Below are 56,218 nucleotides of genomic sequence, written 5' to 3'. Positions count from 1 at the left end.
CCATGCCGAGGATCTGCACTGGCAGCAGTTCCTCACCGAACAGGATCCAGGCGAACACCGCCGTGCAGGCGGGAACGAGATAGAAGAGCGATGCGACCTTGGAGATCGCGCCCTCGCGGATGAGGTACATCAGCAGCATGATCGCGCCGATGGACAGAACGAGGACGAGCCATGCCATGGCAAAGATCGTGCTGCCGTTGATTTCCAGATGCCCTTCCTCGAAGAACAGCACCATGGGAATGGCGGCCAGGACACCGCCGAGATACTGCCAGAATGTGCCGCGCATGAGATTTGCCCCCTGGACGAAGCGCTTCTGCCAGATGGTGCCGGCGCTCATGCCGAGCACGGAGATGACAGAGGCGGCAAGCGTGGCGGCGTTCACGCCGGCGCCGATGACGCCGATCTTCGGCCACAGGACGATGATGACGCCGGCAAAGCCCACGACGAGGCCCGTCCAGTGGCGGCCGGTCACCCGTTCGCCGAGCGCGGGAACCGCCATGAAGGCGGTGATCAGCGGCTGAAGGCCGATGATGAGCGCGGACAGTCCGGCCGGCATGCCGTGGCGGATGGCCCAGAAGACGCCGCCCAGGTAAACCCCGTGCATGAGAACGCCGGCCACCATGGAATGGATGACATGGGCCGGCTTGAGGCGCGGCCCGGCAAACCAGGCCACGAGGCCGGCAATCAGCGCGGCGGATAGGACGAAGCGGACGCCCAGAAAGGTGAAGGGCTCGGCATAGGGCATCGCGTAACGTGCGCCGATGAAGCCGGTGGCCCACAGGCCGACAAAGAGGGGAGGAGCGATGCGAGCCGGATTCATGGGGATGTCTGCGCAGGTTGTTGCCGTTGGGGATGAACGAGGTTCCCGCATATACCGGCGGCAGGCTTAAGCAAAGCGAAAGAAATTGACGCTACGATGCGCAAAGTTTCGTGCGAATGACAATCGCGAGCGTGAGGCCAAGCCCCATGATATGGAGAATCGATCCCTTCTGGCTGGTTGTCGGGTTCATGGTGGTTTCGATGCTGGCCTATGTGTTCGGCTACGCACTCGACCGGATCATACGGGAAGAGGGCTTCGGCCCGGCCGGCAACATGGTTGTCCTGGTGATCGGCTTCTTCGGTTCAATCTATATCTGCAATGCGTATGGCATACCGTTCCGCAATCTCCAGATCGCGGTGGCGGCAGGGGTGACCGGCGGCTGCCTGCTGATGAGCATACTGGCGTTCGCAAAGGGCATCTTCTACCGCACGGACTAGGCGGCCCGGCCATGCCTGGCGCGAAAGCGGCCTTACATCATCCCCACCATTTTTCGGATGTCCGCGGGCGTGGTGCCGGCCGCGCGCAGGCTCGACAGCGCCGTATCGCCGTGGCTCTTGGACAGCTTGCGGCCGTCGCCGCCGAGGACAAGGCGGTGATGATGATAGACCGGGGACGGCAAGCCAAGAAGGTCCTGCAGCAAGCGGTGCAATGACGTTGCGTGAAAAAGGTCGCGGCCGCGCACCACGTGCGTCACGCCCTGCAGCGCGTCGTCCACGGTGACCGACAGGTGATAGCTGGCCGGTGTCTCCTTGCGCGCCAGCACGACATCGCCCCAGAGTTCCGGTTCGGCCGGTACGAGACCGGTCTCCCCGCCAGGTCCCGCGCCGGTTTCCTGCCAGCCGGCCACCGGCCCGGCGAAGGCAAGTGCGGCCTGCATGTCGAGCCGCCAGGCAAAGGGCTCGCCGGCGGCGATGCGCTCATCGCGCAGGCGTTGCGGCATGGCGCGCTCCGAGCCCGGATAGAGCGGCGCCCCGTCGGGGTCGCGCGGCCATGGCGCGTCTGTTCCGGCTTCCGCCTCGGCAATGGCGGCCCGGATCTCGCCACGGGACAGGAAGGCGGGGTAGACGAGGCCTTCGGCGGCGAGCGCCTCCAGCGCGGCAGCATAGTCGGCAAAGTGCTCGGACTGGCGGCGCACCGGCCGTTCCCATTCCAGGCCCAGCCAGTCGAGGTCTTCCAGCATGGCGGCTTCCAGTCGCGGCGTACAGCGGGTCGTGTCGATGTCTTCCATGCGCAGCAGGAAACGGCCGCCGGCTGCCCGTGCCATGTCATGGTTGAGGCAGGCCGAATAGGCATGGCCCAGATGCAGGGCGCCATTCGGGCTGGGCGCGAAGCGGAAGACAGGTCGGATCATCGGGAGGCGGCGCGGCTCGGTGAACGGACGGGGAGACTAGCCGCTGGCCCCTCAAGGTGGCAAGCTGCGGACATGCGACCGATCGAGACACTGGATGACATTGCCGAGGGACTGGCGGCGCTTGCCGGCCGCGATGCCCGCCTCAAGCCGGTCATCGAGCGGGCAGGCCCGGTCCCGCTGCGCCGTTCCGCGCCCGGCTTTGCCTCGCTTGCCTCGATCATCGTCGCCCAGCAGGTCTCCAAGGCAAGCGCCGATGCCATTTTCGGGCGCCTGGCCGGCCTGCTCGATCCGCTGACGCCCGAAGCGGTGATGCATGCGGACGATGCCGTCTTTCGCCAGGCCGGCCTTTCCCGGCCCAAACAGGCAACGCTGCTGGCCATTGCCAGGGCGGAAGCCGGCGGCCTCGGCCTTGGCGGATTGGGCGGCTTGCCGGCTGAAGAGGCCATCGGGCGATTGACCGTGATCCGCGGGGTCGGCCCGTGGACAGCGGAGGTCTACCTGCTGTTTGCCGGTGGCCATCCGGACATCTTTCCCGCGCGCGACGTGGCGTTGCAGGCCTCGGTGCACGAGGCGCTGGGCCTGGAGGCGCGGCCCGGCGAGAAGGCGCTGGCCGCGCTTGCCGAATCATGGGCCCCGTGGCGGGGCGTGGCGGCACGGCTTTTCTGGGCGCACTATGCCGCGATGCGGGGGCGCGATGGCGCCCCTTCCACCCGGTGAAGCCAAAAAAGCAATAAAAACAGACGCACCTAAACCGCGCACAGATGAAATAGCGGCTTCACAATGCTGTCATCTCCGGCTTACAGTATCCGCGCCGACAGACCTGAAACATAGGGGGTCATGGCGTGACGGTGCACGTCAATCCGGACGGATTGCCCGCTCTTGTACTGAATGCGGACTACCGTCCCTTGAGTTATTATCCGCTGTCCCTTTGGTCGTGGCAGGACGCGATCAAGGCGGTCTTTCTCGACCGGGTGAACATTGTGGCGGAATATGATCACGAGGTGACCTCGCCGAGTTTCCGGATGAGGGTGCCGAGCGTCGTTTCGCTGAAAACCTATGTGAAGCCGGCGCGCCATCCCGCCTTCACGCGCTTCAATGTCTTCCTGCGCGACCGGTTTCGCTGCCAGTATTGCGGTTCGGAGGAGGATCTGACGTTCGACCATGTCGTGCCGCGGCGCTGCGGCGGGACCACGAACTGGGAGAACATCGTGGCGGCCTGTTCGCCCTGCAATCTGAAAAAGGGCGGCATGATGCCGGAACATGCCAGGATGTGGCCACGGCAGAAGCCCTTCCAGCCGACCGTGCATGACCTGCACAACAATGGCCGCGGCTTTCCGCCCAATTTCCTGCATGAAAGCTGGATGGACTATCTCTACTGGGACGTCGAACTGGAGCCGTGACGCCGGGCCGGCGGGCGTTGCGCCTCAGCGCCTGGCGAATGCTCCGCGAAAGGCGACTGCCGCGAGGAAGGCGCTTGCCAGCACGTTCCATCCGGCCATCGAGAGACCGAAAATGCGCAACGCCGCTTCATCGCAGGATGGCGGTCTCTGCGAGGTGGCGCCCTTGAGAAGGTCTTCCACCGACCCCGACAGGACCGGTGCAGCCGACACGCAATCGCTCGGCCCGGCCCAGAAACCCCACTCCACACCGGCATGATAGGTGCCGAGCACGAGGCCATAGATCATCAGTGCGCCGCCGGCGGACAGGAGCAGGCGGACGAGCCGCTGACCGGCACCGAACCGGGCCAGGAGGAAGGTCGCCAGCATGAGAGGGGCGCCGACATAGTAGGGCGTACGCTGCTCCAGGCAGAGCGCGCAGGGAATGTATCCGCCGATATGCTCGAAGCCCAGCGCGGTGGCCACCGTGGCAGCCATGGCAATGGCGAGAAACAGGGCCGTCGATGTGGCGGTGCGGGTGGCGTGAATGGTCATGGGTCTATCCAGGGTGATCAGAAGACGTAGCGGATGGCGACAAAACCGCCGATCAGCAACACCATGAAAAGGATGAAAAGAAGGTTGAGGTATTTCTCGATGAAAACACGGATCGGCTCGCCCCAGCGATAGAGCAGAAAGGCGACGAGGAAGAACCGGGCCGCGCGGCCGATGATGGAGACGATGGTGAAAACCAGGAAATTCAGGCCGGTGGCGCCGGAGAAGATGGTCAGCACCTTGTAGGGAAAGGGCGTAACCGCGGCAAACAGCACGCCCCAGCCGCCCCAGGTGTTGTACCAGGCGCTGATCTGCTCGAAGGCATCGACCTTGCCATAGAACGCCAGAAGGGGCTCGCCGACGGTTTCATAGAGAAACATGCCGATGGCATAGCCCAGGAAAGCCCCGGCGACCGATGACAGCGTGCACAGGATGGCGATGCGCAGCCAGTTTTCCCGCTTCGCCAGCACCATCGGGATCAACAGAACATCCGGCGGGATGGGGAAGAACGAACTCTCGGCGAAGGAAATGCCGGCCAGCGCCTTTTCGGCATGGCGGGTTCCGGCAAGCGACAATGTCCAGTCATAAAGGCGGCGCAGCATGCTCGATCACTCTTGCACGAAGGGACCGGACGCATGCCGGTTTCGGTCTCCCGTGTAGGCGCGGTCGGCGAGGCTGGCAAGGGTGCAACCGCAGACATGGTTGGAATGTGATTGACGTGAGGCGTCCGGTTCGTATAGTCCGGCGCCATCGTGGTCATGCATTTGCCTGGCCACGGGCCCCTGTGGCGGAATTGGTAGACGCGCTCGACTCAAAATCGAGTTCCGCAAGGAGTGCTGGTTCGATCCCGGCCAGGGGCACCAAACGATCACGACAGTCTCAAGACGTTTCCGTTGCGGGTTGCTCGCAGCGTCAGCTTTTTCATGCGGTTCGCGAGGCGGCGGGATCCGCCGACCGGTCAGGTGGACGCCGGCGGGCGGCCCGGTGCGTCCGGCTTCATGGCAGCGCTCATATCGTCGAACTTGCCCAGAGGTTCGAGGCATTTCGAACAGCGGATTTGTTCAACGAGGGAAATGTCGCCTTCCACAATGATGTGATTGACAGTTCCGCAGGCGGAACAGGTCATTGTCTGCGAATGCATCGCATGCTCCTTTGCCGTTAAGGCGGGAGCGCAAACCCGGTTGGAAAGGGAGATGTCTCTCAGGCGCCGGCTGCCGATACCGAATGCCAGCGATAGATAATAGTTAACACAAGACGGTCGCTTTGGCGAGTCCTGCCGCAGACAAGGGGCGGGGAGAAAGGAAAACCGCGGCCGGAAAGCCGCGGATTTCCGGGCTGGCCGTCAGCCCTTCAGTTGCTGGCCGACGCACCGTCGATGATCTCGCCGAAAAGCTCGAACCGCTCGCCATTGAAGCGTTCAAGCTGCATGGACTGGAGCGGATAGAAATCGCTCGGGCCCGTATTGACGTTGATGCCGGGCAGGGAGACATCGAGTTCGAGATTGTCGATACTGGCGGCCGCCTTCATGATGCCGGCACGGGTGAGGTCGTCGCAACTCGCCCGCAGCACGTTTTCAAGCGTTTGCGTGACCCCGTAGCCATAGATGGTGAAGTTGGAGGTCTTGTCGCCGTCGGGATAGTACTTGTCCATGAAGGCGTGCCACTTCTTCAGGCCCTCGTCGTTTTCCCATTGCGGATCCTGCGGATCCTTCAGATAGGCCGCGCTGATGATGCCCCTGGAGGCTTCCAGGCCTGCCGGCTTGAGCACCGCGCCGACGGAATTGGAGACGCTGTTGAGGAACTGCGTGGGTTTCCAGCCGATCTCATGGGCCTTCTTGATCGCCTGGGCGGCGAATTTGGGGGTGCCGACATTGATGAAGATGTCCGCGCCGGAAGCCTTGAGATTGATGATCTGGGAATCGACCGTGGGGTCGGAGGTTTCATAGGGCTGTTCGGCGACGATCATCGAAGCCTTGTCGCCGAGACCGGCCTTCAGGCCGTTAACGTAGTCTTTTCCGTAGTCGTCGTTCTGGTAGAGGATGCCGATCTTGCCGTCGGGATGGTTCTCGCGGATATAGGCGGCGTAGATCTTGCCCTCGTCGACGTAGTTGGGCTGCCAGCCCATGGTCCAGGGAAAGTTTTCCGGATCGCCGAACTTGGACGCACCGGTGGCGACGAAGAGTTGCGGCACCTTCCTGGCGTTCATGTATTTCTGGATGGCCGAATTGGTGGGCGTGCCAAGGCCGTTGAAGATGAACATGACCTCGTCGCTCTCGACGAGCTTGCGCGTCTGCTCCACCGTCTTGGGCGGGCTGTAGCCGTCGTCATAGGCAATCAGTTCGATCTTGCGCCCGCAGACGCCGCCATTGTCATTGAGCATCTCGACATAGGCCTGATCGGTCTTGGCAATCTGCGAATAGGCGGAGGCCGGGCCGCTGAACGGCTGCACAAGACCGATCCTGATGGTGGAGTCGGTGACACCCGTTTCCTGTGCGCCGGCCGCGATGGCAACGAGCGAGGCGCCCGTCGCAACGGCCAGCACGGCCGCGCGTTTGCTTGCATTCCTCATGTCTTCACTCCCTCTGGTTCGGCGCCTTAGCGGCGCTTCATGCGATCCGCCAAGGTCCGGATCAGACCTCCCGCCCCGCTCGGCATCAGGTAGATCAGCAGGATGAGGATGATGCCGTACATCGCGCCGGACAGGCCCTTGGAGACCTCCTCGGCGATGTTGGGGACGAAAACGATGAAGGCGCCGCCCGCGATGGCGCCGGGCAGCCAGCCGACGCCGCCGACGACCAGACCGACGAGCAGCGCGATGGACAGGACGAGCGTGAAGCTGTCAGGGGCCACGAACTGGATGACGATGGCCGCCAGGGCGCCGGCAATGCCGGTGAAAAGCGCGCTGACGCCGAAGGCAAGCGCCTTGTAGAGCGATACGTTGACGCCCATGGAGCGGGCGGCGACCGGATTGTCGCGAATGGCCATCATGGCGCGGCCGGAGCGGCTGGCAACGAGATTGCGCGCGGCCCAGTAGAGCAGCAGGCCGATGACGAGCGTGAGATAGTAGAGCCACTGGTCCTGGGAGAGCGGCAGCCCGAACGGCGGATCCGGCTTCAGGATGACGATGCCCTGCACGCCGCCGGTCCATTCCTCCAGAACGGAGAGCTTGAGCATTTGCGGCGTGGCAATGGCCAGCGAGAAGGTGGCCAGGGCGAGATAAATGCTCTCCAGCCGCAAGGCCGGCAGGCCGAACAGGAAGCCGGAAACAAAGCAGACCAGGCCGGCCACGGGGATCGTCCACAGATAGCCGATGCCGTAGTGTTCCATGAGAATGGCTGTCGTGTAGGCGCCGATGGCGTAGAAGGCGCCATGGCCCAGCGAGAACTGGCCGTTGAAGCCGGTCAACAGGTTCAGGCCCATGATGGCGATGGCATAGATCAGCATCATGTTGAGCTGGAAAACGGTGAAGCCCTTCAGGAAGAGCGGGCAGACGAAGAGCACCAGAAGGACGGCGATGCCAAGCCAGGCGCCGCGGCTGAAGCGCCTGGCCGCGGCCGCGTCCGGATGATCGGCGGAGACGGAGTTCACTTGCTCTTGCACAGCCATGTCAGACCCTTTGAACCACGGTGCGGCCAAACAGGCCGTTCGGCTTGATGACGAGGACGACCACGATCAGGGCCAGGGCGATGGGCAGTTTCAGTTCGGCGCCGACAACCGGGATGTAGGTTCCCGCCAGGTTCTCGATCACGCCGACGGCAAAGCCGCCGAAAACGGCACCGCCGGGGCTGGTCAGGCCGCCAAGCACCGCGCCGGCAAAGCCGTAGAGCAGGATGGAGAGCATCATGTTGGGTTCGAGAAAGACGACCGGCGCGATCATGATGCCGGCCACCGCGCCGATGGCCGAGGCCATGCCCCATCCCAGCGCCGCCATGGTGCCGACGCGAATGCCGACCAGGCGCGCGGATTCGGGATTGGCCGCGGCGGCGCGCATGGCCAGGCCGATGCGCGTGTAGCGGAAGAAGGCGAACAGCAGCACGAGGACGACGAGCGTGACAAGGATCATCCCGGCCTGGTGGGCGCCGATCAGCCCGCCGCCAAACAGCGTGGCGGTGCCGAACGGGCTGGGAAACGGCTTGACGGTGAAATCCCAGATGAAGCCGGCCAGCGAGTTGAAGATGGCGTAGAGCGCGATGAAGATGACCAGATGGCTGAGTACCGGGGCATTGGCTATCGGCTTGAGCACGATGCGTTCGATCAGGAAGCCGCCGGCAAAGGACAATGCGAGCGCCAGCAGGAACGCGCCCCAATAGGGAAAGCCCCATTGAAGCAATTGCCAGGCCATGAAGGTGGAAAACATCGCCATCTCGCCCTGGGCCAGGTTGAGGTGGTGGATCGCCTGATAGATCATCACGACGGCGAGTGCCATGCAGGCATAGATGCCACCGGTGGCAATGCCGCCGAGAACCTGCTGGATGAAGATCTCCATCGCTTGCCCCTTCAATAGCCGAGGTAGGAATTGCGGATCGTGTCGTCGCCGCGAATCTGCGCCGCCGGACCGGACATGGCGATGCTGCCGGTCTCGATGAGGTAGGCCTGGTCGGCCAGTTCGAGCGCGAGCGAGGCGTTCTGCTCGACCAGCAGCATGCTGACGCCCATGGTGTCGCGGATGTCCGCGAGAATGGCGAAGAGCTCCTCGACGACGAGCGGCGCAAGGCCGAACGAGGGCTCGTCCAGCAGCATGAGCGCGGGCCTGAGCATGAGGGCACGTCCGATGGCCAGCATTTGCTGCTCGCCGCCCGAAAGGGTGCCTGCCTGCTGGCGCGAGCGCTCCTCAAGGCGGGGGAAAATGCGATAGATCCGGGCGATGTCCTCGGCGATGCCGCTGCCCTGGCGGCGCGTCATGGCGCCCAGTTGCAGGTTTTCCTCCACCGAAAGCGACGTGAAGGTGCCGCGTCCTTCCGGCACATGGGCGATGCCGAGGCGCACGATGTCCTCGGTGCGCTTGCGCGCGATGTCCTGTCCGTCGAATTCGATCGTGCCGGAATGGCGCACCATGGCGCAAAGGGCCCGCAAGGTGGTGGTCTTGCCCGCGCCATTGGCGCCAAGCAGCGTGGTCACCGCGCCGCGGCCGATGTCGAAATCGATGCCATGGAGCACTTTCAGTTGTCCGTAGCGGGCCTCAAGCCCGCGGACCTTCAGAAGCGGGCTCATTTGCGATCCCCCAGATAGGCGCGGATCACTTCGGGGTCTGCCTGGACTTCGCCCGGCGTTCCTTCGGCGATCTTGCGGCCGAAGTTCAGGACCACCACCACGTCGGAAACCGACATGACGAGGTTCATGTGATGCTCCACGAGAAGAATGGTCACGTTGCGCTCGTCGCGAATGCGGCGGATGTGGCCGGCGAGTTCGGAGACTTCGTCATGATTGAGGCCGCCGGCCGGCTCGTCGAGCAGAAGAAGGCGCGGCCGGCTGGCGAGCGCACGGGCCAGTTCGACACGCTTGAGCGTGCCGAAGGAAAGGCCGGAAACCGTCTCGTCCGCGACGCCCTGCAGATCGAGATAGTCCAGCAATTCGTCGACAATGGCGTTGATGCGGGTTTCCTGCCGGCGCGACCGGGGCAGGCGCAACACATCGCTGACCATGTCGCTCCGGCTGGCGGAATGGGCGCCGATGCGCACGTTGTCGCGCACGCTGAGATTGGCAAAGGACGCGAGGTTCTGGAAGGTGCGGCCGATACCGGCGGAGGAAATGCGGTGTGCCGGCCGGTCCAGCAGGGTCTTGCCGGCAAGCCGGATGTCGCCCGAATTGGGGGTGTAGAGACGGCTCAAGCAATTGAAGAGCGTCGTCTTGCCAGCGCCATTGGGACCGATCAGACCAAGAATCTGGCCAGGCTCGATGGTAAAGCTGATCCCGTCGAGGGCCTTGATGCCGCCGAACCGGACGGCCACGTCCTGCACGGAAAGCAAGGAGCCGCCGGCCGGCATCACGGGGCACCGCCGGCCGGCGAAAGGTCGAATGGCAAAATGAACCCGCTGCGGCCGGCTGCCGCCAAATCCGCATGCACACGATGCATCGTGGATGCTCCTCCCGTTTCGCATAGCGAAATTATGTTTTACTTTTTTATATGTAATTGATATTCACCTCACCCCGAATGTCAACACGGGGGGTGGGGAACGTCTTGAAGGGGGCGGCTTGTGGAGAGCAACCAGCATCTGGCGCAATTTGAAGGCGGCGACCGCAAGTTCGTGATGGCGCTCGCCCGCGGGCTGGAGGTGTTGCGTGCCTTCAAGGCGCGGGACACGTTTCTGGGCAATCAGGAAATCGCCGAGCGGACCGGCCTGGCGAAGCCGACGGTGACGCGCCTCACCTATACGCTGTGCCAGCTGGGATACCTTACCCAGGTGCCGCGTCTGGGCAAATACAGGCTGGCGCCTCAAGCCATCGCGCTCGGCTATTCCGCGCTGGCGGGGCTTGGCATCCGGCAGGTGGCGCGGCCGCTGATGGAAGAGATGGCAGACCGGCTGGCCGCGCCGGTGGCACTTGGCGTTCTGGATCGCAATCGCGCGCTCTATATCGATATTTCGCGTGGGTCCTCGACCTTCACCGTCCAGCTCGATACCGGGTCGCGCGTCCCGCTTGCCAAGACGGCCATGGGCCGGGCCATCATCGCCGCCATGACGCCCCAGCAGCGCGCGCCGGTCCTGGCCGGGCTTTCGGAACGCTACGGTTCGCAATGGCCGGATCTGAAGGCAACGATCGACAGGGCGGTCACGGAATTTTCCGCAAAGGGCTTCGTCGCCTCCCCGGGCACCTGGCGCGACGACATCAACGCCGTCGGCACGGCGCTGGTGGCGGCTGACGGGTCCGGTATCTACGGGCTGAATTGCGGCGGGCCGCCGCATCAGTTCACGCGGGACAAGATGGAAACCGTCTACGGACCGGCCATGGTCGGCATGGTCGAACGCATCCAGCGCATCCTCAACGCGCTCTAGGATTGCCTGCCTTCCGGCTGCCGGGCGAGCCGGCATCCGCTGCCATTGCGGTACAATCTGTATTCCGTTCCGGAACATGACCGGGGCCGTGTTCATTGCACTTGCAAGCCGGGCGCGGCCGCAAGGGCGGCTGTCCCCTTGCCGTTTTCCAGTCCGAACCTGAAAACCGGAGCGCATGGCCGAAAAACGAAGTGAGAGAAACGCAAAGCCCCTGATCGTGATCACCGGCGCAGCCGGGCAGATCGGGACGGTGCTCGTCAAGGCGTTGAAACGGAATTACAGGATCGCCGGGCTCGACCTGAAGAAGGAGGGAGCGGCCTGCCCGGTGGTGGAGACGGATCTGTCTTCACCCGATTCGGTTCGCCTCGCGCTGGAAGAGATCGGCGAGCGTCATGGCCGCAAGATTGCCAGCGTCATCCATCTGGCCGCCTATTTCGATTTTTCCGGCGAAGAACATCCGCTCTACGAAAAGGTCAATGTGGATGGAACGCGCAACCTGCTTGATGCCTTGCAGGACTTCGAGGTCGGCCAGTTCGTCTATTCCGGGACCATGCTGGTGCATCGGGCGGGCAAGCCGGGTCTGCCGATCACGGAAAAGGCGGCGATCGAACCCAAATGGGCCTATCCGCAGTCGAAGGCCCGTGCCGAACAGGCAATACGCGACCATCACGGCCACATTCCCTATGTCGTGTTGCGCCTTGCCGGCCTCTATGACGAGACGAGCGCCGTTCCGACCCTGTCGCACCAGATCGCCCGCATCTACGAACGCAACCCCAAGGCGCATGCCTATTCCGGATCGCTGGAGACCGGGCAATCCTTCGTCCACAAGGCCGACATGGTGGACGCCTTCGTGCGCACCGTGGACCGGCGCGGCGATCTTCCCGACGACATCGCCATTCTCGTCGGCGAGAGCGATGCGGTGTCCTATGGCGAATTGCAACGGCTGATCGCCTCGGCGATCCATGGCGAAGAGCAGTGGGACACGTTCAGCGTTCCCAAACCGCTGGCAACAGCCGGGGCATGGCTGGAGGAAAAAAGCGAGCCGGTTGTTCCCGACGATTTCGACCAGGGGGAGAAGCCCTTCATCCGCCCGTTCATGATCGACATGGCCGACGATCATTACGAACTGGACACCACGCTCGCCCGCGAATTGCTGGGTTGGGAGGAGCAGCACTCGATTCGCCGGACGCTTCCCCGGATTGCAGCCAACCTGAAAAACGACCCGGCCGGCTGGTACCGGCAAAACGGAATCACGCCGCCGCCATGGATGGGTGAGGCGGCGGAGCGCAGGGCCGATCCGGAATCGCTGCGCAGGACAGCCGAGGAACGGTACCGCGCGGCGCACCGGAATTTTCTCTGGGCACCCTTCCTCAACATGGTACTCGGCGCCTGGCTGATGACCAGTCCGCCGGCGCTCGGCTACGAGGCGGCGGGGATGATCTGGAGCGATGCCATCGCCGGACTTGCCATCGTCCTTCTCTCCTTCCTGACACTGTCCTGGCGGCTGAGCATCGTGCGCTGGGCCGTCGCGGCGGCCGGCATATGGGTGATGTTCGCGCCGCTTGTCTTCTGGGCGCCGACAGCGGCAGCCTATCTGAACGGCACATTGACCGGTGCGCTTGTCTTTGCCCTTGCCGTCGTGGTGCGGCCCCCGCCGGGCGTCAGCGTGGTGGCGGCGACCACCGGCCCGACGGTTCCGCCGGGTTGGGAATTCTCGCCGTCGAGCTGGTTCCAGCGCCTGCCGATCATCGTCCTGGCGGTGGTGGGGCTCCTCGTCTCGCGCTACCTGACGGCCTACCAGCTCGGGCATGTGGACGGCGTCTGGGACCCGTTCTTCGCGGGCGCGGCCGAAAACGGGAAGAACGGCACGGAAGAGATCATCACATCGCCGGTGTCGGAGGCCTGGCCGGTGCCTGATGCCGGCCTTGGCGCGCTCACCTACATGCTGGAAATCCTGACCGGGCTGATAGGCTCGTCGCGGCGCTGGCGCACCATGCCCTGGCTGGTGATGCTGTTCGGCATCATGATCGTGCCGCTCGGCATCGTCTCCATCACCTTCATCGTGATCCAGCCCATCCTGCTTGGCACCTGGTGCACGCTCTGCCTGCTGGCAGCCGCCGCCATGGTGATCCAGATTCCCTATTCGGTGGACGAACTGGTCGCGACCGGGCAGTTTCTCGTCCGGCGGCACAAGGCCGGCCGGCCCGTGCTGCGCATCTTCTTCACCGGCGACACGGACGAGGGTGCCGACAGCCGCGTGGACGACGACGATTTCAACCTCTATCCGCTGCAGGCCCTGCGCGAGATGATCGTCGGCGGCGTCTCGTTTCCGTGGAGCCTGATCGCTTCGGTGGCAGTGGGCACCTGGCTGCTCTTCACCCGGCTGACACTGGGTTCGGAGGGCGTGATGGCCAATGCCGACCACCTGATCGGATCGCTTGTCATCACCGTCAGCTTCACCGCGATGGCCGAAACCATGCGCCCGGTGCGGTTCCTCAACATGCTGCTCGGCTCCGGACTCATCATCGTGGCGCTGGTGGCCGGAACGACGCTTCTCCAGCTTGCCGCCAGCGTCCTTGCCGGCGCCGCATTGATCGGCCTTGCGGTTCCCCGGGGGGCCATCCGCAACAGCTACGGGACATGGGACCGGCTGATCGTCTGAACGCGCAAGCGGGGCTGCGGCTTTTGCACGGAACCTCGGGGCCGCGCATGCGTTCTCGCGAGAGGAGGATCTCATGTCGTTTCGCACATTCCGACGTGACCGCATCACGCGCCCCATCTTCGCCTGGGCGAAGGAACAACTGCCTTCCCTTTCGCAAACCGAACAGCAGGCCATCGATGCCGGGGAGGTGTGGTGGGATGCGGACCTTTTCACCGGCCATCCCGACTGGCGCAAACTCCTGGCGACCAAACCGGCGCGGCTGAGCGACGAGGAGCAGGCCTTTCTCGACGGTCCGTGCGAGGACTTGTGCGCCATGCTGCACGATTGGGAGATCACGCGGGCCGGCGATCTTCCGCCGCATGTGTGGGCCTTCATCAAGGACAACCGATTTTTCGGGATGATCATTCCGAAGAAATACGGCGGGCTCGGCTTCTCCAATTTCGCTCATTCGGAAGTGGTGCGGCGCATTTCCACGGCGTCGATCACCGCCGGGGTCACGGTCATGGTGCCCAATTCGCTGGGACCGGGCGAACTGCTGCTGCAATTTGGAACGGACGAACAGCGCGACCACTGGCTTCCGCTGCTGGCGTCCGGAAAGGAGGTGCCGGCCTTCGCCCTGACCAGCGAACATGCCGGTTCCGACGCGTCGGCCATGCGCGATACCGGCGTGGTGTGCAAAGGCATGTGGAAGGGCGAGGAGGTCACCGGCGTCCGGTTGAACTGGTCGAAGCGCTATATCACGCTCGGGCCGGTCGCCACCGTGCTCGGCCTGGCCTTCAAGCTCAGCGATCCTGACGGGCTCATCGGCGAAACGGCTCGCGAAGGCATTACCTGCGCGCTGATCCCGACGGATCTCCAAGGTGTCACGACGGGGCGGCGGCACATTCCCTGCGGCCAGGTTTTCCAGAACGGGCCGACGACCGGCGAAGATGTGTTCGTGCCGCTCGACCACATCATCGGCGGGCCGGATTATGCCGGACAGGGCTGGATGATGCTGATGAGCGCGCTGGCTGCCGGGCGCGGCATTTCGCTGCCGTCGCTGTCCTCGGCGGCAGCGTCGATGTCCGCCCATGCCACGGGCGCCTATGCCCGCGTGCGCGAACAGTTCGGCATTCCTGTCGGCAAGTTCGAAGGCGTGCAGCGCCGTCTTGGGCGCCTGGCGGCCAATGCCTACACGCTGGACGCCGCCCGCAAGCTCACCTGCGCGGGCCTCGACGAGGGGCGCAAGCTGGCCGTCATTTCCGGCATCATGAAATCCAATGCGACCTACCGCATGCGTGAGGCGGTCGACGACGCCATGGACGTTCATGCCGGCAAGACGGTGATCGACGGGCCGAGGAACTGGCTGGGCAATTTCCACAAGGCGGTGCCGGTCGGCATTACCGTCGAGGGCGCGAATATTCTCACGCGCAACATGATCATCTTCGGGCAGGGCGCCATCCGCTGCCATCCCCATCTTCTGGACGAGATCCTGGCGCTCGATGAGAAGGATCGCGATGCGGCGCTCGATGCCTTCGACAAGGCGTTCTGGGCGCATGTCGGCCATTCCGCCAAGACGCTGTTTCGCGCCCTTGGCCGGGCGTGGACGGGCGGCATTTTCGCGCCGGCGCCGGATACCGGCAAGGCCAGGCGCTTCTACCGGCAGATGGGACGCCATGCCGCGGCCTTTGCGCTGATCTCCGATTTTGCGCTGCTGACGCTCGGCGGTTCGCTCAAGCGCCGCGAGATGCTGTCGGCGCGGCTTGGCGATGTGCTGTCGGACCTCTACCTGATGTCTGCCGTGCTGAAACGGTGGGAAGAGGAGGGCCGGCAGGATGCCGATCTTCCGCTGGTGGAATGGGCGGCGGCCGATGCCTTCGCGCGCATCGGCGCAAGCCTCGATCAGGTGCTGGCCAATCTGCCGAACCGCGCCGCCGCGCTGTTCCTGCGTGCCGTCACGCTGCCGGGCGGATCGCATCGCGGCCCCTCCGACACGTTGACGCGGCAATGTGCAGGCCTGCTGCTGGAGCCATCGCCCACGCGGGACCGGCTGACTGCCGGTGTGCGCGCGGTTTCGGGCGACGGTGCGCTGGCCACGCTGGAGAAGGCCTTCGCTGCGGTGATCCGGACGGAAGAGATGCGCCGCAAGCTGCGCAAGTCCGGCGAAACGCTCGAAGCGGCGGTCGAAAAAGGCCTGCTGTCGCCGGAAGAGGCCGAGCAGGTTCGCCGCGCCGAAGATCTGGTGGACGAGGTCATCGCGGTGGACGATTTCGATCCCGCCGAGGTCGGGCGCATTCAGACGAACGAACAGCACCGGGATGCGGCGGAATGAAGGATGGCCGTTCGATCAACACGGTGAACGCGACGCGCGAAAGCGGGGGCGGGCTCGTGTCCAACATTCGCTGAACCTGTCCGCATGAAACGGTACCGCGGCATTTCCGCGATCTCGTTGTCACCGAGTATGGCGTGGCAGACCTGCGCGGCCAGAGCGACGAGGCCTGTATCGCGGCCATGCTGGACGTTGCCGACAGCCGTTTTCAACCGTCGCTCCTGAAACAGGCCAAGGATGCCGGCAAGATCAGCGGGGACCACGAGATCGCCCCGGAGCGGCGCAACAACACGCCGGAACGCATGGACCTGTGGCTGGGTGGCGCCCGGCGGCTTAACCTGGCTGAGGGCCTTTCGCGCGGGGAACGGGTTTTCCGCCTGCTGGTTCTGGGCGCACTGACGGCCGCCGCTGCCGGTCACCAGCGGGATGGCCAAGCCAGGAACAACGACGCTCCGGTTGCATTTGAACGTCATGGACAAGACCGCTGAAAGGCTGGCCGACTATGTGGCCAAACGCGATTTCACCAGGACGGCGGAGCCTTCGGGCACCGGGCGGGGTGCCGCGTCGCAGCGGCCGCGTTTCATCGTTCAGAAGCACGATGCCTCGCGCCTGCACTATGACTTCCGGCTGGAATGGGATGGCGTGCTGCTGAGCTGGGCCGTCACGCGCGGGCCGAGCGCCGATCCCTCGGAGAAACGGCTGGCCGTGCGCACGGAGGATCACCCGCTCGACTATGGCGATTTCGAAGGCACGATCCCGCAAGGCGAATATGGCGGCGGTACCGTCATGCTCTGGGACCAGGGAACGTGGGCGCCGCAAGAGGATTTCGCGTCCGGCCTGGAAAAAGGCAAGCTGAAGTTCACGCTCTATGGCAGCCGGATGAAGGGCGGATGGGCACTGGTTCGCATGCGCGGCAAGGACAAGCGGGAAAACTGGCTTCTGATCAAGGAACATGATGCTTTCGAGGAGGACGACACGGATGCCCTGACCAGCCGCTTCGAGACAAGCGTGACAAGCGGGCGGAGCATGGCGGCCATTGCCGAGGGCAGGAAACCTGAAAAGCCGACGTCGAAACAGTCATCGAAACGCGAAAAATCGCGCGGTTTCGATCTGGCGCGGCCGCAATTCCACGCGCCGGAACTGGCAAGGCTTGTCGATGCCGTTCCGCACGGCGATGGCTGGCTGCATGAGGTGAAGTTCGATGGCTATCGCTGCCTGGCAGCGCTGGGCAAGGGGGGAGTCCGGCTTTACAGCCGGTCCGGCCTGGACTGGACCGACCGCTACAAGGGCTTGCCGGAGGCCTTTTGCCGGCTGGAGTGCCGCAATGCGCTGATCGACGGCGAGGTGGTTTCTGCCAGCGCGGGCAAGGGTTCTTCCTTTTCGGCCTTGCAGCGCGATCTGGAAGAGGGCCGGCCGGTGCTGTTCATGGCGTTCGACCTGCTGCACCTCAATGGCGACGACCTGTCGAAGCAACCGCTCGACAGCCGCAAGGACCGGCTGGAGCAATTGCTCGCCGGACTGCCGGAGGATTCGCCTGTCCGCTTTTCCGAGCATGTTCGCGGCCATGGGCAGACGGTGTTCGACAATGTCCGCAAGGCCGGTGGCGAAGGCATTGTCGCCAAGAAGGCCGACAGCCGCTATACCGGAAAACGAAGCGGCGCGTGGCTGAAGATCAAGGCCGGCCGGCGGCAGGAATTCGTCGTGGCCGGCTGGTCGCCATCGGACAAGAAGGGCCGGCCCTTTTCCTCCCTGATCCTCGGCACCCATGAGGATGGTGATCTCGTCTATCGCGGGCGGGTCGGCAGTGGTTTCGGCGCCGACGCATTCGACCGGCTGGCGCCGATGCTTGACAAGCTGGGCCGTAAGACTGCACCCGTCACCGACGTACCTTCAGCCGTGGCGCGGGATGCCCGATGGGTGACGCCGAAACTGGTCGTCGAGGTGGAAATGGCCGAACTGACAGACCAGGGCATCATCCGCCATGGCGTCTATCTGGGCTTGCGCGATGACAAGGATGCCAGGACCGTGAAGCTGGAAAAGCCGAAATAGGGAAAACGCATCATGGCGGACTTTCTGGGCGTCAACATTTCGCATGCCGACCGGGTGGTGTTTCCCGATGCCGGCTGCACCAAGGGCGATGTCGCCGCCTATTATGCGCGCGTGGGGGAGCGCATGCTGGAGCTTGCCGGCCGCCGGGCCGTTTCCCTGCTGCGCTGCCCGCAGGGTCGTGACGGCGATTGCTTCTTCCAGAAACATGCCGGCAAGGGCTTTCCGGCGCAGATCGATACCGTCCGGATCACCGAGGCGTCCGGCGGGTCGGAAGCCTATATGGAGATCCGGCAAAAGGCCGGTTTTGTTGCCGCGGCACAAATGGGCGCCATCGAGTTCCACATCTGGGGCTCGCGCACAGACCGGCTGGAAAAGCCGGACCGGCTGGTCTTCGACCTGGACCCCGACGAGGGACTGGCGTTTGGCGATGTCCGGCAGGCAGCCTTCGAATTGCGCGATTTCCTTGCCGGTACAGGGCTGGAGAGCCATGCGCTGGTCACCGGCGGAAAGGGCGTGCATGTCGTCATTGCCCTGCGCCGGACGGTTGAATGGGAAACAGCGACCGGCTTCTGCCGCACGGTTGCGGCGCATTTCGCCAGCGCCTTCCCGGATCGCTATGTCGATACGATGTCGAAGCAGAAGCGCAAGGGGCGGATCTTCATCGACTGGCTGCGCAATCAGCGCGGCAACACCGCCATCGCGCCCTGGTCGGTGCGGGCGCGGCCCGGTGCGCCTGTTGCCGTTCCGCTGGAATGGGGAGACCTGGCCGCTCTCAAGGCGGCAAACGAATTTTCCATGGGTGACGCAATGGCACGGCTCGACCGGCCCTGTCCGCTTTGCGAGGCCGAGAAGCAATCGCTGTCGGCATCGGTGATCGAGGCGCTCGAAGCCGCCGTTACAGCCCAGGCGTAAAGCCTCTCCCTCGGTGCGGAATTGTCGAGGAAACCAGGACAAAACCGTGGCGGCGCGCCGTCCCGCGCGCCGCCACGGTCCCCCTCAGGCAGCCTGTTTCAGCGGCTTGCCGGATACGCTTTCCACCAGTGCGCGATGCAATGCGCGCGCGGCAGCTTCCTTGTCCTCCTCGGCGAGAAGGAACTGGACATCGACGCCCCGGCCGGTTTCCTGCGCGGCGATGGGCGCGATGCCCGCTTCACGCAGGGCCTGCAAGCCGTGGAGCATCACGTCGAGGCCGGTGAGGTCGCGGCCGATGGCCGAGACGATGGCCGCCCGGCGCGCGGTGACGCGGGCCGTGGGGTAGCGCTCGCGAAGATCGCGCTCGACGCGGCGCACGCCTTTCAGCGTCGCTTCGACATGGTGCACAATGGAATTGGCGTTGGAGGCTTTCGAGACAATGCGAAGGCGATGGCGCGTCAGGGCTTCGAGGATGGCCGCGTCATATCCCTTGACGCCGACCATGTCCTGTTCGAACAGCTCGATGGACGTGACAGTCAGGCCGGTGATCATCTGGACACCCGGCTCGCCGGCAAGTTCCGCGTCGATCAGCGTGCCGGGATCATGCGGTTCGAAGGCATTGGCCACGCGCAGCGGCACGCCTGCCTGGCGCAGGGTCTTGGCCGCCTTGGGATGGATGGCTTCCATGCCCATGTTGGAAAGCTGGTCCGCAACATCGTAGTTCGTGCGGCCGATCTTGCGCACCTTGTCCGCTCCGACAAGCTTCGGGTCGGCGCTGGAAAGGTGGAACTCCTTGTGGATGATCGCCTCGCGGGCGCCAGTCAGCGCGGCGATGGTGGCGAAGGTCACTTCGGAATAGCCCCGGTCGAATTCCTTCATCAGGCCCTCGCGGCATTGCGCATAGCCGGTGACGATGGGCAGTTCGCTGGCCAGGTCGATGTCGGCGAAGGCCGCTTCGATGCGCTCGCGCAGGTCCGGCTGGGATTCGTCACGCCAACCGGTGAGATCGACAAGCCGGGCGTTGACGCCATGGCGGCGCAGCAGGATCGCCAGATTGTTGGCCGAATGCGCCTCGCCGAGGGCGGCCAGTAGTTCGCGGGTCGTCTGCATGTGCTCGGTCAACTGGAAATGACCATAAGAGCACAGGCGCTGCAGATCGATCAGGCAACCGCGCGCGCCCTCGATGCGTTCGCGAACGAATTCGTCGGCGGCCTGCCGGTCAGCGGCATGATCGAACAGGCCGGCATTGATCTCCAGCATGGCGCTGGCGGTCTGCGACAGCGCGTCCATCCAGCCATGGTGGTTGTCGGCACTGGCAAACAGCGCGTAGACGCCCAGTTCACCGGATTTCTTGTGTTCCAGCAGCCGGTCGGTGATACCGCCGAACGCGGACACGACGAAGACACGCTGGTAGAGACCGGCGCCCGTGCGCTCGCCGACAAGGATCGTGCCGAGCAGTTCACGCAGCCGGCTCATGGAGGTGCCGCCGATCTTCTCGACGGTATGCGCGCATCGCAGCGGCTTTTCGTCCCGCGATGCGTCGTGGCTGTTTTTTTCAGCCTTGGTCATTTGGCATTTTCTCCTTTCAGGCCAGCGGGCCCGATGCGATTTCCAGCGGAAGGGCATCACCGCGCGAGGCCAGGAAATCCGGGCGCGGCTTCGAGGCCGCGAAGGGGTCGCGCAACGCGTTGGACACCGCGTTGAAGACGAAGAAGGCGTTGGAGCGGGGGAAGGGCGTGATGTTCGAGTTCGAGCCGTGCATGGTGTTGCAGTCGAACAGGACCAGCGTGCCGGCGGGGCCGGTCGCGGTTTCAATGCCGTTTTCCCGCGCCAGGCGGCTCAGCGCCTCATGCGAGGGCGTGCCCACTTCCTGTGCCTTGAGCGAGGTCTTGTGGTTGTCGTCCGGGGTTTCGCCCGCGCAGCCGACAAACATCTTGTGAGAGCCGGGCATCAGCATCAGGGCGCCGTTGTTGGCGTCATTGTCGGTCAGCAGCAGCGAGGCGGAAACAGCGCGCATGCGCGGCATGCCGTCCTCGGCGTGCCAGGTCTCGAAATCCGAGTGCCAGTAGAACTCCTTGCCGGTGAAGCCGGGCTTGTAGTTCAGACGCGACTGGTGAATGGTGACCTCGTCACCCAGCAGGAAGCGGGCGATGCCGGCAAGGCGCCGGTCGCGTGCCAGGCGATCGAACAGCGCGTTCTGCTCGGGAAGCTTGAAGATGGTGCGAACGGCTTCGCTGCCGGGTTCGGTGATGACCGTGTCTTCCATCAGCGTGCGGCCGCCTTCACGCAAGCCCTTCGCCTCGGCCTGCAATGCCTTGACCTCTTCGGGCGTGAACAGGTTTTCGAGCACCAGAAAGCCGTTGCGTTCGAAGCTGTCGGCCTGCTGGGCGGTCAGCGGCGCATCGGGGCGCCACTGGCTCCAGACCGTGCGGTCCTGGCGTTCGGTCCAGGTCTCCTGTGGCAAGCGCGTGGGATAGGCATCGGCGTGGGTTCGTTCGGGGTTCTGCATGAGGTTCATAGCTCTCTCCCGTCCTTGTTGATGTTGCTTGGCGTTTGTTCCGGCGCCCCGTTTCAGGCCTCCTCTGCCACGAGGGCATAGGAGCCGTCGTCCTGGTGGACTTCCTGACCCGTGACCGGCGGATTGAACACGCAGGCCATGATCATTTCCTCGTCGGCACGCAGGATGTGCTTGTCATGCTCGTTGAGCGCATACATGACGCCCGGCCGGATCGGATGAACCTCGCCGGTGGCGATGTCCTCGATCGAACCGGAACCGGAAATGCAATAGACGGATTCCAGGTGGTTCTTGTAATGGAAGTTCAGCTCGCCACCGGCATAGATGGTGGTGATGTGGAAGCTGAAGCCCATCTTGTCGCCGGCCAGAAGCAGGCGAACGCTTTCCCACCCGTCCGAAACGACGCGCCGCTCGGTGTTCTTGGCTTTGTTCAGGTCTCGCACGATCATTTCTGTTCACTCCGCTGCTATGGTCTGGGGCTGGATGACGGTTCGGGCCGCCGCCTCGAGGATGTCGAGGCCGCGTTCGAGCTGTTCACGCTCGATGGTCAGGGGCGCGAGGATCTTGACGACCTCGTCATGGGCGCCGGATGTCTCGATGATGAGGCCATTGCGGAAGCACTCGGCGCAAATGCCGGAGGCCCGCTCGCCGCTGCCCACATCGATGCCCTGCATCATGCCGCGGCCCTTGAGGCGGGCGCCGGGGATGCGGCCGGCGATATGCTCCAGCCGCTCGCGCAGCAAGCCGGACTTGCCGGTGATCTCCGTCTGGAACTCATCGTCGGCCCAGAACTTCTCCAGTGCCACGCGCGCGGTGACGAAGGCGTGGTTGTTGCCCCGGAAGGTGCCGTTGTGCTCGGCCGGGCCGAAGATGTCGTGCTGCGGGCGGATCAGCACGGCAGCCAGCGGCAGGCCGTAGCCAGACAGCGATTTTGCCATGGTGACGATATCCGGCATGATACCGAAATCCTCGAAGCTGAAGAAGGTTCCTGTCCGTCCGCATCCGGCCTGGATGTCGTCGATGATGAAGAGCGCGCCGTTGTCGCGGGCGATCGTGGCGATGCGGCGTACCCAGTCGGCTGAAGCCGCGTTCAGTCCGCCTTCACCCTGCACGGTTTCCAGAATGATGGCGGCCGGGGCATCGATGCCGCCGGAGGGGTCGGCCAGCATCTGTTCGAGCATGGCGGCCGAATCGGCCTCCTGGTCGAGAAAGCCATCGAAAGGCATGCGCGTGACATCGGGCAGGGCAACGCCCGCGCCGCCCCGGTGAAAGCCGTTGCCGGTGGCGGCCAGCGCGCCGTTGGTGACACCATGGAAGCCGTTGGTAAAGGCGATGACATTGGTGCGTCCGGTCACCTTGCGGGCCAGTTTCAGCGCTGCCTCGACAGCATTGGCGCCGGTGGGGCCGCAGAACATGACCTTGTGATCCATGCCGCGCGGCTTGAGGATGATGCGTTCGAAGGCTTCGAGAAACGCGGCCTTGGCACCGGTATGCATGTCAAGGCCATGGGTGACGCCGTCGCCGGCGACATAATCGACAAGCGCAGCCTTCATGTCGGGGTCGTTGTGGCCGTAGTTCAGCGAGGAGCAGCCGGCCAGGAAATCGATATAGTCGCGGCCCTGCGTGTCGGTCAAAATGGCGTTGCGGCCGGTGTCGAAGACAACGGGGAAACTGCGGCAATAGCTGCGCACGGCCGATTCGCGTCGGGAGAAAATGGTCTTGTCGTCCGTCATGGCGGAAGTCATGGGAACCTCTTTTCAGGTTGGATGTCTGGTGTTCGCGCCGGAGGCGAGCGCGTTCAGGCGGCAACGCGGCTTTCGTCCGGAAAGCGGATCGTGACCATGTGCTCGGTCTCGTGGCGGCCGTCGAAATGGTCGTCGCGCCGGTAGTGCGGGCGATCGGTAAGCCGGGCGCCGCGGCTGCGGGCAAGGGACGAGAAGAGCGCCCAGCTTGCCTCATTGTCCGGCGTGATGGTGGTCTGCATGCGCGTGACGTCCTTGCAGGCCTCGCGGTCGAGCAGATGGTTCAGCATGCGCTTGCCAACGCCCTGGCCCTGGGCCAGCGGCGAGACGGCCACCTGCCACACGAAGAGGGTCTGCGGATCGTCGGGCAGGAGGTAGGCCGAGATCCATCCGACCAGCTTGCCGTCGGCGCGGATGGCCGCGACACAGGTCTCGGCAAAGTGGTCGCACTGGATCAGGTTGCAATAGCGGGAGTTGACGTCCAGCGGCTCGCAGGCCTTGATGAGTTCCCAGACGTCGCTGCCGTCTTCGCGCGTGGGCTCGCGAAAGGCGATGGTGTCTTTTCGTTTCAGTGTTTCAACGGGTTTCATCGGTCTCCGGAATGCCTGTTCAACGTGCTCTGGATATTATGAATATCGAACTACATAACAACCGTTGACCGCGAAAAAAGTTCTGAAAAATATGCAACATATTGAAAAAGCAACGAAAAAATGCGAAAAAATATGCTTTGCAAATCAAAATGGTTTTTGAGACAAAATCAACCGGAAGAGGTGACATGGAAGACAGGGTCCAGGCAACGCTGATCGCATTGAGGCGGATCTTGCGTGCAACCGAGTTCAATGCCCGCGCGCTGGCGAAGGCGACCGGCCTGACGGTGCCGCAACTGATCGTGCTGGAGATCGTGGCGCGCAACGATCGTGTCTCGCCCAAGACGATTGCCGGTCAGGCCGGGGTGGGGCAGGCCACGGCGACCACGCTCATCGACAAGCTGGAGCGGCGCGGGCTGGTGGCACGCACACGCGGGCAGCGCGACAAGCGTATCGTCTGGGTGAGCGTGACGGAGGAAGGCAAATCGGTGCTGGAGGCCGCACCCGATCCGCTGCAGCGCATTTTCGCGCGCCAGTTCTCCGACCTGCCGGACTGGGAGCAGGCGATGGTGCTTTCCGTTCTGGAGCGCGTCGGCGACATGCTCAATGCCGGCGAGATCGATGCTTCGCCGCTGCTGGATGTCGGCGCGATCGTTGCCAAGGACTGAACCGGGCGGCGCGGCTCAGCGCCGCCGGATGAAGCCGCGCATGCGTTTGCGGACCAGCCGGGCCAGATTGCGGGATTCGGTATAGAGATGCAGTTGCGCCGCCGTCTGGCGGGCGGCGCGGTCGGCGCCGGGCGTCAGGCCGACGATGAGCGTCCCGATCCGCCGGCGCTCGCTCCACAACCGGTCCATCTGCGGATGGTCGGGCGCAGCGCAGGAATCGGTCAGGGCGATATTGAGGTCGTCCAGATGGGCCTTGGTTGCCTCGATCATCAGCAGCGCACCGGGCGAATAGGGGGACAGCGATTCGTCATAGGCCGTCTTCCAGGTGTAGGCGACGCCCCTTTCGATGAAGACGATGAGTGCGGCCACGGTTTCGCCGTCGAGCGAAAGCGTATGGATGCGCACCATGTCGTTCTGTGACAGCCGGTCGACTGCCTCGCGCACGAAGGCGGCCTGATAGCGGTCCGAGGCGAGGGCGGTACGCTCGCGCCCCTTCCATCCCATCAGCTCCAGCGTCAGGAAGGATTCGCAGCCACGGCGCACTTCGTCGGGCTGGCGGGCGACATGGTGTTCCAGTTGCCCCTTTTCCGACAGCCGCCGCCAAAGCCTGCGATATTCGCGGAAATGGTGCGAATTGAGCGACTGGCGCAGGTAGTCGTCGCCATCCATGTCGCTGTTCAGGCACGCCCGCTCGCGGGTATCGGCGGTGAGGACCGGCAGGTTGCGGCCCATCGCGGCGGTGCGGATCAGGCTTGCGGCCTCGCCGTCGAGGAGCATGTCGGGCAGGACGAGCACGTTCGGCAGGCTCAGCGAGGGCCGGGTGAGCATGGCGAGAAAATTGTCGATGATGCCGACCGGGTCGTCGCGGTCGATCAGCGGGGTTCCAAGCGGTCCGTAGGGATTGGACCAGCCGCGCATGATGGCGGGTCCCAGACCCAGTGCAGGCCGCTCCACCGAATAGGGCAGGAGAAAACGCAGCCGCGAGCGCTGGTCGTTCTCGTCGCGCATGACGGCAAGAAAGACCTCCCGGTCCTCCAGCCGCGGCATGGCGGGCGCGAGGAAACGCGGATTGAAGAAGACATTCGGCTCCACGGAGCGTGCGGCAAGATGATCGAGTTCGTCGACCAGGTCGAAACCGGCGGAGGCTGCGTAGACGGACAGCTTGCGCGGGCTGTCGGGCAGGGACGCGCCCCGCAGGGCATCCAGCGGGATGTCGGCGAAATCGCCGCCGACCCCGGCCAGATCGGCGATCATCTGTCCGGACGCGGAACCGCTCAGTTCCTCGATCAGGGGAATGGCTGCCATGTCAGTCTTTCCCCCCTGGCCAGGTCGCTGGAGAGGCGACGAACATGAGGATGCCGTTGCGCCGCCAGACGGTGTGTATGAGGAGGGCCGCTTCCATGGTCATGGCTATCGCCGTGGCAATGGCAGCACCCCAAAGGCCCCACAGGGGCAGGAAGATGACGTTGAGCGCGATATTGGTGGCCAGCGCGGCGCCATAGACCGTGGCACAGGCGGTCTGGTTGCCGGTCATCGTGAGCAGGCTTTCCGCGGGTCCGACCGATGCACGGGCGACGACGCCGAGGACGAGCACGAAGAGCATGGGATAGCCGGCCGTGAATTCCTCACCGAAGAGGCCGAGCAGGACGTGACCGGCAAGCAGGATGGCCGCGGCCATGCCGACCGACGGCCAGAATGTCCAGTGGACCGTTTCGCGGGCAAAGGCGCCGAGGCGGGCGGGATCGGGTTCGTTGGCAAGGGTGGCGAACCGCTGCGCGGCACCCGCCTTCACCGCGAAATAGACGAAATGGACCAGCGCCAGGATCTTGACCGCCGCGTAGTAGACGGCAACATCATGCGGGGCGAGGTAGTGGCCGACCATCAGCACGTCGGCATTGGTCATCAGGAAGAAGAAGCCTTCGACCAGAAAAATGGGAAAGGACACGATCACCCAGTCCGCCATGTGATAGCGGCGCGGTCCGTCAGGAATTTCGCGATCGGCCCAGGCGGTGACGAGGACAAGCTGGCCGAATGTCGTGGCATAGGTCGCGGCGATGGCGGAGATGACCGCGGTGCGCGCATCGGCCGGGAAGCCTGCCAGGATGGCAGCCCCCATGAAGACCAGGATGAGAACCGGCCGTATCAGGTAGATCGGCGACAGCGCCGAAACCGCCCAGGCATTGGCGCGCGAAATGCCCTGGAGCACATCGGACAGGGCGATCATGGGCAGGCAGATCAGGCCAAGCCAGAAGGGAACGATGTAGTAGCTCTCGATGCGGGCGGAAAAGAACCAGATGCCGGCAATGCCGAGGGCAGCGAGCGCAGATGCCGCGAGGAGGGCGACAAGCCGGGCGGCAAGGGTGATGCCGCGCAGGCTGTCATGGTCCTTTCTCGCCAGGTATTCGGGCATGAAGCGGATGATCGAGGTGTGGAAACCGAAGCAGGACAGGTTTCCCACGATGATCATCGTAACCCATACGAGCACGAAGATGCCGTATTCGAAACTGCCCATCCAGCGCGCCAGAAGCACCTGCGAGGCGAAGGCGAGTGCCGCCGAAACAATGCGAATGGCGAAGGCGATCAGCGACATGCGGCTGGCCTTGCCGCGCTCGTCCGCGGCGAAAACCACGCCATCGATGCGATCGGCAAACGGGCGGGCCCGTTCGGCAAGCCGCTCCGGCAGAATGCGATCGGTTGTGGCGGCGGCGGAAAAGCGCACCCCTGTTCCCTCTATCCCTGTAACCCATGTTCGTTTACCAACCAGACTTTAAGAAACAGTTGGCTTCCAGGCTTGCAGCGGGCGGTTCGACCTGTTTTTCTCTGCCCGTTTCACATCCTGATCTTCAGCGGACTTGACCGAACAGCATGGAAAACCCGCCTGCCTTGCCCGGCTGGGCCGTTTCGGCCGCCCTGGGGACGACCCAAACCATCGGTTATGGAACGCTCTACTATGCCTTCGGCGTGCTGGCGCCCGGCATGGCGGAGGAAACCGGCCTGTCGCTTTCGGCCGTGTTCGGCACCTTTTCGCTGGCAATGATCGGCGGCAGCCTCGTGGCCCCAAGGGCCGGCGCGGTGATGGACCGGCGCCATCCTGCAAAGGTTATGGCGGCCGGCTCGCTGGTGGCGGCGGCGGTGCTGACGGGATGGGCGCTGATACCAGGCGTGCCCGCGTTCATCGGCTTCCTTCTGGCAAGCGAAGTCGTGTCGGTCCTCGTACTCTATGAGGCCGCTTTCGTGACGGTGGCCCATGTCAGCGGACCGGAGCGTGCGCGAGGGGTCATTGCCGGCATCACCTTCGTGGCAGGTTTCGCCTCGACGGTCTTCTGGCCGCTCACGCAATGGTTGCTGACATGGATGGACTGGCGCGGCATCTACCTCGCCTATGCCGGGCTTCATCTGGCGGTCTGTGTTCCGGTCCATGTCTTCCTGGGCCGACTCGCGCAGGCGCCCGATGGCGCGGGCACGGCGGCGGTTCCCGGCAGGCCGGCCGGCGCGGGCGAGGGGCTGGCGCTTTCTCCGGTTGCGGCGCGCATGCTGTTCCTGCTCATGCTGGCCGGTTTCTCGATGGCCTCCTTCGTGATTTCCGCAGTGCATCTGCATCTCATCCCGCTGCTGGGCGGGCTGGGGCTTGGCGGTGCGGCAGCGCTGGTGGGCGCATGCATCGGGCCGGCACAGGTGGGCGCACGGCTGCTCGAATTCGCCACGGCCCGGCGCACCCCGATCCATGTGCCGTCGGTCCTGTCGGTGGCCATGCTGGCGGTGGCGCTGGCTGTGCTGCTCGCCGGGGCGCCGGACGTGACTTGGGGCGTCGCCTTCGCGCTCGCATTCGGTATCGGGCAGGGACTGGCCTTCATCGTGCGCGGCATGCTGCCGTTGATGGCGTTCGGGCGCGGCGTCTACGGCACCGTCACCGGACGATTGAACAGCGTGCGCCTGTTCGTCACCGCGCTTGCCCCGTTCGTGACCGCGCTTGTGCTGGAACGGGCAGGGCCGCACGCGGCGCTGGGCATGCTTGGCGGCATGGCGCTGGCCGGCACGGGCTGCATGATTGCCGTGGCCATGCTGATGAGGCGGCGAACCAGCCGGCGGGGCTGAATCATGAATTGCGCATGAATGGGGCGCTCCGCCTGCGTTCAGCATGGCACGGTGATGATGCGGTCATCGGATACCGAGCAAGCAAGGAGAACCCCGATGACCCGCCAGACCACTCTTTCCCGCCGTTCGTTCTTCACCCGTTTCGCCGCTCCGGCACTGATTGCCGCGGTTGCCGTGACCGCCGCGCCGGCCATTGTTCCCGCTGCTGCGGAAGCCGCGTCCCAGACCTATCGCGACGGTTACCGGCAGGGCAGGCGCATCGGGCGCGAGCATGGCTACAAGGATGGCTACAAGGGCGCCTACAAGGCCTCGTATGTGGACGAATTGCTGCGTGGCCGTTCGGCCTTCACCACGAAAAGCAGCCGTAGTGGCGACTATGTGCGCGGCTACAAGGCGGGATACCGCAAGGGCTATGTGATCGGCTACCAGGCCGGCGAGCGCGACGGATCGCGCCATGGCCGCCATGACGCCCGGGCATGGAAGGCCGACCTGCGCGACACGATGCGCCGCTGCATGCGGACGGGCCGCTGCGATTTCTGAACCGGCCTGACATTCCTGACCCGAATCGCAAGGACCGGCGTTGCTTTCGCAGCGCCGGTCCTTGCATGTCAAAGCCCTGGGGTTCGACCGGTCAGGCCAGAACGCCGTGGCAGTGCTTGAACTTCTTGCCGGAACCGCAGGGGCAGGGCTCGTTGCGGCCCACCTTTCCCCAGCTTGCCGGATCTTCGGGATCGCGGTCTTCCGGGGCGACCTGGCGAAGCGGCGTGTCGTCGAAAGCGGCTTCGACGGGCTCGTCGAATTCGTCCAGACCGGTGGTCAGGTCGTAGTGGCTGCCTTCGCCTTCCGGCGCTTCGGGCATCGGCGTCTCGGCGGCCTGCTGGACGATCTCGACGCGCATGAGCTGGGCGGTGACCACCTGACGCAGGTTGGCCAGCATGGCCTGGAAAAGCTCGAAGGCCTCGCCCTTGTATTCCTGGAGCGGATCGCGCTGGGCATAGCCGCGGAAGCCGATGACCGAGCGCAAGTGGTCCAGGTTGACCAGATGCTCGCGCCACAGGTGATCCAGCGTTTGCAGCATGATCGATTTCTCGACATAGGTCTGCAATTCGGGGCCGTAGCGCTCCAGCCGCTCGTCGGCGGCCTTGCCGGCGGCTTCGGTCAGGCGCTCGGTGATGTCGTCCTCGGCGATGCCGTCTTCCTTGACCCATTCCTCGATGGGCAGGTCGAGGTTCAGATAGGCCTGCACATCCTGCTTGAGGCCGGCCACGTCCCATTGGTCGGCATAGGCCTTCTCGGGAATGCGCTTGGCCACCATGTCGTCGATGACATCCTGACGCATCTCGGCCACGGTTTCCGACAGGTTGACGCCGTCCATGAGTTCGAGCCGCTGTTCGAAGACCACCTTGCGCTGGTCGTTCATCACGTCGTCGAACTTCAACAGGTTCTTGCGGATATCGAAGTTGCGGGCCTCGACCTTCTTCTGGGCCTTTTCCAGAGCCTTGTTGATCCAGGGGTGGATGATGGCCTCGTCTTCCTTCAGGCCGAGCTTCTGGAGCATGCTGTCCATGCGCTCGGAGCCGAAGATGCGCATCAGGTCGTCCTGGAGCGAAAGGTAGAATTTCGACTTTCCGGGGTCGCCCTGGCGGCCGGAGCGTCCACGCAACTGGTTGTCGATGCGGCGGCTTTCATGGCGCTCGGTGGCGAGCACATAGAGGCCGCCGGCGGCCAGCGCCTCGTCCTTCAGGCGCTTGATGTCGGCGCGGATGGCGTCTTCCTTCGCCTTGCGCTCCGGCCCTTCGGCCAGGTCGCCCAGTTCCTGTGCGATGCGCATGTCGGCATTGCCGCCGAGCTGGATGTCGGTGCCGCGGCCGGCCATGTTGGTGGCGATGGTGATGGCGCCGGGCACGCCGGCCTGGGCGACGATGGAGGCCTCGCGCTCATGGTGGCGTGCATTGAGGATCTCGAAATCCGTCACGCCCTCGCGGCGCAGCAGTTCGGCCAGGAATTCCGACTTCTCGATGGAGGTGGTGCCGACGAGGATCGGCTGGCCCTTGGCGTGGGCGTCCTTGATCTCGCGCACGATGGCCCGGTACTTCTCCTCGAAGGTGCGGTAGACCTCGTCGTCCTCATCGAGACGCTGGATCGGCAGGTTGGTCGGGATCTCGGCCACATCGAGGCCGTAGATGCTGCCGAACTCCTCGGCTTCGGTGGAAGCCGTTCCGGTCATGCCGGCAAGCTTGCCGTACATGCGGAAATAGTTCTGGAAGGTGATCGAGGCCAGTGTCTGGTTCTCGGGCTGGATCTGCACGCCTTCCTTGGCTTCCAGCGCCTGGTGCAGGCCTTCGGAAAAACGGCGGCCGGGCATCTGGCGGCCGGTGAACTCGTCGATGATGACGATCTCGCCATTGGCGACGATGTAATCCTTGTCACGCTGGAACAGCTTGTGGGCGCGCAGGGCGTTGTTGGCGTGGTGGACGAGCGCGACGTTCTCGACATCATAGAGGCCGTCGCCCTTGAGCAGGCCGGCCCCGCCCAGAAGGCGCTCGATCTTCTCGGTGCCCTCCTCGGTGAAGGTCGCGGTCTTCTGCTTCTCGTCGATCTCGAAATCGTCGTCCTGCAGTTCCGGAATGTAGCCGTTGACCTGGACATAAAGTTCGGAACGGTCATCGAGCGGGCCGGAAATGATGAGCGGCGTGCGCGCCTCGTCGATCAGGATCGAATCCACCTCGTCGACGATGGCATAATTGTGCCCGCGCTGGACCATGTCCTCGCGCTGATACTTCATGTTGTCGCGCAGGTAGTCGAAGCCGAGCTCGTTGTTGGTGCCGTAGGTCACGTCGCAGGCATAGGCCATGCGCCGCTGCTCGTCGGACATGCCATGCACGATGATGCCGGTCGAAAGGCCGAGAAAGCCGTAGAGGCGGCCCATCCACTCGGCGTCGCGGCGGGCGAGGTAGTCGTTGACCGTGACGACGTGGACGCCCTTGCCTTCCAGCGCGTTGAGATAGACGGCCAGCGTGGCGACCAGCGTCTTGCCTTCGCCCGTGCGCATCTCGGCGATGGAGCCCTCGTGCAGGACCATGCCGCCGATGAGCTGGACATCGAAATGGCGCATGCCGAGTACGCGTCGCGAGGCTTCGCGCACAGTGGCAAAGGCGGGCACGAGCAGGTCGTCCACCTTCGCGCCATTGGCGATATCCTCACGGAACTGGCGGGTGCGGTCTGCGAGATCGGCATCGCTGAGCTCCGCCATCTCGTTTTCCATGGCGTTGATCGCCTCGACACGGGGCCGCATCCCCTTGATGCGCCTGTCATTGGCCGAGCCGAAAATCTTGCGGGCTAATCCGCCGAAACTGACCATGTCGGTCCTCTCAATCTCGATCGTCCGACCCTGGCTGGAGCCGGTTCATGAATGCGGGCCGGGCAGCCTTTCGGGACAAGGCGGGACGGCATTCCGCCGGACCATGCGCGAAACTGGTTCTGGACGCATGGTCGCAGGACAGATAAGAGGGGGCAGATGCGATGTCAACGCCGCGGGCGCGCGGCGCTGCATGCCCATTTCGGCCACAATTGCCGGTATCTGCGAGCCGGCAAAGACCTCACTCGGAGTAATCTGACATGCCTGTTTCGTTCAGCCGCCTTGCCGCCGGCCTTTCCGCCGCCATTCTCGCCGCCGGCATTCTCGCCGCACCGGCCCTGGCCGCCAATGACACAGTGGTGGCGACCGTCAATGGAATGGAGATCACGGAAGGCGACCTGTCGCTGGCCATTGCCAATCTCGACCAGCAATTTGCCCGGCTGCCGGAGGAACAGCGCCGTGGCGCTGCGCTTTCAGCCCTCATCGAAATCCGTCTTCTGGCCGCCAAGGCGCGCGAGAAGGGCTATGACAAGGATGCGGAATTCCAGAACCGCATGGCCTTTCTCGCCAACCGCGCGCTGCATTCGGAATATGTCGAGAAGGAAGTCGCGGAGGCGGTCACCGACGAGATGGTGCGCGCGCGCTACGACAAGGAACTGGCCGACACGCCGCCCTCCAACGAGGTGCATGCCCGCCACATTCTCGTGAAGACGAAGGAAGAGGCAGAGGCGATCATCAAGGAACTGGATGGCGGCGCCGATTTCGCGGAGCTGGCCAAGGCGAAGTCGACCGGCCCGTCGGGGCCGAACGGCGGCGATCTCGGCTATTTCCAGCAGGGCCAGATGGTGCCGGAATTCGAAAAGGCGGCATTCGGGCTCGATGTCGGCGCCTATACCAAGGAGCCGGTGCAGACGCAGTTCGGATGGCATGTCATCCAGGTGGAGGACAAGCGCGCGGTGCAGCCCCCCGCCTTCGATGCCGTCAAGGACCAGGTGCGCTCGGCAATGCTGCGCGAGACCTATTTCGAGATGGTCTCGAAAATGCGTGAGGACGCCGAGGTGAACGTCGTCGACGAAACGCTCAAGGGCGTCGTCGAGCAGATGGACAAGGCCAAGTAACCAGGACCGTTTCGGAGCTCATCTGCCATGTCCACATCCGTTTCGCCGCTGGCGCCGAAGACCCGGCCGGACATGCCGGCCATCGAAGGCGTCGCCATCGCCACGGCGGCTGCCGGCATCAAGTACAAGGGCCGCACCGACCTGATGGTGATGACGTTTTCGCCGGGCACGGAGGTGGCCGGCGTGTTCACGCGGTCGAAATGCCCCTCCGCGCCGGTGGACCAGTGCCGCGAGAACCTGCCACATGGCCAGGCGCGCATTCTCGTCGTCAATTCCGGCAACGCCAATGCGTTTACCGGGCGCAAGGGCCGGGAGTCGACGGCGATGACGGCACGTGCGGCGGCGGAGGCGGCCTGCTGCGGCGAAAACGAGGTCTATCTCGCTTCGACCGGGGTGATCGGCGAACCGCTGGCGGCGGAGAAATTCACCGGCATGCTCGCCGACCTGGCGGGACAGGCTGCGCCTGACCGGTGGCACGCGGCCGGAGAGGCCATCATGACCACCGATACCTTTCCCAAATATGCCTCGGCGACAGCCGATCTGGGAGGCGTGCCCGTCACCATCAACGGCATCGCCAAGGGCGCCGGCATGATCGCGCCCGACATGGCGACCATGCTCAGCTTCATCGCAACGGATGCGCCCATCGAGGCGGCGGCTCTGCAATCCATGCTCTCTTCGGCGACCGGGCCGACCTTCAACTCGGTAACCGTGGATTCCGACACCTCGACCAGCGATACGCTACTGCTTTTTGCGACCGGCAAGGCCGGTGGGCGTGGCGCGCCACGCATCGCCGATCCGGCGGACGAGCGCCTTTCCGGCTTCCGCGAGGCCCTGTTTTCCGTCATGCAGGATCTCGCCTTGCAGATCGTTCGCGACGGTGAAGGCGCGCGCAAGCTCATCGAGGTGCAGGTGACAGGCGCCGACAGCGATGCCTCGGCGAGGCGCATTGCCCAGTCGATCGCCAATTCGCCGCTTGTCAAGACGGCGGCGGCGGGCGAGGACGCCAATTGGGGGCGTGTGGTCATGGCCGTCGGCAAGGCTGGCGAGCCGGCGGATCGCGACCGGCTCGACATCTGGTTCGGCGACATGCGGCTGGCCCATCACGGCGAGCGCGATCCGGACTATTCGGAAGACAGGGCATCGGCCTACATGAAAAATGACGAGATCGTCATCCGTGCCGATATCGGGCTTGGCAATGGCAAGGCAACCGTGTGGACCTGCGACCTGACCAAGGAGTATGTCGCGATCAATGGCGATTACAGGAGCTGAGCGCGGGGTGGACGGACCGGTGAGACGCATGGCGCCGGAAGATCTGGGGATCGTCAGGCGGTTCGAGGCGGCAGGGTTTCGCGCATGGCCGGCAACCTCGATCCAGTATGACGGAACGTGGGCGATCCGCCTGACCGCAAGCCATCCGGCCAAACGCCTCAATTCCGTCAATCCGCTCGATCCCGCCGATGTGCGCGACATCACCGGGCGCATTGCCCGTGCAGCGCCGCGCTTCGAGGCCTATGGACGGGATCTCGTGCTGCGGCTCTCGCCGCTGGCGGGCGAAGAGCTGAGCCAATGGTGTGATGCGCAGGGCTGGGAACGGTTCGGCGAATCCATCGTCATGATCGCCGACATGGGCGCGATCCCGTTCGAGGATGCAATGGACCAGTTGCCGGTGCGCGATGTGGCGCGCTTTTCGGCCGCGCATCTGGCGGTGCGTGGGCTGGACGCCTCGATGCGGGCCGGAATCTCGGAAGTGGTCAACGCGATCGAGCCGGAGACGGGCCTGTTTCTGGCGGAAAAGGACGGCCAGCCGGTGACGACCGCCATCTGCGTGCATGATGGCGATCTGGCAGGCCTGTTCGAAGTGGCGACGGCGGCTGCCAAGCGCGGGCAGGGCCATGCGCGAAACACGGTGCTCTCGGCGCTGAAGTGGGCACGGCTGCGTGGCGCCAGAACCGCCTGGTTGCAGGTCGAGACCGGAAACTATCCCGCTGTCGCGCTTTACAACAGCATCGGCTTCCGCACCCTGTATTTCTACCACTATCGCAAACCGGCGGAGCAGGCGCGATGAACACGTCCACCCCCCGGCCGATCCTGCTGGTTGCCGCATGCGCGCTGGTCGACACGGACGGGCGCGTATTGCTGACGCAGCGCCCGGAAGGCAAGGCGCTGGCCGGTCTCTGGGAGTTTCCGGGCGGCAAGGTGGAGCCTGGCGAAACGCCGGAGGAAACCCTCATCCGGGAACTCGAAGAGGAAATCGGCGTGCGCACCAAAACGGCATGCCTCGCGCCGCTGACCTTCGCCAGCCACAGCTATGACAGCTTTCACCTGCTGATGCCGCTTTATGTCTGCCGGCGTTTCGAGGGGCATCCGGCCGGCCTGGAGGGGCAGGCGATCAAATGGGTGCGCCCGCGCGACATGCGCGATTATCCGATGCCGCCGGCCGACGAACCGTTGATCCCCTTTCTGATCGACCTGTTGTGACAGGGCGACAGCGCGCGGAAAACCCGAACTATCGTTAATCGATCGTTTAGTCCCGCATGGCATTGTGGTCCTGAGAGCGCGCAGGGCGCGGACAGGTTCACGCTGCCAGGGGGTTCAGACATGGCCGAAAGTTCAGATTGGTATGCGCTGCGAGGCACCGTGCGCAACAGCGCCAGCGCCGCCAGCATGGGGGTCTTGCGCATCGTCCTCCTGTTCGGATCCGCTGCCGCGGCCCTGGCCGTGATCCTGACGCCGATCGCGGAAAACCAGGTGCGTGACTATGCCCGCCAGGGCGGCCTTGCAGGCATTGACCGGATGTCCACGGGGTCCATCGGTTCGCGCGGCGACACCTATATCGTGCGCCGATCCGTCCTGCAAAGCACGCCCGGTTCCGTTTGCATCATTCACAAGAACGGCCTGCGGTCAGGCGATTGCTGAGGTCCGGCCTGCAAGGGCAAGCACGCGGGACAACCAAGAATTGCCATTTGTTAACCCATTGCGTTAGCAGTGATGTAATCGGTCATGTCTAAAGTAGCCATAATCGAGGATGGCAAGGCGGGACGACGCGCATGATCAAGAAATTCCTGAGCAATGAGTCGGGCGCCACCGCGATCGAGTACTCACTGATCGCCGCCATCATCTCGGTCGCGATCCTGTCGGCGACCGTGTCCATCGGAAGCAGCGTCAATGCCAAGATGCAGTCAGCCTCCGACGGGTTGCAGTAGCCCGCGCCGCTTCATTTCTTCTGACGAGCGAGGACGTCTGCCAGCGAATGGCTGGCCGAGCCTGGCTTGAGCGGCTTCTGCTGGGAGGGATCCGGCGCCCAGCCTGACAGCCAGACGATCGAGAACGTCGCTCGAATGCGGCCATCGGCATCGCTGAACCGTTCGGCATAGATTTCAGCGGCGCGTGCCAGGACATCCCTGCGCAACGGCTTGCGGCTGCGCTTTGCCAGCGCGTTCGTGGCGCCCATGGCGCGCAGGTCGCGCATGAGGGCCAGCGCGTCGGCATAGCGTACCGTCAGGGTCTCGAAATCGGTCACCGGCAACGCGAAGCCCGCGCGCTGAAGCAGCGCGCCGGCGGTACGGACATCGGCGAAGGGATGAACACGCGGGGCGGCGCCACCGGTCATCTCCGTCTCCGCGGCCAGCAGGCTTTCGCGCAATTCCGCCAGCGTACCGGCTCCCGTCATGGCGCCGAGGAAAAGGCCGTCGGGCTTGAGCGCATGGCGGACCTGGGTCAGGAATCCCGGCGTGTCGTTGACATCGTGCAGCGTCAGCAGGGTGACTGCCAGATCGAGGCTTTGGCCATCAAGGCCCACGGTTTCGGGACCTGACTCGACCGTGCCGGTGTCATGGGCGGGAAGGCCGCTGTCCGATTCCACCGAAACGATCGTTTCCACCTTGCCGGATGCGGCCAGCGCGTCGCGCGCGTGGCCGGTCAGGCTGTGGAGCACGCCGCCCCGGGAAAAGGTCCGCCCGGTGGTCGAAAGGCGCAGCGCGAGGTCTTCGGCGGCATGGCGCATCAGGAAATCGGCGCCCGGAACCGGCTGGCCAAAGGCACGGCGGCGCCGCGCCAGCACCTGTTCGGTATCGAATACGGGGTCCATACGGTTGCCTTCCGGTTCAAGTGCCGCAATCATGGCGCGCAACGGGGCGCGGTCTTTCGGCGCAACAGGTGGCGGATCGGGGCGGGATGATCAAGGGCGGATTTTCGCGATGGGGAGACGAAGCAGCGCGCCTGCTGTTTCCGCCAGTCTGTCCGGGATGCCGGCGAATCGTCAGCGCGCCGGGCACATTGTGCGGCCGTTGCTGGCCGCAATTGCGGATGATCGAGCACCCGGTCTGCCCTGTCTACGGCACACCGTTCGCGCATGAGATGGGCGAGGGTTTCCTCTCCGCCCAAGCCATTGCCGATCCGCCCCCTTTCGCCCGTTGCCGTTCGGCGGCCGCCTATGACGGAGCGGCGCGGCGGCTGGTGCAGGCGCTGAAATACAATGACCCGACCGACCTTGCCCGCTGGATGGCGGGCTGGATGCACCGCGCCGGTCACGACCTGATCGCGGATGCCGACGTGATCGTGCCGGTACCGTTGCATGCCTGGCGGTTTTTCCGCAGGCGGTTCAACCAGTCTGCCGAACTGGGCCGGGCGCTGGCACAGCGCACCGGGCTTGCCTTCCGGCCCGAGGCGCTGATCCGGCGGCGGCGCACGGCCCAGCAGGTCGGGTTGGCGCGCAGCGAGCGCGAAGCCAATGTGCGCGGTGCCTTCGCGGTGCCCGATACCATGCTGGCGCAGGTTCACGGGCGGCGTGTCCTGCTGGTCGACGACGTCTACACCACGGGCGCCACGGTGAACGCGGCCACGCGTGCGCTGAAACGGGCCAAGGCCCTGGAGGTGGACGTGCTGACTTTCGCACGGGTTCTGCCGGGGGACTTCCAGAGCCTTGCCACGAAGCCTATATAGCGGGAACAACAAGGGATTCCGTTCCATGGCTGAAGTGACGATCTATACCCGGATGTTCTGCGGATTCTGCACGGCGGCAAAGCGCCTGCTCGATTCCAAGGGCGTCTCCTATACCGAACACGACGCGACCTATTCGCCGGACCTGCGCCGCGAGATGATCGAACGCTCGCAGGGCGGTTCGACTTTCCCGCAGATTTTCGTCGGCGACGTCCACGTCGGCGGATGCGACGACCTGCATGCGCTCGATGCCGCGGGCCAGCTTGACGGTTTGCTGGCCACCGGCAAGCTTTCCTGAGGAGACCGCGCCATGGGCACGTTCATCGCAGCCTGCATCCAGATGCGCTCCGGTGTCGATCCGGCGGAAAACGCGGCCAGGATGGAAGCAATGGTCCGCGACGCGGCCGCGCAGGGTGCGCGCTACATCCAGACGCCGGAGATGACGGGCGCCGTGCAACGTGACCGCAAGGCCCTTTTCGCGGTGCTCAGGCCGGAAAGCGAGGACCTGATCGCCGCAACGGCAGCGCGGCTGGCTGGCGAGCTCAATGTCTTCCTGCATGTCGGATCGACAGCCGTTGCCGTGGCGGACGGCCGGATCGCCAACCGTGCCCTCCTGTTCGGCCCGGATGGCGGAAAGATCGCCAGCTATGACAAGATCCACATGTTCGATGTGGATCTGGACAATGGCGAGAGCTGGCGGGAATCCTCCACCTATACGCCGGGCACGGAAACCGTGGTGGCGGATCTGCCGCTGGGCCGGATCGGCCTTTCGATCTGCTACGACCTGCGTTTTCCGCAGCTTTTCCGTGCGCAGGCCATGGCGGGCGCCGAAGTGCTGACGACACCGGCGGCCTTCACCCGCCAGACAGGCGAAGCGCACTGGCACGCACTCATTCGCGCGCGCGCCATCGAGAACGGTGCCTGGGTGATCTCGGCGGCGCAGGGCGGGACACATGCCGACGGGCGGGAGACCTATGGCCATTCGCTGATCGTCGACCCGTGGGGGCGTGTCGTGGCGGACAAGGGCGATGCCGAGCCGGGGGTTCTCCTGGCGGAGATCGACACACAGGCGGTCGCGGAGGCAAGGGGGAAGATTCCGAACCTGAAGAACGCGCGCGACTTCACTGTCCGTTCCGTCGCAGCCCGGGAGGCGGAGGCGAGCGCATGATCCGCTTTTCGCTGGCTTGCGGGCAAGGTCACGCCTTTGATGGCTGGTTTCGCAGCAACGAGGACTTCGAGCAGCAGAATGGCCGGGGGCTTGTCTCCTGCCCGGCCTGCGGATCGGCCTCTGTTTCCAAGGCGCTGATGGCGCCGGCCGTTTCCACGGCGCGCAAGAGGGAAAAGATCGCCCTTGCCGTATCCGCCGACCAGAAGGCGGCGATGACGAAATTGCGGGAACTGGCGAAGGCAGCGATCGCCAGTTCCGAGGATGTCGGTGAACGATTCGTGGAAGAAGCCCGCAAGATCCACTACGGCGAGGTGGAATCGCGGGCGATTCGCGGCGAGGCCGGGGCAAGCGACATTGCCGAACTGCTGGAGGAGGGCGTGCCGGTCATGCCCATCCCCGTGCTTCCCGACGACAAGAACTGAGGGGCAGGCCGTCGGCGCCGGTATCCGGCACAGCCCTATTTCGGGCGTGCGGCCAGCACCATGTAATTGACGTCGAGATCACGCGAGCGGGCCCAGCGGTCGGCCAGCGGATTGTAGGAAACGCCGCTGCGCTCCACCACGGTCATGCCGGTGGGGGCGAGGGCGGCATCGATTTCGGCAGGCGTGACCAGCTTCTCGTACTGGTGGGTGCCCTTGGGAAGCCAGCGCAGAACATATTCCGCGCCGATGATGGCAAGCCCCCAGGCCTTCATGGTGCGGTTGATGGTGGCGATGAACATCAGCCCGCCGGGCTTCACCATCTCGGCGCATTTGCGCATGTAGAGGTCCACGTCGGCAACATGTTCGACCACTTCCATGTTGAGAACGACATCGAACCGCTCGCCGGCCTCGGCGAGCGCCTCGGCGGTGGTCGCGCGGTAGTCGATCTCCAGTCCGCTTTCGGCGGCATGGATGCGGGCGACCTCGATATTCACCTCCGAGGCATCGGCGCCGGTCACGCTGGCGCCAAGGCGTGTCATCGGCTCGCTGAGCAGGCCGCCGCCGCAGCCTATGTCGAGAAAGCGCAGGCCGTCAAAGGGCCGCGCGGCCGTGCCATCGAGGCCGAAATGGGCGATGACCGTTTCACGGACATATTCCAGGCGAACCGGATTGAACTTGTGCAGCGGACGGAACTTGCCGCGCGGATCCCACCACTGGGCGGCCATGCGGGAGAAGCGTTCGACTTCGGCGGCGTCGATGGTGGACTGGCCCTGACTGTTCATTCCGGTGCTCCGTTTCGCCTTGTCTTTCGGACTGGCATGGAAGTCGGACTCTGCCATGCGAAAGTCAAGGCGTCACGGCGAAGCACAACCTTGCGAAAGGTCAAGCGATTGGCTAAGGAAACCGCGCACGGCGCTCCGGCTGGACGGCACAGGCGGGGCGTTTTCCTATACAGGCGGCGCTTTCCTGTGCGCCCCTGGAAGCGATCGGGGACAACGGCGGCTTTCCATGGCGCGTATCGTAATGAAATTCGGCGGCACATCCGTGGCCGACCTGGACCGCATCCACAATGTCGCCCGCCATGTGAAACGCGAAGTGGATGCCGGCCACGAAGTCGCCGTTGTCGTCTCCGCCATGTCCGGCAAGACGAACGAACTCGTCGGCTGGGTGCAGGGCATGCCGAAGGTGACCGGCGCGGCTTCCCCTTTCTTCGACGCGCGCGAATATGACGCCATCGTCGCCTCGGGCGAACAGGTGACATCCGGCCTGCTGGCCATCGCGCTTCAGTCGATGGGTGTGAACGCGCGTTCCTGGCAGGGCTGGCAGATTCCGGTGAAGACCGACAATGCCCATGGCGCGGCCCGGATCGTCGACATCGACGGCTCGGACCTCGTGCGCCGCTTCGGCGAAGGGCAGGTGGCCGTGATCGCCGGGTTCCAGGGCATCGGCCCGGACAACCGCATCGCCACGCTGGGGCGCGGCGGGTCCGATACATCGGCGGTGGCCGTCGCGGCGGCGGTCAAGGCGGATCGCTGCGACATCTATACCGACGTGGACGGCGTCTACACGACCGATCCGCGCATCGAGCCGAAGGCACGGCGGCTGCCGAAGGTTTCCTTCGAGGAGATGCTGGAAATGGCGTCGCTCGGCGCCAAGGTGCTCCAGGTACGCTCGGTGGAACTGGCCATGGTACACAAGGTGCGCACTTTCGTGCGATCCTCCTTCGAGGATCCCGATGCGCCCGGCATGGGCGATTTCGACAATCCGCCCGGGACACTCATTTGCGACGAGGATGAAATCGTGGAACAGCAGGTCGTTACCGGTATTGCCTATGCCAAGGACGAGGCGCAGATCTCGCTGCGCCGCCTGGCCGACCGCCCCGGCGTCTCGGCCGGCATTTTCGGCCCGCTGGCCGAAGCCAACATCAATGTCGACATGATCGTCCAGAACATTTCCGAGGACGGATCGAAGACCGACATGACGTTTACCGTGCCGACCGGCGACCTGGACAAGGCGCTGACGGTGCTGGAGAAGAACCGTGACAGCGTCGGCTTCGACGCGGTCCAGTCGGAAGGCGGGCTGGTCAAGGTGTCGGTCATCGGCATCGGCATGCGCAGCCATGCAGGCGTGGCGGCGACCGCTTTCAAGGCGCTGGCCGAGAAGGGAATCAACATCCGCGCCATCACGACATCGGAAATCAAGATATCGATCCTGATCGATGGCCCCTATGCGGAACTTGCGGTGCGCACGCTCCATTCCGTATACGGGCTGGACAAGGCCTGAACCGGCAACCGGTCGCCGGCCTGACGCGATCGGCGAACCGGCGGCGGACAAGCCGGGCGCAAGACGAGGCGGGACAGACGTGACCATGGGGGTGAGGCAGCGCGGCCAGGCGGCCTGCGCGGCCCGAACCTGTTGGAGGTGGACAAACTGATGCCTGAATATGCGGTCGGCCCCCGGGTGCTGCTCAAGCGCCTGCGCGAAATCATGGCGGAGGCGCTGGAGCCGCAGGCGCGCCTCGACCGCATCGTGTCGGAAATCGCGCGCAACATGGTGGCGGAAGTCTGCTCGCTCTATGTGCTGCGCGCCGATGGCGTGCTGGAACTCTATGCCACCGAAGGCCTCAATCCGCAGGCCGTCCACCTGGCGCAGTTGCGGCTCGGGCAAGGTCTCGTCGGCACGATCGCGGCGTCGGCGCGGCCGCTGAACCTGGCGGATGCGCAGACCCATCCGGCCTTCACATACCTGCCGGAAACGGGAGAGGAAATCTATTCGTCCTTCCTCGGCGTGCCGGTGCTGCGCGCCGGGCGGACACTTGGCGTTCTCGTCGTCCAGAACAAGACGCAACGCGTCTATCGCGAGGACGAGGTCGAGGCACTGGAAACGACGGCGATGGTCATCGCGGAGATGATCGCGACGGGGGACCTGGCCAATCTTTCGCGGCCAGGCATCGAACTCGACCTGCGGCGTCCCGCGTTGTTCAATGGCGTGGCCTTCTCCGAAGGGGTCGGGCTTGGCCATGTGGTGCTGCACGAGCCGCGCATCGTGGTCACCAACCTGTTCGCGGAGGACACGGATGCGGAACTGGAGCGGCTGGAAAAGGCGCTGAGCTCGCTACGGCTGTCCATCGACGACATGCTGACGCGATCCGAGATCGCCTTCGACGGCGAACACCGCGCCGTGCTGGAAGCCTATCGCATGTTCGCCCATGACCGGGGCTGGGTGCGCCGGCTGGAAGAGGCGATCAACAACGGCCTGACGGCGGAAGCCGGTGTGGAGAAGGTGCAGAGCGACATGCGCGCGCGCATGATGCATGTCACCGATCCGTATATTCGCGAACGGATGAACGATTTCGACGATCTCGCCAACCGGCTGCTGCGCCAGCTTCTGGGGCGCAGCCCGGAGGATCTGGCAGCCAGCCAGCCGCGCGATTCCATTATCGTGGCCCGGTCCATGGGCGCGGCGGAGCTGCTCGACTATCCGCGCGAGCGGTTGCGCGGTCTCGTGCTCGAAGAAGGGGCGGTGACGAGCCACGTGGTGATCGTGGCGCGCGCCATGGGTATTCCCGTCGCCGGCCAGGTCAAGGGTGTCGTCTCCATGTCGGAGAACGGCGATGCCATCATCATCGATGGCGATGACGGTTCCGTCCACCTGCGGCCGCAATCGGATATCGAGCAGGCGTTTGCCGAGAAGGTGAAGTTCCGGGCCCGCCGGCAGGAACTGTACCGCTCGCTGCGCGACCGCCCGGCTGTCACGAAGGACGGCCAGACGGTCGGGCTGTTCATGAATGCCGGCCTGGCGGTGGACCTGCCGCAGCTTGCCGAATCGGGCGCGCAGGGGATCGGCCTGTTCCGCACCGAATTGCAGTTCATGGTCGCCGCGACATTCCCGCGCGCCGAGGAGCAGGAAAGGCTCTACCGGCAGGTCATCGAGATTGCCGGGGACAAGCCGGTGACCTTCCGCACGCTCGACATCGGCGGCGACAAGGTGCTGCCCTATTTCGCGGCCTCGCAGCCGGAGGAAAACCCGGCGCTGGGCTGGCGCGCCATCCGGCTGACGCTGGACAAGCCGGGGCTTTTCCGCACCCAGATGCGGGCGCTGCTGAAGGCGGCCGGCGGGCGCGAATTGCGTGTCATGCTGCCCATGGTCACCGACGTGTCGGAAATCCGCGCCGCACGCGCGATGATCGACCGCGAGGTGCGCCACCTGTCGCGCTTCGCCCATCTTCTGCCCACACGCCTCAAGCTTGGCGCGATGGTGGAGGTGCCCGCGTTGCTGTGGCAAATGCCGGAGCTCATGAAGGAGGTGGATTTCCTGTCGGTCGGTTCCAACGACCTGTTCCAGTTCATCATGGCCGCCGACCGGTCCAACACCCTGGTCTCGGATCGCTTCGACCCGTTGTCGGCGCCCTTTCTGAGGGTCTTGCGCCAGATCGTCGATGCCGCGGCCGGTTCGAACACCAGTCTGACGCTTTGCGGCGAACTGGCCGGCCGCCCGCTATCGGCCATGGCGCTGGTGGGCCTCGGGTTCCGCTCCATTTCCATGGCACCGGCGGCCATCGGTCCGGTCAAGGCCATGCTCCTGGAACTGGATGCCAGTGCGCTGAACACGAAACTGACCGAAGCGCTGGATACGCCGGGGCGCACCAACATCCATGCCATGCTGCGCGACTTCGCCCAGTCGCATTCGATCCCCCTTTGAGAGCGGAACGCAGATGAGCGCGCTTCCCGCCGACCGAATGGCCCAGCTTCTCAAGCGGTTCGAGATGCTCGAAGCGCAGATGGCCGAGGGCGTCGAGCCGGACGCCTATGTGAAGATGGCGGCCGAATATGCCGAACTGGAGCCGCTGGCGAAGAAGGTGCGCGATCTCACCGCCGCGCGCGAGGAACTGGCCGGGCTGGATGCGCTTCTGGCCGACAGGTCGACAGATGGCGAGATGCGTGAACTGGCGGAGATGGACTATCCAGACGTCGAGGCGCGGATCGAGGCGCTGGAAAGCGACATCCGCATCCTGATGCTGCCGCGCGATGCCGCCGACGAGAAAAGCGCCATCCTGGAAATCCGGGCCGGTACGGGCGGCTCCGAAGCCGCGCTTTTTGCCGGCGACTTGTTCCGCATGTACGAGCGCCATGCTGCCGAGCACGGCTGGAAGGTCGAGGTTGCTTCGGCCAGCGAAGGCGAGGCGGGCGGTTACAAAGAGATCATCGCCACGGTTTCAGGCAAGGGCGTCTTCTCGCGATTGAAATTCGAATCCGGCGTTCACCGGGTGCAGCGCGTTCCGGTGACAGAGGCGGGCGGACGCATCCACACGTCGGCGGCAACGGTGGCCGTGCTGCCGGAAGCCGAGGACGTGGATATCGAGATCCGCCCGGAAGACATCCGCATCGACACGATGCGGGCATCGGGCGCGGGCGGCCAGCATGTCAACACCACCGATTCGGCGGTGCGAATCACGCATTTGCCAACCGGCATCGTGGTGACGTCATCGGAGAAATCCCAGCATCAGAACCGGGCGCGCGCCATGCAGGTCCTGCGGGCCCGGCTCTTCGACATGGAGCGGGAAAAGGCAGCCGACGAACGCTCGGAGGCACGCCGGCTGCAGGTGGGTTCGGGCGATCGGTCCGAACGCATCCGCACCTACAATTTCCCCCAGGGGCGGGTGACGGACCACCGCATCAACCTGACGCTCTACAAGCTGGACAAGGTGATGGAAGGCGATCTCGACGAGATCATCGACGCGCTTGTCGCGGACCACCAGTCCAATCTCCTGGCCGCGGAGGGCGGCGCCTGACCATGCGGCTGGACGACCTGCTGACGAAAAGCCGGCGCATGCTTGCCGATGCGGGCGTTGCGGAGCCGGGAACCGACAGCCGGATTCTTCTCGCAGGCCTGCTTGGGCTGGACATGACCCGCCTGATCGCGGACGGTGACAGGCACGTCGAAAGCGGGCAGGCCGGACATGTGCTTGCCGCCATGGCGCGGCGGGCAGCCGGCGAACCGGTTTACCGCATTCTGGGCAGGCGCAGCTTCCGCAACCTGGAGCTTTCGCTCTCGCCGGCTACGCTGGAGCCGCGCCCCGACACCGAGATCCTGGTCGATCTGGTCTTGCCCATGTTACAGGCAATGGTAAGGCGGGGCATCCGGCCGCGCATTCTGGATCTGGGAACCGGAACCGGCGCCATCCTGCTTGCGTTGACCGATGAAGTGCCGCAGGCGAGCGGCCTTGGCGTGGACATTTCCGCCGGTGCCGTGGAGACGGCGGAAGCCAATGCCAAGGCGGCTGGACTGGCGGACCGGGCGGCGTTCCGGGTATCCGACTGGTTCACCGCTGTCGAAGGCGTCTTCGATGTCATCGTCTCCAATCCGCCCTATATCCCGGGCAAGGAGATCGACGAACTGGAGCGCGAAGTCCGCGATCACGATCCGCGAGCGGCTCTCGATGGTGGCGCCGATGGTCTCGACCCTTACCGGATCATTGCCGCCAGGGCCGGAGCGTTTCTGGCGGAGGGCGGCGTGATTGCCGTCGAACACGGATTCGACCAGCGGGACAGCGTTTGCCGCCTGTTTGGCGAATCAGGTTACAATGTGGCGAAAGCGGCCCATGATCTCGGTGGCCACGACAGGGCTATCCTGTTTGAAAGGTTGTAGAAAACTGGTATTCGAGCCGCACCGGAAAAAAAGCTTGGCATTGTGCGTGAATGGCTATAGTTTCCGGTTACCGGACATGAACAGGTCTTGAACCTGATACAGTCACGGTTCCCGCTGACGAACAAGGAAGCACAGGAAGGCCGATGCATCTTGCATCGCCGGGCGCGCGCAAAGAGACGCAACCTGCCATCCACGCCGCCGCGCCTTCGTCAGACAGGCAGACTTAGCCAAAGGCACAGCCGGGGGGCATTGCCGGGCCGAAGCCCAAGGAAGCAGGGCGTGTATCGATCCCGAACGACTATCGATTCCGATTGAAGAGAGAAACATGAGGCCAAACCAGCAGAATCGGCGCATGCGCGGGCGGAACAACAGCAACCGCAAGGGTCCCAATCCGCTGACCCGCACCTATGAGAGCAACGGGCCGGACGTGAAGATCCGCGGTTCCGCGCAGCAGGTGGCCGACAAGTACAGCGCGCTGGCCCGCGACGCCATGAGCGCCGGCGACCGCGTGATGGCTGAAAATTACCTGCAGCATGCCGAGCACTACAACCGCATCATCGCAGCCGCGACGGCGCAGATGCAGCCGCAGCGCGATGCCCGCGACGATGACGATGATGGCGATGAGCGCACTGAAGGCGCCAGCGGCTCCGACAACCGGCGTGAGGATCGCGACAGCCGTGGTGATGACAGCCGCGGCGAAGACGGGTCCGGCAGCAATGACGGCTCCGGTCCGCAGCCGGTGATCGACGGGACGCCGGCGGAAGTGGCGCTTGGCGACGAGCAGGGCGAGGGTCAGGGCAGCCGCCGCGGGCGCCGTCCGCGCCGCCGCGATCGCGAGCAGGACGCAGAAACGGCCGCCAAATCCGAGGAGACATCTTCCGATGGGCAGCCAACGGCCGGCGGTGACCGGAAAGAGGCTGAAGCTGATGCCAGGGAAGGCGAGGCAGAGCCGGAAAAGCCGAAGCGTACGCGCCGTCCGCGCAAGCCCAAGGCGGAGACGGACGAGGGCAAGTCCGGGGACGGAGATGGCGTATCATCGGGCGATGACAGCGCCGTGGAAGCCGCCGAATAGGCGACCGCGTAGCGGTGCGATCCATCAAGAAAAGGCGGGGCTTCGGCTCCGCTTTTTTGTTGCGCCACATGCCGGGCGGCAGCGCGGCCGACGCGTCAGGTGCCACGCGGCGCCCACAGGATGATCGCCGCCCCGGCGAGGCAGGCTGCGGCGCCGGCCAGATCCCATTGATCCGGGCGATGGCCTTCGACCGTCCAGAGCCACAGAAGGGACGCGGCGATGTAGACGCCGCCATAGGCTGCGAAGGCCCGGCCCGCGAAGCCCGCGGGGCTGAGCGCCAGGAACCAGGCAAAGACCGCCAGGCTGGCCATGCCCGGCAGGAGCCACAAGGAACTGCGGTCCAGCCGCCACCAGGCCCAGAAGGCGAAACACCCGGCAATCTCGGCAATCGCGGCCAGCCCGTAGACAAGGATCGCGTTCATTCCCGAGGCATAACCGATGGCGGGCCGCCGGTCCATCGGCAGGCGTCATGCGGCGGCATGCCGCATCAGCGCTCCATGCCGCTTGCGGAATGAACGGCCGCTTCCCATATCCGGAACGAACAAAATGGGGACGCCTCGAAGAGGGTTCCCGTCACTTGGCCCGACCCGGTGCCGCGCGACGCGGGCCGGCGAGGAGAGGAGACAGGACATGAATGTCGAGAATTATTCCGAACGCGTGCGCGGATTCATCCAGTCGGCCCAGACGGCCGCACTGACCCGCAATCACCAGCAGTTTTCGCCCGAACACCTGCTCAAGGTGCTGATCGACGACGAGGAAGGCTTTGCCGCCTCGCTGATCGACCGCGCCGGCGGGCGGTCCAAGGATGTGCGTCTGGGTGTCGAGGCCGCACTCAATGCCATGCCAAAGGTGGAAGGCGGCAACGGCCAGCTTTATCTCGCGCAGCCGCTGGCAAAGGTTTTCGCCACGGCGGAAGACCTGGCGAAGAAGGCCGGCGACAGTTTCGTGACCGTGGAGCGGCTGCTGACCGCGCTGGCCATGGAGAAATCGGCCAGGACGGCCGACATCCTCGCCAAGGCTGGCGTCACGCCGACGGCGCTCAACCAGGTGATCAACGACATTCGCGCTGGCCGCACGGCCGATTCGGCCTCCGCCGAGCAGGGCTATGACGCCCTGAAGAAATATGCGCGCGACCTGACGGCAGATGCGCGCGCCGGCAAGCTGGACCCGGTGATCGGGCGCGACGACGAAATCCGCCGTACCATCCAGGTGCTGTCGCGGCGCACCAAGAACAATCCGGTGCTGATCGGCGAACCGGGCGTTGGCAAGACCGCCATCGCGGAAGGCCTGGCGCTGCGCATCGTCAATGGCGACGTGCCCGAGAGCCTGAAGGACAAGCGGTTGCTGGCGCTCGACATGGGCGCGCTGATCGCCGGGGCAAAATATCGCGGCGAGTTCGAGGAACGGCTGAAGGCCGTGCTTTCGGAGGTGCAGGCGGCTGCCGGCGGCATCGTGCTGTTCATCGACGAGATGCACACGCTGGTGGGCGCGGGCAAGTCGGAAGGCGCGATGGATGCCTCCAACCTGCTGAAGCCGGCGCTGGCGCGCGGCGAATTGCATTGCGTGGGCGCCACGACGCTGGACGAATACCGCAAGCACGTGGAGAAGGACGCGGCTTTGGCCCGCCGGTTCCAGCCGGTCTTCGTCAACGAGCCGACGGTGGAGGACACGATCTCCATCCTGCGCGGTCTCAAGGAGAAATACGAACAGCACCACAAGGTGCGCGTCTCCGACTCCGCGCTGGTGGCGGCCGCCTCGCTTTCCAACCGCTACATCACCGATCGCTTCCTGCCGGACAAGGCCATCGACCTTGTCGACGAGGCGGCATCCCGCCTGCGGATGCAGGTGGACAGCAAGCCGGAAGCCCTGGACGAGATCGACCGGCGCATCATGCAGCTCAAGATCGAGCGCGAGGCGCTGAAGGTGGAGAAGGACGAAGCGTCGAAGGACCGGCTTGCCAAGCTGGAAAAGGAACTGGCGGGGCTGGAGGAGGAATCCTCGGCGCTGACGGCCACGTGGCAATCGGAAAAGGCGAAGCTTGGCGAGGCCGCCGACCTGAAGCGCCAGCTTGACGAGGCACGCAACGACCTGGCCATCGCACAGCGTTCGGGCGAATTCCAGAAGGCCGGCGAACTGGCCTATGGCAAGATTCCGGAACTGGAGCGCAAGCTGAAGACCGCCGAGGAACGCGACGGCGATGCCGGTTCCATGGTCGAGGAGACGGTGACGCCGGATCATGTGGCCCATGTCGTCTCCCGCTGGACCGGCGTGCCCGTGGACAAGATGCTGGAGGGCGAGCGCGACAAGCTCTTGCGCATGGAAGACGAACTGGCGCGGCGCGTGGTCGGCCAGGGCGAGGCCGTTCAGGCGGTTTCCAAGGCGGTGCGCCGCGCGCGTGCCGGTCTGCAAGACCCCAACCGGCCGATCGGCTCGTTCATGTTCCTCGGCCCGACGGGCGTGGGCAAGACCGAACTGACCAAGGCGCTGGCCAATTTCCTGTTCGACGACGAGAGCGCGATGGTGCGCATCGACATGTCGGAATACATGGAAAAACATGCCGTTTCTCGGCTCATCGGCGCGCCTCCCGGCTATGTCGGCTATGACGAGGGCGGGGCGCTGACGGAGGCGGTGCGCCGCCGGCCCTACCAGGTGGTCCTGTTCGACGAGATCGAAAAGGCGCATCCGGACGTGTTCAACGTGCTGCTGCAGGTTCTGGACGATGGCCGGCTGACCGACGGGCAGGGACGCACGGTCGATTTCCGCAACACGCTCATCATCATGACGTCAAATCTCGGTTCGGAATTCCTTGTCAATCTTGGCGAGGAGCAGGATGTGGATGTGGCGCGCGATGACGTGATGGCCGTGGTCAAGGCGTCGTTCCGGCCCGAATTCCTCAACCGTGTGGACGAGGTCATCCTGTTCCACCGGCTGCGGCGCAAGGACATGGGCGCAATCGTCGAAATCCAGCTCAAGCGGCTGGAAAAGCTGCTGGCCGACCGCAAGATCGTGCTCGACCTGGACAGCGAAGCCGTCGCGTGGCTGGCGGACAAGGGCTACGATCCGGCCTATGGCGCGCGTCCGCTCAAGCGGGTGATCCAGAAGGAGCTTCAGGATCCGCTGGCCGAGAAGATATTGATGGGCGAGGTGTTCGACAACTCGACCGTCAGGATCACTGCCGGCTCTGACCGGCTCATCTTCCGGCCGATGAGCGGCAGCGAGGAGGCCGGGCAGGCGGCCTGAAAGCCGACCGCACGGAGAACGAAGGCAAACAGGCCGGGTGCTTGACGCGCCCGGCCTTTTCGTTTGCAGATACGCCATGACACTGGATGACTACAACGCTTTCTGTGGCAGCCTGCCGCACTCCCATCATGTCGTGCAATGGCGCGGCGCGCATGTCTGGAAGGTGGACACGAAGGTGTTCGCCATAGCGCGGTTCGATGCCGGCGAGGCGGAGCGCATCACGTTCAAGTGCTCGCCTTTTTCCTACGACATCCTGAAGGAACAGCCGGGACTGCGGCCGGCGCCTCACCTGGCCAGCCGGGGCATGACCTGGATCCAGCGCATTTCGGATGATGGCATGGATGACGGCGGGCTGAGAGACTACCTCGCCGAAAGCCACCGGCTCGCCGCCGAAGGGCTGACGAAGAAACGCCGGCGGGAACTGGGCCTGCTGCCGGCGTGACTTGCAGTGGTGATCTGACGCTCGGTCAGAATTCGAGCCTGAGACCGGCGCTGGCAGCGAAACCGTAGCGGCCGCCCGAGCCGGTCAACCCTTCCAGCGATGCATCGAAGGAAAGTCCGCTCCTGGCGCGGCGGGAGAAGCCGATCCCGGCACGCGCGGTGAACGTGCTGGCCCCGGCGCCGGGAAGCGGGGACCCGAAGAGCGTCTCGTCTCCGCCGAACAGGCTGGCCTGCAGGCTTGCGAACGGTGTGACAATGCTCCGGCCGCCGGCGTCTTCGCCAAGGGTGAAGGGCAGGGCAACCCGCATGTTCGCTCCTATCTGGTGGATGTCACGGCTTGCATATGTCAGCGGCAGTGAGACACCGGTCTCGCGATAGGCATTCATGAAAAGCCCCGCATAGTTGACCGATGCCCCGAATTCGATGGCTCTTTCGCCCATTGCCGTCACGGCCTTGAAGCCAAGTTCCGGAGAGACGAAGATTGCGCCGGGTCTGCCAATGGATGTGGCGAGGCCATCCGGTGCGCCTGCATCCGCGATGCGCTGCCGAATGGTGAACCTGCCTTGACCGACAGACAGAATGCCATAGACGACCGAATCGCCCATGTCGTGTTCCACATGCAAGCCACCGGCAAAGCCGTCGAAGTCGATGTTGTGGCGGGCCATACTGGTTTCGTAAGAGGTAAAGATACCTCCGACGAAGAAGCCCGCGCGCCAGCCGTCCCGGCCTTCAAATGCAAGGCCACCCTGGGCGACGCCATTGAAGCCCTCGAATTCCGCAGCGCCAACGCCGCCGAAGCGAGACCATGCTGCCGTTCCGGCTGCCCAGCCCCACGGTTTTGACAGAATGTCCGGATTGCCGGTCGAGGCGGTGGCAAGTGGCATCGGATTCGCTACAGCATGAGCGCGGACGACCGACATGAATGCGGTATTGGCGGCGGCGAAGACCGGCGTGATCGCCGCATGAACAGTGGGATCGACGACGACAAGGCTCGTCCCCGACCAGATCAAGGTCTGGCCGGCGCTGTGCACCGTTTCTGGCCGCGAGGCGAAATGCAGGATCCTGCCTTCGACCGACAGCAGGTCAAGCGTGTCTTCGCCTGCACCCGGGTCAATGATCCCGGCGAATACCGCGCCGTCGCCGACCGTCACGATGTCGTTCCCGCCATAAAGTGCCAGCGCGGTGCCGCCGGTCCCGATGATGGTGCCGGTATTGACGATTTCCTGAACGGCGGCGTTCGTAGGGTCCGTGCCGATGCCGACTTCGCCGCGGATCGTGCCGGAATTGTTGACGGCGCCGCCCCCAAGATCGAAGTCGATACCGGAATCCACTTCTCCGGGTGCCGAACTCGTCGACTCGATCAGGCCGGAATTGGAAACCGTGCCGCTGTCGAGTTCAATTCCGTCATTGAAGGTGCCGGAAATGATGCCGCTGTTGCTGATCGTGACATTGCCGGAGCCATCGACGGCATCATCAGCCAAAGACCTGATCTCGCCGGAATTGGTGAGGATCAGGCCGTCCGCGTCGGCTTCAATGGCCTCGCCATCTCGGGATAAAATCTGGCCGGAATTCCTGACAGTCAGATTGGCGTTGCCCTCGACGGCCTTGTCGCCGCCGGTTTCGGTCTCGATGATTCCCGTATTGACGATCGTGACATTGTCCTCGCCTGCGACCTCGATGGCTTCGTCGGAGGTGCTGGAGATCGTTCCGTGATTGGTTATCGTCGAGCCGCCGTTGACCTGAACTGCATCGTCACCAGACGATGTTATCGTCCCGTTGTTGATGATGGCGGCGTTATCGTTGGCGTTGACAGCATCGGCGGTTGTCGACCGGATCTGCCCGTCGTTGACAAGAATGAAGTCGTCGCCGGCATTGATCCCATCATCGCCACCGCTGATGATGTCGCCATCATTGGTCAGAGAAACTCCGTTTTCCAGTTCGAAGGCGCGGCCGGTATCATTGTTGACCCTGGAGCCCGTCAAGACCGAAACCGCGAGGCCGTTGGAACCGTCCGAGAAGCCATCGGCATCAATGCCGGAACACACGACCGAATCGCCTTTTCCCGGATTGTCCGGCGCACATTCGGCCTGTGCAGAAAAAATAGAAGAAAGCAGAGCCATGCCGGAAATGCCGGCCAGCAGCATGCGGGATTGTAACATAGTCATCGATTTGCCCCCTGGTTGCACAAAACCAGCCAGAAGTTGCACTCAAATGTGACAAACAGATAAAACGGATTGGTCACCACGCCTTCTTCATGCCCGGTTCATGTTCAATGTGGTTGTCTTGCCGTTGACGATGCAATCATTCCCGGGAGCCGACCTTGACGTTCCAGCGCCTTGCCCTTTGCCTGCTACCGCTTGCCATCAGCGTTTCGCCCGCCGCGACCGCGGAACGGCCCGTGACGGTCGCCCAGATGGAGGCGGAAATCCATATCGGGCGCAATGGCGAGCGCATCTATGTGAACCCGTTCACCGGCGAGGTGGTCGCCATCGAGCCGGCGCGGCGTGTCCATCGCGATTGGAACCGGCGCCTGCCGCGTGACCGCTACGAGCCGGGCAGCCGGCAGTTCCGCGAAGTGCCGCCGGAGCGGCGGGAACGTCACTATCCCGGCCTCGAAGCACCGCGTCGGTTGCGCACGCTTGCGCCGGACATTCGCGATCGCAGCGTTGAACGCGCGCCGCTGCCCGGTCCCGCAGTGGATGCGCCGGCGCGAGATCAGGCGCTGGCCGACCGTCCGGCCCTGGACGGCCGCGCGACAGGAGCGGTCAGCCGCGATCTGGCGCCGGATGACCGGCAGGGCGCGCAACAGCCACTGGCGGCCTCGCGCATGATGGTTGCCAAGGCGCAGGTGCTGCTTGACCGGGCAGGGGCTTCGCCAGGCGTCATCGACGGTCTGAACGGTTCCAACATGGCCAATGCGCTCGACACCTGGCGCAGAATGACCGGGTCGGCACTCGATGTGACCGACGAATCGGGTATCGATTCGCAGCTTGCCGCGCGCGGCGGCCCTGCCTTTGCCGAATACCGCATCACCAATACGGACGCGGCCGGCCCCTATGTCGCGTCGGTTCCTTCCGACTATGGCGACAAGGCAAGGCTGGACCGGCTGGCCTATACATCGCCCGCCGAGGCAATCGCCGAGAAATTCCACATGGACGAGGCTTTCCTGCGCTGGCTCAACCCGGAAGCGGATTTCTCGCGGCCGGGCACGGTCATCCAGGTTGCCGTTCCCGGAATGCGGGTGCTGGCGAATGTGGCCCGCATCGAGGCCGACAAGGGCCGCGAGCAGGTGCGTGCCTATGATTCGGCCGGCCGGCTGGTTGCGGCCTATCCGGCGACCATCGGTTCTTCCGACACGCCGTCACCCAGTGGCACCGTGACCGTGGAGCGGATCGCCTTCGATCCCGAATATACCTATAACCCGAAGATCAACTTCAGGCAGGGGGCGAATGACAAGATCCTGCGCATTCCGCCCGGACCCAACGGCCCCGTCGGCAGCATCTGGATCGCGCTGTCGAAGCCGACCTATGGCATTCACGGTACGCCGGAGCCATCGCGGATCGGCAAGACCAACAGCCATGGATGCGTGCGGCTGACCAATTGGGACGCCGACGAACTGGCAAGGATGGTCAAGCCCGGCGTGACGGTGGAATTCATCGACTGAAGACGACGCCATCCTGCCGGAACTCGCCACATGCTGCCTGAGCGCGCTGGCGGCGGCCAGCGGCCATCAGCGGCTGGCGACTTCCAGTTCACCCGTCTCGCCGGTTTCCAGCAAAGCCTCGATGCGGTCGCGTTCCTGCTGGAAGGCCGCGAGTTCCTCTCCCTTGAGTACCTTGCCGGTGGGCAGGCGGACGCGCATCGGGTCCACCTTGCGGCCGTTGACCATCAGTTCGTAGTGGAGATGCGGGCCGGTCGACAGGCCGGATGAGCCGATATAGCCGATGATCTGGCCCTGGCGGACCCGGGCGCCGGTCTTGATGCCCTTGGCGAAGGCGCTCTGGTGATTGTAGCTGGTCTTGTAACCATTGGCATGGCGGATGATGGTCTGGCGCCCGTAGCCGCCGGCCCATCCCGCCTTTTCCACCACGCCGTTGCCGGACGCGATGATCGGCGTGCCGGTCGGTGCAGCCCAGTCGGCGCCGGTATGCATTCGCGAATAGCCGAGGATGGGATGGCGGCGCATGCCGAAACCGGAGCGGAACTTGCCGTTGGGTACCGGATTGCGCAGCAGGAACTGGCGCGCCGAGCGTCCGTTCTCGTCAAAATAGTCAACGTGCCCGTCTTCATCGCGCCATCGGAAAAAGCTTCGGGCATGTCCGCCGAAATTCGCCTTCACATAGAGCATGCGCGATTGTTCCGTTGCGCGGGAGTTCTCGTCGGGATTGGAAAAGAAGACATCGATGGTGTCGGAGGGATTGAGGCGCGCCTGGTAGTCCACATCGGCGGCAAGAAGCCGGATCAGTTCCTTGGTCATGTCGCCGGTCAATCCGTAAGACAGGGCGGCGCGGTAAATGCCATCGTAGACGGTGGGCAGATCGGCCTTGGAACGGACCGGAGGCAACGAGTTTTCGAGATAGGCCACGGCGTCGAACGGGCCGGACGGCTCTTCGGCGGGCACGTATTGTCCGCGGTCGTCACGGGCGATGGTCAGGATGTGCTCGTCGCCGGCATAGACGCTGGCACGCATGATCGATGCGTTCTCGCCGCGCGTCTCGAGACCGATACGCAGGACGGTGCCCGCCTTCATCCGGGCGCCCTGCATGAGCGTGGCGATCGCTTCGCCCATGCCCGCGGCATCCGTGCCATCATAGCCGTGGCGCGAAAAGGCCGCCTCCAGGTCGCCGGATTCGCGAAAGACGATGACATCTTCCGCATATCCCACCGCAGACTGGTCTTCCATGGAGGGCGGGGCAAGCGAGACATTCTCCTGCACGATCTTGACATTGTGCGGCAGGGAAAGCGCCAGCCCGGGATAGGTTTCTCCGAAGCGGGTGGGATCGACATAGTGAAGCGCGGCAACCTGTACGGCGCCGTCGGTGAGAATGGCACCGGTGCGGCGAACGACCTCCTCGACCTCGTTGGCAGACAGACCGCTGCGCTCATCATACTCGGCCGATGCTAGCGGGAAGTCGACGGTTCGCAGCGTGACCTCGCTTTCCACCTTCGCGCCATAGATGGTTCC

50 protein-coding genes, 1 tRNA gene and 1 pseudogene (2 of these 52 only partly in view) are annotated in these 56,218 nt (G+C 64.5%); 30 read left to right on the top strand and 22 right to left on the bottom strand.

Features of this window, described 5'->3' with window-relative positions; translation table 11 throughout:
* Nucleotides 1-820, bottom strand: the 5' portion of a protein-coding gene (locus R3D65_RS04765; protein WP_371274086.1) for a DMT family transporter. The gene continues 77 nt to the left of window position 1, outside the view; 820 of the gene's 897 nt are visible here — the first part of the coding sequence; its start codon is at nucleotides 818-820; its stop codon lies off the left edge, out of view.
* Nucleotides 821-966: 146 nt separating this feature from the next.
* On the opposite strand from R3D65_RS04765, the gene R3D65_RS04760 reads away from it, so the two are divergent.
* Nucleotides 967-1,257, top strand: a complete 291-nt coding sequence (locus R3D65_RS04760; RefSeq protein ID WP_371274085.1) for a hypothetical protein — start codon at nucleotides 967-969, stop codon at nucleotides 1,255-1,257.
* Nucleotides 1,258-1,289: 32 nt separating this feature from the next.
* Here the strand turns inward: R3D65_RS04760 and gluQRS are convergent, their stop codons facing one another.
* Nucleotides 1,290-2,171 carry a tRNA glutamyl-Q(34) synthetase GluQRS gene (gluQRS, locus tag R3D65_RS04755; RefSeq protein ID WP_371274084.1) on the bottom strand — a complete coding sequence of 294 codons (882 nt, stop codon included), beginning with the start codon at nucleotides 2,169-2,171 and terminating at the stop codon, nucleotides 1,290-1,292.
* Nucleotides 2,172-2,243: 72 nt separating this feature from the next.
* Here gluQRS and R3D65_RS04750 point away from each other — a divergent pair, with 72 nt between their 5' ends.
* Both R3D65_RS04750 and R3D65_RS04745 read left to right on the top strand, forming a co-directional pair.
* The gene (locus tag R3D65_RS04750) at nucleotides 2,244-2,888 is read left to right on the top strand and encodes a DNA-3-methyladenine glycosylase (RefSeq protein WP_371274083.1); all 645 of its coding nucleotides are present in this window, start codon (nucleotides 2,244-2,246) and stop codon (nucleotides 2,886-2,888) included.
* Nucleotides 2,889-3,013: 125 nt separating this feature from the next.
* Nucleotides 3,014-3,571, top strand: a complete 558-nt coding sequence (locus R3D65_RS04745; protein WP_371274082.1) for an HNH endonuclease — start codon at nucleotides 3,014-3,016, stop codon at nucleotides 3,569-3,571.
* Nucleotides 3,572-3,595: 24 nt separating this feature from the next.
* Here the strand turns inward: R3D65_RS04745 and R3D65_RS04740 are convergent, their stop codons facing one another.
* The gene (locus R3D65_RS04740; protein ID WP_371274081.1) at nucleotides 3,596-4,102 is read right to left on the bottom strand and encodes a disulfide bond formation protein B; all 507 of its coding nucleotides are present in this window, start codon (nucleotides 4,100-4,102) and stop codon (nucleotides 3,596-3,598) included.
* 17 nt (nucleotides 4,103-4,119) lie between these two features.
* On the bottom strand, nucleotides 4,120-4,701 hold the full coding sequence (locus R3D65_RS04735; protein WP_371274080.1) for a YqaA family protein: 582 nt from the start codon (nucleotides 4,699-4,701) through the stop codon (nucleotides 4,120-4,122).
* 176 nt (nucleotides 4,702-4,877) lie between these two features.
* Here R3D65_RS04735 and R3D65_RS04730 point away from each other — a divergent pair.
* Nucleotides 4,878-4,962, top strand: a tRNA-Leu gene (locus R3D65_RS04730).
* Nucleotides 4,963-5,449: 487 nt separating this feature from the next.
* Here the strand turns inward: R3D65_RS04730 and R3D65_RS04725 are convergent.
* From R3D65_RS04725 to R3D65_RS04705, 5 genes are read right to left on the bottom strand one after another with little or no spacing between them, the layout of a single operon-like run.
* A complete protein-coding gene (locus tag R3D65_RS04725) occupies nucleotides 5,450-6,667 on the bottom strand; it encodes an ABC transporter substrate-binding protein (protein WP_371274079.1) in 1,218 nt (405 codons plus the stop codon).
* A 26-nt stretch (nucleotides 6,668-6,693) separates the two neighbouring features.
* Nucleotides 6,694-7,704: a branched-chain amino acid ABC transporter permease gene (locus R3D65_RS04720; protein WP_371274078.1), complete on the bottom strand. Its 1,011-nt coding sequence runs from the start codon at nucleotides 7,702-7,704 to the stop codon at nucleotides 6,694-6,696.
* 1 nt (nucleotide 7,705) lies between these two features.
* On the bottom strand, nucleotides 7,706-8,584 hold the full coding sequence (locus R3D65_RS04715) for a branched-chain amino acid ABC transporter permease (protein WP_371274077.1): 879 nt from the start codon (nucleotides 8,582-8,584) through the stop codon (nucleotides 7,706-7,708).
* 11 nt (nucleotides 8,585-8,595) lie between these two features.
* The gene (locus R3D65_RS04710; RefSeq protein ID WP_371274076.1) at nucleotides 8,596-9,309 is read right to left on the bottom strand and encodes an ABC transporter ATP-binding protein; all 714 of its coding nucleotides are present in this window, start codon (nucleotides 9,307-9,309) and stop codon (nucleotides 8,596-8,598) included.
* Entirely contained in the window at nucleotides 9,306-10,082 is a 777-nt protein-coding gene (locus R3D65_RS04705) for an ABC transporter ATP-binding protein (RefSeq protein ID WP_371274360.1), read from the bottom strand. Before R3D65_RS04705 ends, R3D65_RS04710 begins: the two co-directional genes overlap by 4 nt.
* A gap of 210 nt (nucleotides 10,083-10,292) precedes the next feature.
* Here R3D65_RS04705 and R3D65_RS04700 point away from each other — a divergent pair, with 210 nt between their 5' ends.
* From R3D65_RS04700 to ligD, 5 genes and pseudogenes are all read left to right on the top strand, one after another.
* Nucleotides 10,293-11,090, top strand: a complete 798-nt coding sequence (locus R3D65_RS04700) for an IclR family transcriptional regulator (RefSeq protein ID WP_371274075.1) — start codon at nucleotides 10,293-10,295, stop codon at nucleotides 11,088-11,090.
* A gap of 175 nt (nucleotides 11,091-11,265) precedes the next feature.
* On the top strand, nucleotides 11,266-13,752 hold the full coding sequence (locus R3D65_RS04695; protein ID WP_371274074.1) for a vitamin K epoxide reductase family protein: 2,487 nt from the start codon (nucleotides 11,266-11,268) through the stop codon (nucleotides 13,750-13,752).
* A gap of 73 nt (nucleotides 13,753-13,825) precedes the next feature.
* Nucleotides 13,826-16,063: an acyl-CoA dehydrogenase gene (locus tag R3D65_RS04690; RefSeq protein ID WP_371274073.1), complete on the top strand. Its 2,238-nt coding sequence runs from the start codon at nucleotides 13,826-13,828 to the stop codon at nucleotides 16,061-16,063.
* A 134-nt stretch (nucleotides 16,064-16,197) separates the two neighbouring features.
* Nucleotides 16,198-16,548 carry a hypothetical protein gene (locus R3D65_RS04685; RefSeq protein ID WP_371274072.1) on the top strand — a complete coding sequence of 117 codons (351 nt, stop codon included), beginning with the start codon at nucleotides 16,198-16,200 and terminating at the stop codon, nucleotides 16,546-16,548.
* A pseudogene (ligD, locus tag R3D65_RS04680) lies at nucleotides 16,532-19,021 on the top strand (DNA ligase D). Before R3D65_RS04685 ends, ligD begins: the two are co-directional and overlap by 17 nt.
* 84 nt (nucleotides 19,022-19,105) lie before the next feature.
* On the opposite strand, the gene R3D65_RS04675 reads toward ligD, so the two are convergent.
* Genes R3D65_RS04675 through ectA form a run of 5 tightly spaced genes read right to left on the bottom strand, consistent with a single transcriptional unit; the run spans nucleotide 19,106 to nucleotide 23,868 of the window.
* Nucleotides 19,106-20,590, bottom strand: coding sequence for an aspartate kinase (locus R3D65_RS04675; RefSeq protein ID WP_371274071.1), 1,485 nt, complete (start codon nucleotides 20,588-20,590; stop codon nucleotides 19,106-19,108).
* Nucleotides 20,591-20,606: 16 nt separating this feature from the next.
* A complete protein-coding gene (gene thpD / locus R3D65_RS04670; protein WP_371274070.1) occupies nucleotides 20,607-21,539 on the bottom strand; it encodes an ectoine hydroxylase in 933 nt (310 codons plus the stop codon).
* Nucleotides 21,540-21,592: 53 nt separating this feature from the next.
* Complete coding sequence (locus tag R3D65_RS04665; protein ID WP_371274069.1) at nucleotides 21,593-21,985, bottom strand: ectoine synthase; 393 nt, start codon at nucleotides 21,983-21,985, stop codon at nucleotides 21,593-21,595.
* Nucleotides 21,986-21,991: 6 nt separating this feature from the next.
* Entirely contained in the window at nucleotides 21,992-23,281 is a 1,290-nt protein-coding gene (gene ectB / locus R3D65_RS04660) for a diaminobutyrate--2-oxoglutarate transaminase (protein ID WP_371274068.1), read from the bottom strand.
* 53 nt (nucleotides 23,282-23,334) lie between these two features.
* Nucleotides 23,335-23,868 (bottom strand): diaminobutyrate acetyltransferase, encoded by a 534-nt coding sequence (gene ectA, locus R3D65_RS04655; protein WP_371274067.1) that lies wholly within the window; start codon nucleotides 23,866-23,868, stop codon nucleotides 23,335-23,337.
* Between the two features lie 185 nt (nucleotides 23,869-24,053).
* Between ectA and R3D65_RS04650 the strand changes: the two genes are divergently transcribed.
* Nucleotides 24,054-24,533, top strand: coding sequence for a MarR family winged helix-turn-helix transcriptional regulator (locus R3D65_RS04650; RefSeq protein WP_371274066.1), 480 nt, complete (start codon nucleotides 24,054-24,056; stop codon nucleotides 24,531-24,533).
* Between the two features lie 15 nt (nucleotides 24,534-24,548).
* On the opposite strand, the gene R3D65_RS04645 is transcribed toward R3D65_RS04650, so the two are convergent.
* Nucleotides 24,549-25,838 carry a GNAT family N-acetyltransferase gene (locus R3D65_RS04645; RefSeq protein ID WP_371274065.1) on the bottom strand — a complete coding sequence of 430 codons (1,290 nt, stop codon included), beginning with the start codon at nucleotides 25,836-25,838 and terminating at the stop codon, nucleotides 24,549-24,551.
* Nucleotide 25,839: 1 nt separating this feature from the next.
* Nucleotides 25,840-27,252 carry a lipopolysaccharide biosynthesis protein gene (locus R3D65_RS04640; protein WP_371274064.1) on the bottom strand — a complete coding sequence of 471 codons (1,413 nt, stop codon included), beginning with the start codon at nucleotides 27,250-27,252 and terminating at the stop codon, nucleotides 25,840-25,842.
* Between the two features lie 146 nt (nucleotides 27,253-27,398).
* Here R3D65_RS04640 and R3D65_RS04635 point away from each other — a divergent pair, with 146 nt between their 5' ends.
* A complete protein-coding gene (locus tag R3D65_RS04635) occupies nucleotides 27,399-28,628 on the top strand; it encodes an MFS transporter (protein WP_371274063.1) in 1,230 nt (409 codons plus the stop codon).
* Between the two features lie 96 nt (nucleotides 28,629-28,724).
* Entirely contained in the window at nucleotides 28,725-29,168 is a 444-nt protein-coding gene (locus R3D65_RS04630) for a hypothetical protein (RefSeq protein WP_371274062.1), read from the top strand.
* A gap of 91 nt (nucleotides 29,169-29,259) precedes the next feature.
* Here the strand turns inward: R3D65_RS04630 and secA are convergent, their stop codons facing one another.
* Nucleotides 29,260-31,989: a preprotein translocase subunit SecA gene (gene secA, locus R3D65_RS04625; RefSeq protein WP_371274061.1), complete on the bottom strand. Its 2,730-nt coding sequence runs from the start codon at nucleotides 31,987-31,989 to the stop codon at nucleotides 29,260-29,262.
* Between the two features lie 257 nt (nucleotides 31,990-32,246).
* On the opposite strand from secA, the gene R3D65_RS04620 reads away from it, so the two are divergent.
* The 6 genes from R3D65_RS04620 (at nucleotide 32,247) to R3D65_RS04595 (ending at nucleotide 36,307) form a co-directional block, all read left to right on the top strand.
* Nucleotides 32,247-33,104 carry a peptidylprolyl isomerase gene (locus R3D65_RS04620; RefSeq protein ID WP_371274059.1) on the top strand — a complete coding sequence of 286 codons (858 nt, stop codon included), beginning with the start codon at nucleotides 32,247-32,249 and terminating at the stop codon, nucleotides 33,102-33,104.
* Between the two features lie 27 nt (nucleotides 33,105-33,131).
* On the top strand, nucleotides 33,132-34,373 hold the full coding sequence (argJ, locus tag R3D65_RS04615) for a bifunctional glutamate N-acetyltransferase/amino-acid acetyltransferase ArgJ (RefSeq protein WP_371274058.1): 1,242 nt from the start codon (nucleotides 33,132-33,134) through the stop codon (nucleotides 34,371-34,373).
* Nucleotides 34,354-35,169, top strand: a complete 816-nt coding sequence (locus tag R3D65_RS04610; RefSeq protein WP_371274057.1) for a GNAT family N-acetyltransferase — start codon at nucleotides 34,354-34,356, stop codon at nucleotides 35,167-35,169. Before argJ ends, R3D65_RS04610 begins: the two co-directional genes overlap by 20 nt.
* On the top strand, nucleotides 35,166-35,582 hold the full coding sequence (gene mutT / locus R3D65_RS04605; protein WP_371274056.1) for an 8-oxo-dGTP diphosphatase MutT: 417 nt from the start codon (nucleotides 35,166-35,168) through the stop codon (nucleotides 35,580-35,582). Before R3D65_RS04610 ends, mutT begins: the two co-directional genes overlap by 4 nt.
* A gap of 120 nt (nucleotides 35,583-35,702) precedes the next feature.
* Entirely contained in the window at nucleotides 35,703-36,020 is a 318-nt protein-coding gene (locus R3D65_RS04600; RefSeq protein WP_371274055.1) for a hypothetical protein, read from the top strand.
* Between the two features lie 131 nt (nucleotides 36,021-36,151).
* Nucleotides 36,152-36,307 carry a Flp family type IVb pilin gene (locus tag R3D65_RS04595; RefSeq protein WP_371274054.1) on the top strand — a complete coding sequence of 52 codons (156 nt, stop codon included), beginning with the start codon at nucleotides 36,152-36,154 and terminating at the stop codon, nucleotides 36,305-36,307.
* 11 nt (nucleotides 36,308-36,318) lie between these two features.
* On the opposite strand, the gene R3D65_RS04590 is transcribed toward R3D65_RS04595, so the two are convergent.
* A complete protein-coding gene (locus tag R3D65_RS04590; RefSeq protein WP_371274053.1) occupies nucleotides 36,319-37,191 on the bottom strand; it encodes an SAM-dependent methyltransferase in 873 nt (290 codons plus the stop codon).
* Nucleotides 37,192-37,277: 86 nt separating this feature from the next.
* On the opposite strand from R3D65_RS04590, the gene R3D65_RS04585 reads away from it, so the two are divergent.
* The 4 genes from R3D65_RS04585 to R3D65_RS04570 are packed head-to-tail and all read left to right on the top strand — an operon-like array spanning nucleotide 37,278 to nucleotide 39,632.
* Nucleotides 37,278-38,045: a ComF family protein gene (locus tag R3D65_RS04585; protein ID WP_371274052.1), complete on the top strand. Its 768-nt coding sequence runs from the start codon at nucleotides 37,278-37,280 to the stop codon at nucleotides 38,043-38,045.
* A 25-nt stretch (nucleotides 38,046-38,070) separates the two neighbouring features.
* The gene (grxC, locus tag R3D65_RS04580) at nucleotides 38,071-38,340 is read left to right on the top strand and encodes a glutaredoxin 3 (RefSeq protein WP_371274051.1); all 270 of its coding nucleotides are present in this window, start codon (nucleotides 38,071-38,073) and stop codon (nucleotides 38,338-38,340) included.
* 12 nt (nucleotides 38,341-38,352) lie between these two features.
* Complete coding sequence (locus R3D65_RS04575; RefSeq protein ID WP_371274050.1) at nucleotides 38,353-39,210, top strand: carbon-nitrogen hydrolase family protein; 858 nt, start codon at nucleotides 38,353-38,355, stop codon at nucleotides 39,208-39,210.
* Complete coding sequence (locus tag R3D65_RS04570) at nucleotides 39,207-39,632, top strand: DUF1178 family protein (RefSeq protein WP_371274049.1); 426 nt, start codon at nucleotides 39,207-39,209, stop codon at nucleotides 39,630-39,632. The genes R3D65_RS04575 and R3D65_RS04570 overlap by 4 nt, the downstream gene beginning before the upstream one ends.
* A gap of 35 nt (nucleotides 39,633-39,667) precedes the next feature.
* On the opposite strand, the gene ubiG is transcribed toward R3D65_RS04570, so the two are convergent.
* Nucleotides 39,668-40,414: a bifunctional 2-polyprenyl-6-hydroxyphenol methylase/3-demethylubiquinol 3-O-methyltransferase UbiG gene (ubiG, locus tag R3D65_RS04565; protein ID WP_371274048.1), complete on the bottom strand. Its 747-nt coding sequence runs from the start codon at nucleotides 40,412-40,414 to the stop codon at nucleotides 39,668-39,670.
* 226 nt (nucleotides 40,415-40,640) lie between these two features.
* Here ubiG and R3D65_RS04560 point away from each other — a divergent pair, with 226 nt between their 5' ends.
* From R3D65_RS04560 to R3D65_RS04540, 5 genes are all read left to right on the top strand, one after another.
* Complete coding sequence (locus R3D65_RS04560; RefSeq protein ID WP_371274047.1) at nucleotides 40,641-41,915, top strand: aspartate kinase; 1,275 nt, start codon at nucleotides 40,641-40,643, stop codon at nucleotides 41,913-41,915.
* Between the two features lie 150 nt (nucleotides 41,916-42,065).
* The gene (gene ptsP, locus R3D65_RS04555; RefSeq protein ID WP_371274046.1) at nucleotides 42,066-44,333 is read left to right on the top strand and encodes a phosphoenolpyruvate--protein phosphotransferase; all 2,268 of its coding nucleotides are present in this window, start codon (nucleotides 42,066-42,068) and stop codon (nucleotides 44,331-44,333) included.
* A gap of 13 nt (nucleotides 44,334-44,346) precedes the next feature.
* Nucleotides 44,347-45,423, top strand: a complete 1,077-nt coding sequence (gene prfA / locus R3D65_RS04550) for a peptide chain release factor 1 (protein WP_371274045.1) — start codon at nucleotides 44,347-44,349, stop codon at nucleotides 45,421-45,423.
* Nucleotides 45,424-45,425: 2 nt separating this feature from the next.
* Nucleotides 45,426-46,280: a peptide chain release factor N(5)-glutamine methyltransferase gene (gene prmC, locus R3D65_RS04545; protein ID WP_371274044.1), complete on the top strand. Its 855-nt coding sequence runs from the start codon at nucleotides 45,426-45,428 to the stop codon at nucleotides 46,278-46,280.
* Nucleotides 46,281-46,632: 352 nt separating this feature from the next.
* On the top strand, nucleotides 46,633-47,352 hold the full coding sequence (locus R3D65_RS04540) for a DUF4167 domain-containing protein (RefSeq protein ID WP_371274043.1): 720 nt from the start codon (nucleotides 46,633-46,635) through the stop codon (nucleotides 47,350-47,352).
* Nucleotides 47,353-47,447: 95 nt separating this feature from the next.
* Here the strand turns inward: R3D65_RS04540 and R3D65_RS04535 are convergent, their stop codons facing one another.
* On the bottom strand, nucleotides 47,448-47,810 hold the full coding sequence (locus R3D65_RS04535; RefSeq protein ID WP_371274042.1) for a YnfA family protein: 363 nt from the start codon (nucleotides 47,808-47,810) through the stop codon (nucleotides 47,448-47,450).
* Between the two features lie 172 nt (nucleotides 47,811-47,982).
* On the opposite strand from R3D65_RS04535, the gene clpB reads away from it, so the two are divergent.
* Together clpB and R3D65_RS04525 are read left to right on the top strand one after the other, a co-directional pair.
* On the top strand, nucleotides 47,983-50,592 hold the full coding sequence (gene clpB / locus R3D65_RS04530; protein ID WP_371274041.1) for an ATP-dependent chaperone ClpB: 2,610 nt from the start codon (nucleotides 47,983-47,985) through the stop codon (nucleotides 50,590-50,592).
* Between the two features lie 76 nt (nucleotides 50,593-50,668).
* On the top strand, nucleotides 50,669-51,034 hold the full coding sequence (locus tag R3D65_RS04525) for an MmcQ/YjbR family DNA-binding protein (RefSeq protein WP_371274040.1): 366 nt from the start codon (nucleotides 50,669-50,671) through the stop codon (nucleotides 51,032-51,034).
* A 25-nt stretch (nucleotides 51,035-51,059) separates the two neighbouring features.
* Here the strand turns inward: R3D65_RS04525 and R3D65_RS04520 are convergent, their stop codons facing one another.
* Nucleotides 51,060-53,198 (bottom strand): hypothetical protein, encoded by a 2,139-nt coding sequence (locus R3D65_RS04520; protein WP_371274039.1) that lies wholly within the window; start codon nucleotides 53,196-53,198, stop codon nucleotides 51,060-51,062.
* Nucleotides 53,199-53,353: 155 nt separating this feature from the next.
* Between R3D65_RS04520 and R3D65_RS04515 the strand changes: the two genes are divergently transcribed.
* Entirely contained in the window at nucleotides 53,354-54,697 is a 1,344-nt protein-coding gene (locus tag R3D65_RS04515; RefSeq protein WP_371274038.1) for a L,D-transpeptidase, read from the top strand.
* Between the two features lie 66 nt (nucleotides 54,698-54,763).
* Here the strand turns inward: R3D65_RS04515 and R3D65_RS04510 are convergent, their stop codons facing one another.
* Nucleotides 54,764-56,218 carry the 3' portion of a M23 family metallopeptidase gene (locus R3D65_RS04510; RefSeq protein WP_371274037.1) on the bottom strand. Its footprint extends 489 nt past the window's final position, so only the last 1,455 of its 1,944 coding nucleotides appear in the window; its start codon lies off the right edge, out of view; the stop codon is at nucleotides 54,764-54,766.

Source organism: Zhengella sp., from assembly GCF_041397485.1.
Taxonomy (GTDB): domain Bacteria; phylum Pseudomonadota; class Alphaproteobacteria; order Rhizobiales; family Rhizobiaceae; genus Zhengella.
The sequence above is the reverse complement of the archived record's forward strand: the minus strand, read 5'-3'. Positions and strand labels throughout refer to the sequence as shown.

What these genes read in the sequence shown, in the direction of transcription:
- R3D65_RS04540 (WP_371274043.1), top strand. Translation starts at nt 46,633, where the DNA reads ATGCGCGGGCGGAACAACAGCAACCGCAAGGGTCCCAATCCGCTGACC.
- gluQRS (WP_371274084.1), bottom strand. Translation starts at nt 2,171, where the DNA reads ATGATCCGACCTGTCTTCCGCTTCGCGCCCAGCCCGAATGGCGCCCTG.
- R3D65_RS04610 (WP_371274057.1), top strand. Translation starts at nt 34,354, where the DNA reads ATGGCGATTACAGGAGCTGAGCGCGGGGTGGACGGACCGGTGAGACGC.
- R3D65_RS04575 (WP_371274050.1), top strand. Translation starts at nt 38,353, where the DNA reads ATGGGCACGTTCATCGCAGCCTGCATCCAGATGCGCTCCGGTGTCGAT.
- ubiG (WP_371274048.1), bottom strand. Translation starts at nt 40,414, where the DNA reads ATGAACAGTCAGGGCCAGTCCACCATCGACGCCGCCGAAGTCGAACGC.
- thpD (WP_371274070.1), bottom strand. Translation starts at nt 21,539, where the DNA reads ATGAACCTCATGCAGAACCCCGAACGAACCCACGCCGATGCCTATCCC.
- R3D65_RS04595 (WP_371274054.1), top strand. Translation starts at nt 36,152, where the DNA reads ATGATCAAGAAATTCCTGAGCAATGAGTCGGGCGCCACCGCGATCGAG.
- R3D65_RS04520 (WP_371274039.1), bottom strand. Translation starts at nt 53,198, where the DNA reads ATGACTATGTTACAATCCCGCATGCTGCTGGCCGGCATTTCCGGCATG.
- R3D65_RS04695 (WP_371274074.1), top strand. Translation starts at nt 11,266, where the DNA reads ATGGCCGAAAAACGAAGTGAGAGAAACGCAAAGCCCCTGATCGTGATC.
- R3D65_RS04735 (WP_371274080.1), bottom strand. Translation starts at nt 4,701, where the DNA reads ATGCTGCGCCGCCTTTATGACTGGACATTGTCGCTTGCCGGAACCCGC.
- R3D65_RS04585 (WP_371274052.1), top strand. Translation starts at nt 37,278, where the DNA reads ATGATCAAGGGCGGATTTTCGCGATGGGGAGACGAAGCAGCGCGCCTG.
- R3D65_RS04760 (WP_371274085.1), top strand. Translation starts at nt 967, where the DNA reads ATGATATGGAGAATCGATCCCTTCTGGCTGGTTGTCGGGTTCATGGTG.
- R3D65_RS04650 (WP_371274066.1), top strand. Translation starts at nt 24,054, where the DNA reads ATGGAAGACAGGGTCCAGGCAACGCTGATCGCATTGAGGCGGATCTTG.
- R3D65_RS04590 (WP_371274053.1), bottom strand. Translation starts at nt 37,191, where the DNA reads ATGGACCCCGTATTCGATACCGAACAGGTGCTGGCGCGGCGCCGCCGT.
- R3D65_RS04525 (WP_371274040.1), top strand. Translation starts at nt 50,669, where the DNA reads ATGACACTGGATGACTACAACGCTTTCTGTGGCAGCCTGCCGCACTCC.
- secA (WP_371274061.1), bottom strand. Translation starts at nt 31,989, where the DNA reads ATGGTCAGTTTCGGCGGATTAGCCCGCAAGATTTTCGGCTCGGCCAAT.
- R3D65_RS04705 (WP_371274360.1), bottom strand. Translation starts at nt 10,082, where the DNA reads ATGCCGGCCGGCGGCTCCTTGCTTTCCGTGCAGGACGTGGCCGTCCGG.
- R3D65_RS04720 (WP_371274078.1), bottom strand. Translation starts at nt 7,704, where the DNA reads ATGGCTGTGCAAGAGCAAGTGAACTCCGTCTCCGCCGATCATCCGGAC.
- R3D65_RS04620 (WP_371274059.1), top strand. Translation starts at nt 32,247, where the DNA reads ATGCCTGTTTCGTTCAGCCGCCTTGCCGCCGGCCTTTCCGCCGCCATT.
- mutT (WP_371274056.1), top strand. Translation starts at nt 35,166, where the DNA reads ATGAACACGTCCACCCCCCGGCCGATCCTGCTGGTTGCCGCATGCGCG.
- R3D65_RS04725 (WP_371274079.1), bottom strand. Translation starts at nt 6,667, where the DNA reads ATGAGGAATGCAAGCAAACGCGCGGCCGTGCTGGCCGTTGCGACGGGC.
- R3D65_RS04675 (WP_371274071.1), bottom strand. Translation starts at nt 20,590, where the DNA reads ATGACCAAGGCTGAAAAAAACAGCCACGACGCATCGCGGGACGAAAAG.
- R3D65_RS04635 (WP_371274063.1), top strand. Translation starts at nt 27,399, where the DNA reads ATGGAAAACCCGCCTGCCTTGCCCGGCTGGGCCGTTTCGGCCGCCCTG.
- ectB (WP_371274068.1), bottom strand. Translation starts at nt 23,281, where the DNA reads ATGACTTCCGCCATGACGGACGACAAGACCATTTTCTCCCGACGCGAA.
- R3D65_RS04570 (WP_371274049.1), top strand. Translation starts at nt 39,207, where the DNA reads ATGATCCGCTTTTCGCTGGCTTGCGGGCAAGGTCACGCCTTTGATGGC.
- R3D65_RS04665 (WP_371274069.1), bottom strand. Translation starts at nt 21,985, where the DNA reads ATGATCGTGCGAGACCTGAACAAAGCCAAGAACACCGAGCGGCGCGTC.
- clpB (WP_371274041.1), top strand. Translation starts at nt 47,983, where the DNA reads ATGAATGTCGAGAATTATTCCGAACGCGTGCGCGGATTCATCCAGTCG.
- ptsP (WP_371274046.1), top strand. Translation starts at nt 42,066, where the DNA reads ATGCCTGAATATGCGGTCGGCCCCCGGGTGCTGCTCAAGCGCCTGCGC.
- R3D65_RS04535 (WP_371274042.1), bottom strand. Translation starts at nt 47,810, where the DNA reads ATGGACCGGCGGCCCGCCATCGGTTATGCCTCGGGAATGAACGCGATC.
- R3D65_RS04690 (WP_371274073.1), top strand. Translation starts at nt 13,826, where the DNA reads ATGTCGTTTCGCACATTCCGACGTGACCGCATCACGCGCCCCATCTTC.
- prfA (WP_371274045.1), top strand. Translation starts at nt 44,347, where the DNA reads ATGAGCGCGCTTCCCGCCGACCGAATGGCCCAGCTTCTCAAGCGGTTC.
- R3D65_RS04715 (WP_371274077.1), bottom strand. Translation starts at nt 8,584, where the DNA reads ATGGAGATCTTCATCCAGCAGGTTCTCGGCGGCATTGCCACCGGTGGC.
- R3D65_RS04750 (WP_371274083.1), top strand. Translation starts at nt 2,244, where the DNA reads ATGCGACCGATCGAGACACTGGATGACATTGCCGAGGGACTGGCGGCG.
- grxC (WP_371274051.1), top strand. Translation starts at nt 38,071, where the DNA reads ATGGCTGAAGTGACGATCTATACCCGGATGTTCTGCGGATTCTGCACG.
- R3D65_RS04645 (WP_371274065.1), bottom strand. Translation starts at nt 25,838, where the DNA reads ATGGCAGCCATTCCCCTGATCGAGGAACTGAGCGGTTCCGCGTCCGGA.
- prmC (WP_371274044.1), top strand. Translation starts at nt 45,426, where the DNA reads ATGCGGCTGGACGACCTGCTGACGAAAAGCCGGCGCATGCTTGCCGAT.
- R3D65_RS04560 (WP_371274047.1), top strand. Translation starts at nt 40,641, where the DNA reads ATGGCGCGTATCGTAATGAAATTCGGCGGCACATCCGTGGCCGACCTG.
- R3D65_RS04630 (WP_371274062.1), top strand. Translation starts at nt 28,725, where the DNA reads ATGACCCGCCAGACCACTCTTTCCCGCCGTTCGTTCTTCACCCGTTTC.
- R3D65_RS04740 (WP_371274081.1), bottom strand. Translation starts at nt 4,102, where the DNA reads ATGACCATTCACGCCACCCGCACCGCCACATCGACGGCCCTGTTTCTC.
- argJ (WP_371274058.1), top strand. Translation starts at nt 33,132, where the DNA reads ATGTCCACATCCGTTTCGCCGCTGGCGCCGAAGACCCGGCCGGACATG.
- ectA (WP_371274067.1), bottom strand. Translation starts at nt 23,868, where the DNA reads ATGAAACCCGTTGAAACACTGAAACGAAAAGACACCATCGCCTTTCGC.
- R3D65_RS04710 (WP_371274076.1), bottom strand. Translation starts at nt 9,309, where the DNA reads ATGAGCCCGCTTCTGAAGGTCCGCGGGCTTGAGGCCCGCTACGGACAA.
- R3D65_RS04600 (WP_371274055.1), top strand. Translation starts at nt 35,703, where the DNA reads ATGGCCGAAAGTTCAGATTGGTATGCGCTGCGAGGCACCGTGCGCAAC.